Origin of the sequence: Rhabdochromatium marinum (assembly GCF_016583795.1) — a bacterium.
GTDB classification, from domain to species: domain Bacteria; phylum Pseudomonadota; class Gammaproteobacteria; order Chromatiales; family Chromatiaceae; genus Rhabdochromatium; species Rhabdochromatium marinum.
Genome location: NZ_NRRS01000024.1, coordinates 1 through 51424, shown reverse-complemented (window position 1 = coordinate 51424; position 51424 = coordinate 1). Strand labels below are relative to the sequence as shown.

Sequence of the window (51424 nt, the reverse complement as noted above, 5' to 3'; positions counted from 1 at the left end):
GGTCTTCGCGCACCAGGGCAATGCCTGTGGTTTGGCTCCCGGGGTCGAGCTGAAAACACAGCGGTTGGGTGTCACCGCCGATGCGGTCTTTCAGGCGGATGCTAAAGGGATGCAGCCGCACCACCACGGCCCGCCCGCGTTCCAATAGCAACCGCGCCCGCTTCTCTGAGCAGGGCATCAGGGGTTGTTTTTTCTTATCCAGTACAAAAACGGCCATGGTGTTCTCCGATTATCAGCACCCTTACGGGCCTTGTGACGGTGCCTTGCGGTACGCTCCCCTCGGGAATGTCTACAACCGGCTCCCACCTCGCGGCGGCGATCAAAACCTTCGGCGCTTTGCCTTTCGCCAGCATGATCCTGACCTTTCAGAGCGGCGGACTGAGGAAGCATCCGCCGGTGAGCCTTAACGACCTGTTGTAAACGTAGCGGACTGGATACCGCTTTCCCTGGTCAACCCAGCTTGCCTTCACAAGCTCCGCCCTTTAGGGCGGGGTAGTTGACAACAGAAACTCCGCTTCGAGATCAGCCAGCTCGGCCTCGACACGATTGCGGGGCTGATAAACCGGCAAGCGCTGCGCATACAGCACGCCCAAGGCCAAACCGTCATCGCTTTGAATCAGGCGTGCCGCTTCGCTCGGATCCGCTGGCGCGGGTTCCTCAACCGGATGCACCGCCTGCTTCCAGGCTTTTTGTTCCGGACGGTAGGTTTGACAGGGACTGAGCACCTGTACCATGGAAAAGCCTGGATGCTCAAGTGCCCGTACCAGCAGACGCACCAGTTCATTGGGCGCGCCGGCGAAACCGCGCGCAATGAAGCTGGCACCAGCCGCCAGCGCAATAGCAGCGGGCTGAAAGCGCGGTACGCCGGTGCCGCGCGGGGTGAGCTTGCTGTGCGACCAATCCGGCTCAGTGGTGGGGGAAGCCTGGCCTTTGGTCATGCCATAGACTTCGTTGTCCATCACCACATAGGTCATGTCCATATTGCGCCGACAGGCGTGCAAGAAATGATTGCCGCCAATGGAGAATCCATCGCCATCGCCACCGGCGACCACCAGCGTCAGCTCCGGGCGCGCCGCCTTGAGTCCGGCGGCCAGCGCCAGCGCACGCCCATGCACGCCGTGAAAGCCATAACCATCCAGATAGGCGGCGATGCGCGACGAGCAGCCGATGCCGGAGACGGTGACCACCTCGTCTTTGGGCAACTCCAGGTAAGCAAAGGCTTTGGTCAAGGCGGCCAGCACGCCAAAATGCCCACAGCCCGGACACCAGACCGGCTTGACCTCGGACTTATAGTCCTTGGCTGAATGTGCTGCACTAACACTGGTCATGGGCTGACTCCTGCGTAATGGCGCGGATAATTTCCGCCGGGCGCAAGGGCAGTGGGCCGGGGCGGGCCAAGGCCTTGGTGCCCTCTGGCAGCACGGCCGCCGCGCGCAGGTAGTGGTACAGCTGCCCGTCCTGATTCAGCTCCACCACCCAGACCTGGGTGCCAGCCAGCGCGGCGCGCAGAGCCTGGCTTTGCAGGGGCGCGATCAGGCGTAAGCCGATGACACGCGTAGGGCGCCCCTGGGCCGTCAGGTGTTCGGCAGCTTCCAGCACGGCGCCATGACTGGACCCCCAGGTCAGCAGACACAGCTCGCCGCTGCCGGTGATCTCGGCCCACAGCGGACCGGGGGCGAAACCGGTCAGCTTGTCGCGGCGTTTGGCAAGTTGCGTGGCGTGGTCGTCGGCAAGACTTGACGGGGTGCCGGCCTGGTTATGCTCCAGCCCATCGGCAGTATAGCTGAGTCCCGGCTGTCCCGGCCGGCTCATTGGCGACAGACCCTCGGCCGTGAGCTGATAGCGTTGATACTCCTGACCAGCCTCAGGTGGCGTTGCCAGACGCCGGCCAAGGTTGAACTCTGGCGTGTCGGGCGGATCGATAATGGCGCGCGATTGCCCCAGCAACTGATCCGAAAGCACAATGGCGACGCTTTGCAACTGTTCTGCCAGTTGTGTCGCCCAGTGCAACGTTAACACACAGTCAGCAATATCCAGGGCGGCCAGCACCAAATGCGGGGCATCACCATGCAAACCGTAGAGCGCGATGTTCAGATCCGACTGCTCGGACTTGGTCGGGATGCCGGTACTGGGTCCGCCGCGCATCACATTGACCACCACCACCGGAGTTTCGCTGGCCACCGCCAAACCCAGTCCTTCCATCATCAGGCTCAGCCCGGGTCCGGAGGTCGCCGTCATGGACGGCACGCCACCGAAGGAACTGCCAATGATCATGTTGATCGAGGCCAGCTCATCCTCGGCTTGCAACAGGCTGCCCCCCAGACGCGTGATACGCGGCGCCAGCCACTCAAGAATTTCCGTAGCCGGTGTGATGGGGTAGGCGGCGACAAAGCGCACGCCACCGCGCAGGCCGCCCAGGCCGGCGGCTTCATTACCGCTGATGTTCCAGCGCTGCGGCGGGGCTGCGGCTACTGAAGTGTCTGGGGCGCTCGTGGTGGTCGCCAGCCCGTCGACTTGTGCGCCGGCGGCGGAGGGCGGCTGATAGCCCATGCGGATGCACTCGTGTGCGGCAGCGACGACTTCGGCGCCCTTGCGGCTCAGTGTGGCCGTGGCGGCTTCCAATACCGCTGCCAGTGGCAGCTGCGCCGCAGCGGCGATGGCACCAACCGCCACCATATTGAAGCGCCCGCCCGCGCGGCTGGCGGCCAGCTCGCGTAGCTGAATCCAGTGGATTTGCGGACGATAGGGTTCCAGCTCAGCGGGTGCCTGGCCGGCATCGGGATCGGCCAGAATCAGGGTCGCAGGGGTAAGTGGAATCTCCCCGGCAAAGCGACTGAAGTTGCCCCAGTCCAGCGCGGCCAGGATGCCAAAGCTGTCTCCCATGCAGGTGATCTGCTGGGGCCCGAAGCGTAGCATGGCGGCCGACTCGCCACCGCGAATCTGCGGACCGGCGGAGCGTGTCATGAGTCCATAATGGCCGGCGCGAGCCGCTGCTTCCAGGATCATGGAACCGGCTGTCACTGCGCCACTGCCGCCTGAGCCGGTGATGGCACAGGACATCGACATTGCCTCAGACATCAAGCCCCCCGCCGTCCGGCCAGCAAGGGCTTGAGGCGTTCCAGCATTCCCTGATGCACCCGCAGATTGCCTGCGACCACATTGCCGGTGTCAAAAAAACCATCCCCACCGTCCATATCCGTCACGGTGCCGCCAGCCTCCAGCACCAGGAGCGCACCGGCGGCGAAGTCCCAGGGCGACAGCCCAAACTCCCAGAAACCATCCAAGCGCCCGGCGGCGACATAGGCAAAATCCAGCGCCGCTGATCCGGGGCGGCGCACGCCGGCCGTATCCGGCACCAGCACGCGCAGCGTCTCCAGAAACAGATCCATCTGGCTGTAATCGCGAAACGGAATGCCGGTGCCGAGCAGGGCGCCGCGCAGATCGCGCCGCGAACTAACCCGCAGCCGCTGGTCGTTAAGCAGCGCGCCGCCGCCGCGACTGGCGGTGAAGAGTTCCTCGCGCAGCGGATCATAGACCACGGCTTGTTGCATTAGCCCGCGCTGGCGCAAGCCGATGGAAATGGCAAATTGCGGAAAGCCGTGCAGGTAATTGGTGGTGCCGTCAAGTGGGTCGATAATCCACTCGAACTCATTGCCGGCATGCTGGCCGCTTTCCTCGGCGAGGATGGCGTGATGGGGAAACTTGCCGCGAATCTCCTGGATAATGGCCGCCTCGGCGGCACGATCCACTTCGCTGACAAAGTCGTTGCGATCCTTGGCCGTGACCGTCAACTCGTCGCGACGGTAAAAGGAACGCATGATAATGCGCGCGGCACTGCGGGCGGCGCGAATGGCGATATTGAGCATGGGGTCCATCCGCTCACCATACCCCAAGAAGGCATGGCCTTGCACCTGTAGCATGTGCAGCTACAGCATGCGGCTTGCCGTAAACCCTTTTCATGTCGGCGGGTGACGCGCCGTTCTGGCCAGGGAACTCAGCGTCCACTGTCTTGCGGGTTCGCGCAGCGCAAAGCCAGAAACAAACGCGACAGAGCGATGGGCAGCCCTGGTACGCTCTGTTGTAATTGCGTCGGTTCATTGCTCCAGGTACCGGCTTCCAGGTCGAAGCCGACCAACTCGGCCAGGTTGATGATGTAGTCTTCCAGGTCATTGTTCTTCATATAGCACCTCGTTACTTACTGACGGCTTGTCTGGGCTCCAGAGGCCAATGGGCGCTATTATCCTGAATCTCAGCGGTGCAGGCATTAATATTTGCCGGTCTTGGTCGCTGCGTCGCTTGAGGCACACCTTAGCAAACCTTATGCTATGCGATAACTTCTTAAGCGAGATGAGGGCAGAGAAAAATGAACAAGGCATTTAAAGCATTCGTTTTCGTGTTGACTTTGTTTATTCTGGGGGCTGGTACGGCAACGGCGGAAAACTATATCGGTGATCGGTGCTGGGATCTCGATCTTAGCTTGTTTGGCGGTGTTCAAGGGGAAGCGCGCTTTGCAGTCAGCCGCATCAATAATGGTCGCTTTAGCCTGGTCGGCACTGGAACTCTGGTCAATGGAATGCTTCTTAATAGCGGGCCGGTCAAGGGAGTGGTTGTCTTCCAAGATGGCCAATATGACATGCTGCTCGATTGGGTCGTCACTCTTCCGGGTGAACCTCCCTATGTGTCGCACAATTCGCTGCTTGCCACACTGGATGCAAACGGTGATGCCTTGGTTCATGGCGTCTCCAACGGCAATGGCTCGGTTCTTGGTGGCATGGATGCAGAGGTCTTCACGGGCAATATTTTCTCCAAACCCTGCCCATAATGATTGCAGTACCAGGTTGTCAATTGCGGGCTTGCTCAGCCAAACGAACATTGAGTTTGGCACGTTGTGAGGAATAACCCCTGCATTTATTCAATCCCAAGACCCTCGCCCGCCATCTCGACCTTCAAGCCATTCCGCCCGAGCACCTGGAGATTCTGAGCGCCTGGGCCGGGATGATTCGCGACGGGCGCATTCGCTCGCTAAAGGAAACCGCGCTGCACAGTCAGTTTACCTCCCGCATTGTCGAGGGCGTGCTGGGCTATCGCGGGCCGGCCAGTGGCGCGGCCTACAGCCTGTCGGCTGAGCACAGCATTCTGCACGGGCGCGTCGATCTCGCGCTCGGGCATTTTGGCGGCGAGCGTCCGGAGATTCTCGCCCCGTTCGAGCTGAAAGGCGCCACCACCCGCGATCTCGACGCCATCATGCCAGGGCGGCACAAAAGCCCGGTGCAGCAGGCGTGGGAATATGCCATGCACGCACGCGGTGTGAAATGGGTACTGGTATCTAACATGGTCGAGCTGCGCCTCTATGGCTTTGGCGAGGGCACCGCCGCCTATGAGGTCTTCTGGCTCGAACACCTGACCGAACCCGAGGAATACGCCCGTTTTCGGTTACTGCTCGGCGCCAAGAATCTGCTTGGCGGGCGCACGCTGGCGCTGCTCGCCGCCAGTCGGCAGGAAGATCGCGACATTACCGACAGCCTCTATCAGGACTACAAGACCCTGCGGCTGGAGCTGATCAACGCGGTGCGCGCGGCTGACAGCGGCATTGATGCGCTGGCAGCCATTGCCGTGGCACAAACCATTCTCGACCGGGTGCTGTTCATCGCCTTTGCCGAGGACACCAACCTGTTGCCGCACGACAGCCTCAACAGCGCCTGGAGCCAACGCGATCCCTACAATCCGCGCCCGGTGTGGGAGAACTTCACCGGGCTGTTTCGTGCCATTGACCAGGGCAGCGCGGCGCTGAACATTCCTGCCTACAACGGCGGACTGTTCGCATCTGATCCACGCATCGACGCACTGAGCCTGCCTGATGCGCTGTGCGAGCAATTCAAGCGGCTTGGCGACTACGACTTTGCCTCCGAGGTCTCGGTCACGGTGCTTGGGCATATTTTCGAGCAGTCGATTGCTGATGTGGAACGCCTGCAAGCCCAAGCGCGCGGCGAGGCGCCGGTGCAGTCCGCCCCGGAACCGGCCAAGGCCAGCGGCACCAGTGGTCGGCGCAAGCGCGATGGAGTGGTCTACACGCCCGATCTGATTGCGCGCTTTATCGTTGCCCAGACCCTGGGTGCGCATTTGCTGGAGATCTTTGCCGCCATCGTGCGCGATCATGCCAAAGCCGGGGCCGATCTGTCCGACTACAGCGCCATCCCCTGGCGGCGCAAAACCGCTGAGCGAGAGGCTTGGGAGGCCTACCGCGCGCGCCTGAAAACCCTGCGCATTGTCGATCCGGCCTGTGGTTCGGGCGTGTTCCTGATCATGGCCTTGGAGTTCATGAAAACCGAGCTGCTGCGCGTCAACCGCAAAATTGCCGAGCTGCGCGGTCAAGACGGTTATACCGACGATCTCCTCGATCCGGACAGCGAGATTTTGACCAACAATCTGTTTGGCGTGGATGTGAATAGCGAGAGCATCGAGATTGCCAAGCTCTCCTTGTGGCTCAAGACCGCGCGGCAGGGCAAGCTGCTTGACAGTCTGGATGGCACTCTCCGCGTCGGCGACAGCCTGATTGATGCAGATCGCTGGGCTTACCTGGGGCGGGGTTTCGACTGGGTGGCGGCCTTTCCCCAGGTGATGGTCGAGGGTGGCTTCGACATTGTGCTGGGCAATCCGCCCTATGTGCGCATGGAATTTCTCAAAGTGCTCAAGCCCTATCTGGAACAGCACTATCAGGTGGTCTCCGACCGCGCCGATCTCTACTGCTATTTCTACGAACGCGGGCTGAAATTGCTCAAAGCGGGCGGGCGGCTGGGCTTTATTTCCTCCAACACCTTCTTTAAGACCGGCTCCGGCCAGCCATTGCGTGACTATCTGTTGCGTGAAGCGACCCTTGAGAGCGTGGTCGATTTCGGCGATCTGCAAGTGTTCGCGGGCGTGACCACCTATCCCGCCATTGTGACCATGAAAAAGGGCGCGCCGCCAGCGGATCACGCCCTGCGCTTCTGGAAGCTGGAGGCGCTGCCGGACACCAATTTTCTCGCCACCTGGGAAGCCGCCGCCGGCCCCTATCCACAGGCCGCTCTGGGGTCTGGCTCCTGGGAGCTGGAAAACCCGGCCCTGCGTGCGCTGCGCGAGAAAATCCGCGCCGGGCGCAAGACGCTCAAGGAGGTCTATGGCGCGCCGCTGCGTGGGGTTGTATCCGGGCTGAACAAAGCCTTCGTGATCGACACCCCGACCAAGGAGCGGCTGTGCGCCGAGGATCCGCGTTCGGCGGCGTTGCTAAAGCCTTTTTTGGAAGGCAAGGACTTGAAACGCTGGCGGGCCGAGCCGCGCGGGCTGTGGTTAATCTACATTCCGAAGAATAAAATCAACATCGACGACTATCCCGCCATCCGCGACTGGCTGCTGCTTTTTCGAGAGTCACTGGAAAAGCGCGCCACCAAACAGGCATGGTTTGAGTTGCAGCAGGCGCAGGAAGCCTATGCGCCGCATTTTGCGGCACCAAAGATCAGCTATCCACATTTCAACGCGGAGCGCAATTTTCTGTTTGAACCCTGTGGCGCGTTCTCGAACGACAAATCCTATCTGATTCCCACGGCTGATAAGAGCTTACTGGCACTGCTGAACAGCCGGGTTCTTTGGTTCATTCTATCCTCAATGAGTCCGCCCGTTCGAGGCGGCTACCATGAGCTGCGGGTTTAATATGTCGAAACTTTGCCAATTCCGGCATGGTCAACTGAAATTCGGACTGCGCTGGAACAAGAGAGCAACCGAGCAACCGAATCGGCCGAAAAGCGTGCACGTCTGCAAAACGCCCTCATCCGCCGCATTCCCGACCTCTGCCCACCCAAGCGCGAACCCAAACTGACCACCAAACTTCAGCAATGGTGGACACTGCCCGACTTCGCCGCCTTCCGCGCCGAGGTGAACAAAGCCTTCAAGCAGGACATTCCACTCGCCGAGCGCTGGGATTGGGAAGACTGGATCACCCGCGACCGCCAGGCCATCCAGCGCCTGAGCGCTGACATCGCCGCTGCTGAAGCCCAAATCGACCGCATTATTTATCAGCTGTTTGACCTGAGCGAAGATGAAATCGCCTTATTGGAGGCAGCGATCTGATCCAGCAATATTTATTGCCAATCAACGCAAAGGATATTAATGTTCCTCTTGACAAATAAAACTGTAAGCTTGGATCAATATTCATGAGCGAAATTCATTTTATTGTCGAAGAATCACCAGAAGGGGGTTATGTGGCGCATGCCGTCGATGTCGATATTTTCACAGAAGCGGATGATTTGCCGGCCTTGCGCATGTCGGTTCGGGATGCGGTTTCGTGTCACTTTGAACCAGCGGACAAACCATCCTTAATCCGTTTGCATATCACCAGAGAGGAGGCCATGGCGGCGTGAGGTTGCCGCGCGACCTTTCCGGTCAAGATCTGATCAAGCGCTTGGAACGGCTCGATTACCAGCCAACACGGCAAACAGGTAGTCATGTTCGGTTGACTACGCATCGTGATGGGCAGCACCATGTCACGATCCCCAAACATGACCCTCTGCGCATTGGCACCCTCTCGTCGATTCTCAACTGTGTCGCTGCGCATCACGGTCTATCGCGTACCGAATTGCTTGAACTTCTGGAAGGAAAATGTTTCGGACTCTGATTTAGGGGGTCTTTCACTATGTGTCTTACGTCACCGGCCGCCAGGAATTCTCGTCACGTTCAACCGCCTGTACCGCCCAATGCCGAAAGGCCTCCAGATCGCACTCGCCTTCGCAGCGGCGCCCGGCACCGGCGAGGCGGCGGAAGCGCACCTGCGTCATGGGCGGATCGCCCGTCTCATCCAGACTCAGCACCTGACGCACTTCCCAATCCGATCCGAAGCTGGCATTGCTGTAGGCCTGTCCCACCACAATCGGCGGGGCGGCGCTGCGGGCGTGTTGGGCTTCTTCAGTGGCCAGGGCATAGATGCGCTGAAGATCGGCTTCGGTGACATCAATGAAGGAATCCATGCTGCGCAAGGCAGCAGCCAGATGGCGCGACTCCAGCGGCGCCGGATGGCTGTCGGGATCGGGCGGTGGCGTGCGCCGCGCCCAGCGCGCTGGATAGCGGCGCCACGACCAGGGGGCATTCCACAGCACTGCCAGCACCAGCAGGGTGAGGGCATTGACCAACACCGGCAGCAGCACAAAGCTGAAGCCCAGCGTCGTGACTGATGGCCCGCCGATGACTGCGGTCAGCGCGGTGGCGCCACCTGGCGGGTGCAGGCAGCGCAGCACATGCATGGCGCCAATCGACAGCCCGGCGGCTGCGGCGGCGCTCCACAGATCGGTGCCCAGCCAGCGGGCGCAGGCCACGCCGATCAGTGCCGAGACCAGGTGGCCGCCAATCAGCGGCCAGGGTTGAGACAGCGGCCCGTGCGGCACCGCAAACAGCAGCACCGCCGATGAGCCCATGGAGGCGATCAGCCAGGGCAGCGCCGGGTCGAGCGCCGGGAACAGCCACAGCGCCAGTGCCGCTGTGGCCAGAATCCCCGCCGCCCCGCCCAGGGCTGAGAGCAATTGTTCGCGCAGACTGAGACTGTTCATGAGAGATCGCTGGGCGTTCAGGCCGCCAAAGCCTGTTGCAGGTCGGCGCATGGATCGCCCTGAGTCAGGCGCAGATCATAGGCCGCTTGCAGGCGGGCGAAGACGCCTGGGGTGATAAAGGCCGGCGGCTGCGGGCCGAGGTTGATCCCCTTCACCCCCAAATGCAACAGCGTCAGCAGCACCGCCACGGCTTTTTGCTCGAACCAACTGATCACCAGCGTCAGAGGCAGATCATTGACACTGCACTCCAGCGCCTCGGCCAGCGCCACCGCGACCATGATGGCGCCATAGGCATCGTTGCACTGGCCCATGTCGAGCAGACGCGGCAGGCCGAGATGCTCGCCATAGACATGATCGCGAATGCGGAATTTGCCACAGCCCAGGGTGAGGATAAAGGAATCCTCTGGGGTGGCGGCGGCATAGTTAGTGAAATAGTTGCGTCCCTTCTCGGCGCCATCGCAGCCGCCGATGACGAAGAACTGGCTGATCTTGCCGGCCTTGATGGCGTCCAGAATGGCGCCGGCCTGATCAAGAATCACCTGACGATGGAAACCCACCGGCTGCTCGGCACCCAAGCGCTCCTCACACGGTGGACAGCTGCGCGCGGCGTCGATCACGGCGCTGAAATCGCCATCGGTGATGTGCTGTCCAGCGGGCACCGCCACCGCATTGGTAGTGAACAGACGGTCGCGATAGCTATCGGGCGGAATCAGCACGCAGTTGGTGGTCCCGACGATGGGGCCGGGGAAGGCGGCAAACTCTTTCTTCTGCTCCTGCCAGGCACCGCCATAGTGGCCGGCGAGATTGGGGTGCTCCTGGAAGTTGCTGTACATGTGCGCCGGCATCATCTCACCATGGGTATAGACTTGGATGTCAGTACCGTGCACCTGTTCGAGCAGTTGCCACAGATCGAGCAGATCATGGCCGGTGACCAGAATGCCGGGGCCGGCCTGGGTGCCTTCGCGCAGTGGGGTCGGGCGTGGTGCGCCAAAGGTGGCGACATGGCCTTCATCGAGCAGCTGCATGACGCGCAGATTTTTCTCGCCGCATTCCAGACAGTAGTTGAGCAGGGTGTCTTCGTCGAAGTTGACATTGGTCATGGTGGCGAACAGCGCCTCTTCGATGAAGACCGAGACCGCTTCATCCGACTGGCCCAGGCGCCGGGCGTGATGGGCATAGGCGGCCATGCCCTTGAGCCCATAGATCAGCAGTTCCTGCAGGGACTGGACATCCTCGCTCTTGCCGCAGACGCCGGGGCTGTTGACACAGGCAGATTGACGATGGGTTTGCTCACATTGGTTGCAAAACATGGGACAGACTCCGGTGGTGGGGTGAGGGCCGCAGTCTGCGATACTGGCTTGGCTGTAGCCTTGACTTGAGTCAAGCGGCCCAGGCGACGTCGGCCGTTCCCCACCGCTTGCGGTGTTGAGAAACTCTTGGTTTCATCTGCACATTGTATTTGGAGTACCTGTGATGACGAGCCGTGAAATTTCTCCAACCTGTCGGCTGGCCGCCTTGGGTTTGGCGACCGATGGCATGGTGCGGATGGCCCCGCTACTGGGGTTGCCACAACTCATGGCCCGGGAAGGGCTGAACCTGAACGCGGTTATTCACGCCTGCGGCTGCACTCCGGAGTTGTTCAGCGATCCGGACAACACCATCGCATTCAGCTCCATCGGTCGCTTGCTGGCGCATGTCGCTGCCAATACATCCTGTGCTTATCCGGGGCTTACGCTGTGCCGGGATGCCGGGCTCAATGTTGCCGGCCCCGTTGGTCGTGCCATGCGCCATGCGCCCAGTGTCGAAACGGCCTTGCGAACCCTGATTTTGCACCTGCATCTGCATGACCGGGGCGCCATTCCTTATCTTTGCCAGGACAGTCATCAGGCACTCTTTGGTTACACTTTAGTATGTGCAGATGTTACGGGTACAGAGCATGTCTACGATGGTGCGCTGGCCATCGCCTGGAATATGATCCGTGAGCTTGTCGGCCCGGACTGGCGTGCGAGCGAAGTGCGGTTTTTTCGCGCGCCCCCAGCGGACATCACCCCCTTTCGCGAGCACTTTCGTGCGCCGCTGCGGTTTGCTGAACAGCAGGCGGCAGTGGTTTTTCCGGCTGACGATCTCAAGCGTTTGTGTATCGATGCCGACGAGCACCGATATGCCAAAGCCAAGTCGGATCTCGAGTTCCTCGGCCGCACCGGTGACATCGGTTTCGCCGACGAAGTGCGTCGTGTGCTATTACGCCTATTGGTTTCCGGATTCTACCTTGGCCACAAGGGACCGGATCGGGCGGAAGTCGCTGCGCTGTTCGCTATGCATCCAAGAACGCTCAACCGCCGGCTGCGCGAAGAAAAGGTGACCTTTGCGATGCTTTTTGCCCAAGCACGCTATGATCTGGCGCGGCAGTTGTTACGCGATACGCGGCTGACGGTCAGCGAGATTGCCTACGCGCTTGGCTATGCCGGCAGTGGTCCCTTCTCGCACGCTTTTCGTCAGTGGTCAGGAACACCCCCCGGGAGGTGGCGCGACGCGCAGTCAAGCGCAAGTTGTCGCAAATTATGATGTTCACCCAGGCTTCCATAGGCTACAAAGGGTCGTTTAATCGAGCCTGTCTATGCGTTGGAGAATCCCCATGTTCCCATCCCCCACCCGGGGCCATTTCCCCTTCTTTTTCGTGGCTGCGTGCCTGCTGGTGATGTCTACGGTCGGAGTCGCCACCGGCGGTGACAGCGGCTGGGAATTTCGCCTCACACCCTACCTGTGGCTTCCCGCTCTGGAGGGTAGCTCAGATATCAATCGCTCGGGTCTGCAACTGCCTGATGGCACAACGGTGGGTCCAGTCAGCCTGAACGCATCAACACAGCCAAGTGACTACCTGAGCAATCTCAACATGGCCTTCATGGCGATGGGGGAGGCACGCAAGGGCCGCTGGTCGATCTACACCGATGTGCTTTACACCAGCTTCGGGAACACTGAGACCAAGGTGCGCAATGTGACGGGCCCGGATGGTTTTCATGCTTCTCAGGTTGAGCGCAAGGCGAAGACAGATCTCAGTGCCACTGTCTGGACCTTGGCCGGCGGTTACCAGGTCATTGATCGCAGCAACTTGGCCCTCGATCTGATGGCCGGTGCGCGCTACCTGACGCTGGACAGTGATCTCAAGCTCAAGGTGCAAGGATCCGCCGATCGGTTATCCCGCGAGAACAAGGTGTCACTGGATCAGGATGGCTGGGATGGCATTGTCGGTGTGCGCGGCCAGATGCTGTTTCCCGGTACCCAGTGGTTTGTGCCCTTCTACGCCGACATTGGCACGGGAGATTCCAAATTAACCTGGCAAGCCCTGCTGGGAATCGGCTATCAGCTCGACTGGGGCGATGTGACCCTCGCCTATCGGGCGTTGTCCTACGACTTTGACTCGCATGAGGCTGACATGACGTTGCATGGCCCCGGGCTTGGCGTCAGCTTCAGTTGGTAAATCCCGCTCGCGAACCCGCCAGCGAACCCACCGCAGGAGAATCCCATGACCACTCGAAGAACGGTGCTGATGAGTCTTGCCGCTGCCCCCGTTGCCCTGTCAACGGCAAACCAGGCTGTTGCCAAAGAGGCTGAGGCTCAACCCCAATTTCTGTTTGTTCAAAGTGCGCAACGCATGCGCTACGCCAGGGATCAGCTAACCCTGGTTGACGTTAGCCCGATAACCGTGCTGTTTTCTGATCGGCCAGAGCGGCTTGCCGGTCACATGGCCACAGAGGCGTTCGTTCCTTTTTGGAGCGAAGGTGACAACAGTTTTGAGCAAGATCCGCCCAACGCGGATCTTGCCATTCTTGAGGGCAAGCAGGATGCCAATATCGTCCTGACCTTGCACGAGCCGCGTCTTGAAGGGCCTGATCTGAACTACCGCGTCAAGGTGCTGGAGGGTCAACTGCCGGCAACCGGTGGCGCGGTGTCACTGTTCATCGACATCATCGGGCGGCCACTCACCCCGATTTCCTTCGCTGGCGCAAACCGCCGGATGTGGCGCCGACGCATGCTCTACTAGGCCGTATCCGCTGCCTCCACCCCGCCGGTTTTTGCGTTGATATGGCGGGCTGCCCCCTCGCTTGCCTCTGTCCACTTTCCCTATTCTCTTATATAAGGAGACCCAACCGATGAGCCACTGTTACCGCGCATCCAGCCGCAACGTCCGATCTCAACTTGCCTGGCCTCTAGCCTTAGCTGGCTTGTTACCGCTCCTGGCCGCTTGTGTATCCACCGGTGGAAGCAGCGGGGATAACTCCATTTCCGGTTTCGACCAAATCACCTTGTCGCCAGGCGACTCGGGGAACTGCGAATCCAGTCCTTGTACCGTCTTCCTGCAAATGCCACCGGGAAGCGGCACCTTCGAGGTCACCAGCAACAGCAGTGGCCGCATTGGTGAATATCCGGCCGGTCAAACAGCCAAGCTTGGCAGCTTCTGGAGCAGCCAGGCCTTCACGATTGAAGGCGCGGGTGTACCCAAGGCCTACGCCTACATCCCTAACCAGGAATAACGCCCAAGCCATCAACCGGCGCACCTGCAAGTGCGCCACATCCGTCACCTCACCAAAGAGAGATGTCACCATGTCGATTCGTCACCTATTAACCACAACCGCCCTGACCGCAGCCCTTGGACTTTCCAGCGCCTTGGCTTTAGCGGAGTCCGAGACCGCGCTGGAAGACGCAGCCATCAAAGCCGATGAGGCGGCCGAAGCCGACGCCCTGGCGGCGGAAGTCCTTGACGAGGAAGCCGTCATCGTCGATGAAGTCGAGGAAGCCTTGGAACATGAAGAAGCCAAGGAGCAGGCCAAGCAAGGCGCGCACGACTTCATGGATACGAAGCATTAGGCCGCAGCATCCCGGGTTCGGATGGCCGTCAGCGCTTAGCTCGTCTGTCTTCCGGACCCTTCAAACACACAGAGAGCGAACAATCATGCAACAGAACACCGAGGCGAATTCTCCGCCGCAAAGGGTCCTGCTTAGCGTTGTGCTGGTATTGGTTTCCTTCATGTTTATGGCCTGTGCTCTGGCCGAGGACACTGGAGCTCGAACTCACGCCAAGGGCAACTACGACGCGACAACATCCACCTACACCGTCGCCAAAGGTGATGACCTCGGCGACATTGCCAAACGCTTCGGCCTGTCCGTCGCGACCTTGCAAGACCGCAACCAGCTCGATTCAGACACCATCCAGGTCGGCCAGACGCTGCGGATCGCTACCGGCAGCGCCGAGACCGGCACTGCGGGAACTGGCAACACAGACGCTGGTTCCTCCGAGTATCACATCATCTCAGGCGAGGCCGGCTCACCAGCGGCCAAGGCCAGCATCGCCGGCGACCAGCTGCCGCCACCCCCGGCGCCCTTCCAGGGCGAGATCAAGCACGATGCCTTGAAATCGACACCCTGGTGGTCGCCGACCGTGGTGCCGCCCAAGGATGCGCCGAACATCCTGCTGGTTCTCACCGATGATTCCGGCTTCGCGGTGCCCAGCACCTTCGGCGGTGTCATCCCGACTCCGAGCATGGATCGGATTGCCAACGAGGGCCTGCGCTACAACCGCATGATGTCCACTTCCTTGTGCTCGCCGACCCGTTCCGCGCTCATCACCGGGCGCAATCATCACTCGGTGGGTTTTGGTGTCATCGCCGAGCAGGCCACCGGCTACCCCGGCTACGACAGCGTGATTGGCGTTGATAACGCCACCATTGGCCGCATCCTGCGCGACAATGGCTATGCCACTAGCTGGTTCGGCAAGGACCACAACACGCCCACCTACCAGGCCAGCCAGGCCGGTCCCTTCACCCAATGGCCCACCGGCATGGGCTTCGACTACTTCTATGGCTTCGTCGGTGGTGATGCCAACCAGTGGCAGCCGAACCTGTTCCGCAACACCACCCAGATCTACCCCTGGGTTGGTCACGAAGGCGACCTGAAGATGGATCGCTCCGACCCCAAGGCCGAGATCTGGCCGGTGACGGGCGAGGAGGCGTCCTGGAACCTGATCACTGCCATGGCGGATGACGCCATCGACTGGATGACCCGCATCCACCAGACCAACCCGGATCAGCCGATCTTCATCAAGTACGCTCCGGGCTCCCAGCACGCGCCGCATCATCCAACCAAGGAGTGGGTCGACAAGATTCACGCCATGCACCTGTTCGACGATGGCTACGAGAAGCTGCGCGAGCGTATCTTCGAAAACCAGAAACAGCTTGGTGTGATTCCCGAAGACGAGGAGCTCACGCCCTGGCCAAAGGACATCCTCAAGCCCTGGGATGAGCTGACCGACGAGGAGAAAAAGCTGTTCATCCGTCAGGTCGAGGTGTTCGCCGCCTATGTCGCCTACAACGACCACGAGATCGGCCGCGTGATCCAGGCCTTCGAGGACTTGGGCAAGCTCGATAACACCCTGGTCATCTACATCAACGGCGACAACGGCACCAGTGCCGAGGGCGGTCCGGACGGCACCTTCAGCGAGGTTGCCTTCTTCAACGGCGTGCGCCCGCCGGTGGACGTGCAGATGAAGTACTACGACGCCTGGGGCACCGAGTTTGCCTACAACCACATGTCGGCCGGCTGGTCCTGGGCCTTTGACACACCCTTCGACTGGTTCAAGCAGAACGCTTCGCGGCTCGGCGGTGTGAACCAGACCATGGTTGTTTCCTGGCCCAAAGGAATTAAGGACAAGGGCGCACTGCGCCAGCAGTTCATGCACGTGATCGACGTGGTGCCGACGCTCTTGGAAGTGACCGGCATTCCCGCGCCGGAGGTTGTCGACGGCATCAAGCAAAAGCCCATTGAGGGTACCAGCTTCGCCTACACCTTCGACGCCGAGAACGCCGAGGCCCCATCGCGCCACAAGACCCAGTACTTCGAGATGATGGGGCAATGGGCGCTCTATCACGATGGCTGGTTGCTCAGCACCAAGGTTGACCGCGCGCCCTGGGATGCCTTCGGCCCCGCCAACCCAGATCCGCTCAACAACCAGGTCCTTCAGCTCTACCATCTGAGCGAGAACTTCAACCAGTCCGAAAACATCGCCGACAAGCATCCGGACAAGGTCAAGGAGCTGCGTGAGCTGTTCATCGCCGAAGCCGAGAAGTACCAGGTGTTCCCGCTGGATGCCTCGGTGGCCGCCCGCGTCGCGGCACCGCGCCCGAGTCTGACCGCAGGTCTCACGGAACTGACCTACACCCGGCCGATGACCGGCATTCCGCAGGGCGATGCCCCCTTCCTGCTCAATACCTCCTACACCATCACCGCCGACATCACAGTGCCTGAAGGTGGTGCCGAGGGCATGATTGCTACCTCCGGCGGACGTTTCGCCGGCTGGGGCTTCTACCTGCTCGACGGCAAGCCGGTATTCAACTGGAATCTGCTCAACCTCGAGTGGGTGAAGTGGCAAGGGGCGGAGGCGCTGACTCCTGGCAAACACAGCATTGAGTTTGACTTCGCCTATGACGGCATGGGCCTCGGCACCCTGACGTACAACAGCTTTGATGGCGTCGGCAAAGGTGGCACCGGCACCTTGAAGGTGGATGGCAAGGTGGTTGACACCCAGCGCATGGAGAAAACGCTGCCGATGATCCTGCAATGGGACGAGAGCTTCGATATCGGCTCAGACACCCTCACCGGCATCGACGACAGCGACTATCTGCCACCTTTCCCGCTGACGGCAGAGCTCGACACGTTGACCATCAAAATCAACCGTCCGCAGCTGTCACCGAAGGACATCGCCAAACTGGAAGAGGCCATGAAAAAGGCCGAAATGGGCATTCAATAATGCCTTGGACCCAGGAGGGCGTTTCAGCCCTCCTGACCAAGCGCGAATGGCCAGCGTGCCATTCGCACTCCCTCCAACCCTTTCCGGAATGAGAACAGCCCAATGCTCAGTACAACAATGAAAGCCTCTCTAATTGTCGGGGTCGCCATGATCGCAGGCGGAACCCTGGACACCGCACTTGACACCAACCTGGTCATCTCCTCGGCACAAGCTCGGATTGGCCGGCCGCTCACACCCATCAGTTACGCTGGCGTGGCTCGTCGCACCACCCGCCGTGCCATCTACGCCACCTCGGTCTATGCCGCCACGCTGCCGCGCGGCTGCACCAACGTCGTCATTGGAGGTACCGCCTTGCACCAGTGCGGTGGCACCTACTATCAGGCATCCGGTGGACGCTACGTCGTCGTCCGAGTGGAATAACCGAACGCCTCGCAACCGAATTCAGGAACCACCACCATGCCGATTACATCCATTCTGACCCGCACAGCCACCAAAGTCGGTCGCTCTACACTCACGAGCCTGGTCTTGACCACCGCGCTCGCTGTCGCCACGCCTGCGGCCGTTGCCCAAGAGGATGACGCCAAAGCCATCCTCAAGGCCATGGCCGACTATGTCAGCAGCCAGCAGACCATCGAACTGAGCTTCGATAGCGCAATCGAGATCATCACGCCCGAAATCGAGAAGATCCAATTCGCCAGTTCTGGCACCCTGCTGTTGAGTCGGCCGGACAAACTGAAAGCCAGTCGCACCGGCGGTTATGCCGACGTCGAGCTGGTCTTCGACGGTGAGAGCGTGAGCGTCCTCGGCAAAGGACGCCATCTCTACACCCAGTTTGAGGGGCCGGAGACCGTCGATGCACTGATCGATATCCTGCGCGTCCGCCAGGGACTCGCACTTCCCGGCGCCGATCTGCTCCTGTCGAACGTCTATGAGGCCCTGATCGCCGGCGTGTTGGAGGCTAAGCATATCGGCCGTGGCGTAATCGGCGGCGTGGAATGCGAGCACCTTGCCTTCCGCAACCAGGATACCGACTGGCAACTGTGGGTCGAAGTGGGCGAAAACCCGGTACCGCGCAAGCTGGTCATCACCAGCAAGACCGTCAATAGCGCCCCCCAGTACAGCCTGCAAATCACCGATTGGAAAACCGGGGTCGAGCCGGCGGCTGACGCCTTCGTGTTCACCCCGCAGGAAGGTGCGGAACAGGTTGAGGTCGAAGCATTGGTCGAGCTGGATGAGTTACCGCCAGCAGCAGCGCCTGATACTGATGACCACTAATATTGCTGGAGTTGCTTGAGTCGGTGTGGTTCTCAGGCCACACCATGGGCTGCTCCAGATATGAAAAGCTGCGAGCAGTTCTGCCGCTGCATTGACCCGCATCAGTGTTGTTGGTTGCGCAAGGACATACAGTCACCGGAAGAAGAGGCAATGTCTTTCGAAATTCGGTGACTGAGTTGCGCATTAACACAATAATATGAATCGAATCCCGCAATTTCTCTACGTTATCATCCTGACAGCATTGGTGTTCTTTTTTTCGTTCTCGCCGCTCTTAGCAAGTTCTCCTGCAAATTCAGGCGCTACGCATACCAACACAGCCAGCGCGCAAGAAGAAATCACCATTAAGCTGAAGCTTCTGGAGGATTTTGTTCATAACGTTGATCGCCAAGTGCTGTCTTTGGCAAAAAGCGAGTTCACGACCCAGTATGCTGACAGTCATAGTGAAACGGACCGAGCGCGGCTGATTGAATTTTTTCGCGCTATCACAGCAGCCAATACGGATTACATGCAGGTACGCTTTCTTGATGCGCAAGGGCGCGAACAAGTTCGGATCGACAGGCCCAAGGCGAGCACGGAAGTCCAAGTCGTGCCGCCTGAAGCCTTGCAGGACAAAAGCAGCAAACGCTATTTCCAAGCCGTGAAAGCGCTGCCGGTAGGCACACTCTGGCACTCCAATATTGACTTGAACATGGAACATGGCGCCATTGAAACGCCAATTCGCCCGACGTTTCGTGTTGCAACCCCCGTCATCACCGAACGAGGTTTTCGCGGCGTCATCGTGATCAATCTGATCATGGAGCGATTCCTGAGTTTGCTGACCTATTCAACGGCGTTTGAAGTCTTCATGCTCGATAAAGACGAGGAGTTTCTGGCGCACCAAAATCCTGACTTGGCTTGGAGCCGTTACCTGCCGGAACGCGATGATTTCGCGACCCGAAAACAGAAAAGTCATGATCGAGAGACTGAGGTTCATTCCGCTTCGCTGGCCTCAATTCTCAACAACGACGATCAGGCCAGATTGGTGCTGGTGTCCAAGTTTGCACCGGATGCGGTTGATCAAAAGGAAAACAATCAACAAACGGGTCTCCAACTCACGCCCGAGGAGCGCGCCTGGATTCAGGAACACCCGCAGATCCGCACCCTGGCCTTGACCAATTGGCCACCGTTCGATTACCGGGACGAAAATGGCGAGCATTTGGGCATCTCGGCCGATCTCCTGCAAATGGCCGCCGAACGGGTCGGATTGAAAACGACGCCCGTCTTTGGCGATTGGGATTCACTGCTTAAAAAACTGCTCGCTGGCGAGGTCGATCTCGCACCGGATATCTATTACACCGAGAATCGAGCCGCGCAGCTGGCTTATACGAAACCTTATTTGCCCCTCTATACCGCTGTGTTTGCCGCCGCCCATTCCGGTATCCGCTCGGCGGACGATCTGGCCAATCACCGGGTTGCGGTGGAAAAAAGCTATGCGATCGAAGAGGTGTTGCCAAAGGAGCATGCCGGGGTGCAATTGCATGTTGTAAAGAACACCCTGGAGGCATTATTGGCAGTTTCGACCGGCCAGGCGGATGCCTATGTGGGCACCCAGTTTGTCGCTTCCTATCTGATCGATAAGCATGTGCTGCATGGGATTGAGGTCGTTGGCCTCTACAGCCAAGAGGCGCAAGGTCTGTATATGGCCACGCCACAGGATCGTTCCATCCTGCGCGACATCATGGATAAGGCGCTGGCCTCCATTTCCGACAAGGAACGCCGGGCGGTTGTGCGCCAGTATTTTTCTGCCCCCGCGCTGATCCAGAAAAACATCATTGCGGAACTCAGTGAAGAGGAACGCGCGTGGATTCAATCCCATAAAGTGCGTGTCGGCATTGAAGAGTTAGCGCCTATTGTTTTCTTGCGCAAGGATGGCCGCGCTGGTGGTTTAGCGGGCGGTTTTTTGGAACGGATCACGGAAAAGACCGGCTTGCAATTCGAATTTGTTGGCGGTGTGTGGGATACGCTGTTGCAGGGATTGAAAAATCATGACATCGATCTGCTCCCGGCCACTTATTACACGGAGGAACGTGCCACCTTTGGTCTGTACACCAAGCCCTATTTCAGCATGCGCGAGTTCATTTATGTGCGCCAGGACAGCAAAGTGCGTGACATCGATGATCTGGCCCACGGGCGAATTGCCGTGGTCAAGGGCTATGGCACTATCCCCAAGCTGCGCGCACAGTATCCGCATGCCACCATCATCGAAACGCAAAGTTTGTTGCATTCCATCAATGCCGTACTCAATGGGGAGGCGGATGCCTTGCTCGAAGCCCAGGTCGCTGTCGAGCAAAGCCTGCGTGAGAACGCTTTGGCGGGTCTCAAGGGCATCAGTCAGGACGTGTTTCCAGCCTTTCCGGTGCACTTGTTCTCTCGTCGCGACGAACCCGTGCTGCATACCATTTTGCAGAAAGGATTGGATGCGATCAGCCCCAGCGAGCAACAACAAGAACTCTCCAAATGGATTTCAACCGCCGCCAAGACGGAAGATCCAGGCGCATCCGCTAGCCACCAAGCGCCCGCAGCCCCGCAGATCCTGCTGACCACGGGTGAAGCGATTCTCCTGGGATTGCTGGTGGTGGTCGCTATTGGCGCCATCCTGGTCTTTGCCTGGCTGCTGCGCAGTCAACGTCGGGCGTTTTTACAAAGTTTGCGCGGCAAGAGTGTGTTGTTTCTCGCAATGTCGTTCTTTGTGGTAGGCGGCGCGACCTTGATTGTCTTCAGCGTGATCGGCCATCAAATTGCCATCGAACTTGGAAGACGTCTGGCGGAAAATCATGTGCAATGGCTCAATGAGAAGATGCTCAGCACCGTGTCGCGAGAACTCGCCCTGGCCAAACAAATGGCCAATTCACTGGTGTTGCAGCGTTGGGCCGTCAATGAGGATGATCCGGCACACGCCGCTGCCGCTCGCGTGGAATTACAGCATTTCCACGACAATTTTGCATCGCAGACCTATTTCATCGCCCTCACCGAATCGCGGCATTTCTTTTATGCCGACAAAACGACAACGCAGGTCGAACTCGAGGTAATTGACGCCCTGTCGGAAAGTGATGACGACGATAGCTGGTTTTTCACTACCCTGGCCGACCCCGCCCCCTACAACTGGAATGTTGACCACAACGTCAAGCTTGGGGTGACAAACCTGTGGGTGAACTACAGCATGCGGCAAGGGGATCAAACCTTAGGGGTGGTGGGCACCGGCATTCAGCTGGCCGAATTCATCGACGAGTTCATCAATCGTGGCGGCGAAGAAGTCACCGCGATGATGATCGATGCCGGTGGCGCGATCCAGGCCCATGCCGATCCCGACAAAATCTCCCGCATAGTGCTCAATCAGCCGCTTGCCAAGGATGCCGGAATCTGGGCACTGCTGGCAACAGAGGCCGATCGTCAACAACTGCGCCAGCAGATGACGAAGCTTGCCAAGGCTTCACGGGAAGCGGAAACACGCGAAGCGGCGACCTTCTTAGTTCATTTCGCTCATAGCGGGGAACCTCATTCTCGATCGCGCCGAGCGCGAAGAAACGGCCTGTCCCGCTCTGAACAGGGGGTTACTTTTGGCGGTGGGCGCGAAAAACTGGTGGCCATGACCTATATCGCACCGTTGAAATGGTACTCCGTGGCGATTTTTGATCCACGAATCATTATTGGCGTGCGTGAAAAGTTAACGCTGGCGATGGTCTTCGCCGCTGCGCTACTCATCTCGGCGGTAATTTTTGTCTTTGGGCAAAATATGCTTATTGTGCGACCTTTGCTAGGACTCACCGAAGGAGCGCGGCGCATGGCGCAGGGCGATTATTCTTTTCGGGTTCCTGTAGCGCAGAAAGACGAAATTGGCGATCTCGCGCGCTCATTCAACGACATGGCTGCGACCATTGCCGACTACACGCGTAACCTTGAAGCCAGGGTGGCCGACCGCACCCGGGATCTCCAGGAAAGCCAGGCGCGCATTTATGGCATCATGGAAAACGTCGCCGACGGCATCGTCTCCATCACTCCAGATGGCTGTATCGAATCGGTCAACCTGGAAATTGGATCCATTTTTGGTTACTCGCCGGCGGAACTCCTGGGACGCAATATCAAGATGTTGATGCCGCCAGGGACCGGTGCGCACCATGACGACTATATTTCCCGCTATCTCAATACGAAAACAAAACGCGCCATCGGTCAGGGGCATATCGAGCTGACGGGCCTGCATCGCGACGGCCACGAATTCCCGATGGAGTTATCCCTGGGCGAAGTCAAGATCGGGGATCTGCACCTGTTTGTCGGCGCCATACGCGATATTACCCGGCGCAAAGAGGCGGAAAGCAAAATTGTCGAATCCGAGCAACGGGTGCGCAGTTTGCTCGCATCCGTGGGTGAGGGGGTGTTTGGCGTCAACACTGACGGCAAGATTGTATTTGTCAACCCGCAATGCGCCGCGCACCTTGGCTACACTGAAGCCGAACTGCTCGGCCAATCGGCGCATGCGCTCTTCCACCATTCCCATGCCGACGGCTCCCGTTACCCGAATCAGGGCTGCTGGATGTATAAATCCTGCACCGAAGGTGAGTCCTTTCATGTGGACAACGAGGTGCTGTGGCGTCAGGACGGCAGCCACTTCCCGGTCGAATATCACAGCACCCCGGTGCGTCGGGACGGAACATTAGTGGGCGCCGTGATTTCCTTCAACGACATCTCCGAACGCCTTAAGACCCAGCGGGAACGCGACGACGCCTTGGATCTGATCAACGGCAGCATCAATTACGCGACCCATATCCAACACTCCATTCTGCCGCTGGATGACTGCCTGAGTTCGCTCACCAACGACCATTTCGTCCTCTGGGAGCCGCGCGACCGGGTCGGCGGCGATATGTATTGGTGCAAGCCCTGGGGTATGAGCAAGCTCATTGCCTTGGGAGATTGCACTGGACATGGCGTGCCAGGCGCGTTCATGACCCTGATCGCCAATGGCGCCCTGGAGATGGCTACCCTGGAGACCCGCCCTGGCGATGCGGGCGCCTTGCTGCAACGCACCCACACCCTGATTCAGGACGCCCTGAACCAGGATAGCGACGCAGGCGAGTCGGACGATGGCCTGGAGCTGGGTTTGTGCTATATCCACCCCAAACAGCCCCGGCTGGTTTTTGCCGGTGCACGTTTCTCCCTGTTCCATGTCGATGCCGGTGTGGTCAGCGAAATCAAGGGCGACAAGCGAGGCATCGGCTATCGTGGCTTGCCGCGTCAGGGCCATTTGACCAACCATGACGTGGAGATTTCGGCGGGGCGCGCGTTCTACATGACCAGCGACGGCTTGATTGACCAAATCGGCGGTCCCAAGCGACGCGGCTTTGGCAAACGGCGTTTCATAGCGTTGTTACAAGACATTCAATCGCTGCCAATGGCGGAGCAACAAGAGCGGATTCATGAGGCGCTCACCGTCTATCAAGGCGAGGAAAAGCGTCGTGACGATGTCTCCGTGATTGGCTTTATTGTTGATGGTAAAACAACAATACTCGACAACCCGAGGGGGAAAACGACATGAGTTTAATTGATTGGAATGACGCTCTCAGCGTGGGTGTGGAAGAAATCGACGACGATCACCAGCGTTTGGTGGAGATTGTCAATCAATTGAACGACGCCATCGCCGCCAAACACCAACAAGACGTGATCGAGACAATTTTGCAGGAACTACTCGAATATACCGTCTGGCATTTTCGCCACGAAGAGCGCTTAATGCAGGCCTCTGGTGATCCGTCTTTCATGCAACACAAACAAGCACACGACACTCTTACTGAACAGGTAAAGGCTGCGCAACAACGTTATCTGGATGGCGATGCAACAGTGGCCGACACCATGCTCCCCTTTCTGAAGGACTGGCTCATCAACCACATTCTTGGCACCGACAAAACAACCGGCCAATACCTGGCGAAAAATGCAGAATAGGAGTGCGCTCAATGAGAACAGACAAAATCTACAGCTTAAGTAAAGTGCTCCAGGAGGAAGGCATCTTATTCTGCTATAGCGGCTATATGACAGAAGATGTTCTGCTCAGTATTGGCAAGGCAATCAAGGAAAAATTGATGCTTGAAAATGCCGACAAATCTGTGATTCGCGGGATTTTTTCGATTTTTGTTGAGGAAATGCAAAACGTCATTCGTTACTCCGGCCAGATGGAATCGAAGGTTTCCGCCAACAGCATGCTTGAGCTTCGTTTTGGCATTTTATCCGTCGGCCGTAAGCAGCTCGCCAACGACCAGGAGAGTTTTTTCGTCGCTTGCGGCAATATGGTCAGCCCCACTGATGCGCAACGGCTCAAAACCAACCTCGATCACATCCAGGCGCTAGATGCCCAAGAATTAAAAACGCTCTACAAACAAACGCTCAAAGGGAAAAGCCCGGAGGGCAGCAAGGGGGCGGGGGTCGGCTTCATTGATATCGCACGCAAATCCAAGCGCGGATTTGAATACGATTTCATCGACATCAGCACAGACCGAACCTTTTTCTCCATCACCGCCTATGCTTAATGTCAAGGACAGCAACAATGGATCATGTTCGCATCGAAGCCACCGAACGCACTCCAGAAGTGTATTTTGATTTCAATGGCCATTATTTTTCCTTGCGCGGCGAGGCGTATCCCGAAGATACCAACGCCTTTTTCGGTCCGCTCATGAATCAATTGGAAGACTATTTCCAAACCTTGGATGAGGCCACCATCACCTTTGAATTTGAACTTATTTATTTCAACAGCTCGACGGCCAAGGTACTAATGATGCTGTTTGAATTATTAGACGCCACTGCCGCCCGCAATAACGCCGTGAAGGTGCATTGGATCTATGAAGCGGACGACGACAACATGGAAGTGCTTGGCGAAGAGTATGGCGAGGATTTGGAACACGTCGATTTCAGTCTGGTGCCCAAGGAAGCATAGCGCCTGGCCTGTTGTTGTTCTCCGAACCGAGAAGCCCTGTCATCATGAGCGACTTTTCCGCTTTTAAGAACGAAGAGGAGGCGCTGACTCGCGCCGAGGTTCTGCTTAAGCAACACAACCCTGAATGCGACTTCCGGACCGAGTTTGAGCAGCTCGTTGCGTCCTACAAAAAACTGTTCAAAAGCTCGCGTCGGCTGGTGCGCATGAGTGACCGCAGTGAAGAACGCCTGAAAGAAGCGAATCTTCGCATCCAGAGCCAGCAGGAAGAGCTTACCAAAGCGCATCAACAGTTGGCACTGCATGCCGAGAATCTGGAAGACAAGGTGCGCGAGCGCACCAAGGCGTTGGTCGCCGCCCAGGGCAAGCTGGAGAAGCTTGTCGAGCTAGGCATTGCCCTCTCAGCCGAGCGCAGTCATATCCGTTTTATTGAAATGATGCTGCGTGGTGCCAAGGATCTCGCCTTTGCCGATGGCGGTCTGCTGTTCGTGCTTGACGATGAGGCCGAATTGCGCATCCAACTCATGGGAATCGACTCCATCGATCTGCATGTCGGGGGCATGACCGGCAAAGACATTCCCTTCTACGCACCGATCAAATTGCGTGACGACCAAGCCGGCCGGCCTGACTACTACAATCTCCTCAGTCACACCGCGCTGACCGAGCGCACAGTGAATGTGGCCAATATGGAGCAATCGAAGGATTTCGATTTTTCCTGGCTAACTCAATTGGGCCGGACATTGGAGTTTATTCCTCAGTCGTGCCTGGCGGTGCCCTTGCGACCGCGCAAAGGCGAGGTGATTGGCGTCCTGTTGCTGATTAATGCAAGAAACCGCACCACCGGCCACACCATTCCCTTTTCCGATGAAATCACCGAATTCGTCGAGGCCCTCGCCTCCCAGGCGGCCGTAACGATGGATAACAAGAATTTGCTCAAGGCCCAGGATCGCCTGCTGGATTCCATGATCAAGCTGGTGGCAGGCGCCATTGATGAGAAATCCTCCTACACCGGTGGTCACTGCGAACGGGTGCCGGAGATTAGCGCCGAGCTGGCCCGGGCCGCATGCGAGGCCAATTATGGCGCCTTTGCTGACTTCACCATGACAGACGATGAGTGGCGGGCGTTTCATATCGCCGCCTGGCTCCATGATTGCGGCAAGGTGACCACACCGGAATATGTGGTTGACAAGGCCACTAAACTGGAGACGATTTACAACCGCATCCATGAAATTCGCATGCGCTTTGAAGTCAAGCTGCGTGACTACACCATTGCGTTTCTCGAAGCGCGCTCCCGGCCGGGCGCCGATGAACCAGCACTGCAAGCGGCACTGGAACGCCAGATCGCCCAACTGCACGACGACTTTGCCTTTATTGCCCAGTGCAATGTTGGCAGTGAATGCATGCGACCGGAAGATATTGACCGGCTTAAGACCCTCGCGCAAATCACCTGGATGCGGCATTTTGACGACACTTTGGGCTTATCCCACCAAGAGCAAGCACGGTTTTTGCGCCGTACCAAACCCCAATTGCCAGCAGTGGCGCACTTGCTTGAAGACAAACCTGAGCATGTCGTGCGGCGGCGTCGGCCCGTTCCGGCCGAGAAATATGCTCAGTTCGGGATTCGGATATCGACTCCCAAACACCTCTACAACCATGGCGAAATCTACAATTTGTCCATTGCATGCGGCACCCTAACCGCAGAAGAGCGCTTCAAAATTAAAGAACATGCGATTGTCACCATCATGATGCTGGAGGAGCTGCCCTTTCCCAAGCACATGGCCCGCATTCCCGAGTTCGCGGGCGGTCATCATGAAACCATGATCGGCACCGGCTATCCCAGGAGGCTTAAACAGGAGGATATGTCGCTCCAGGCACGTATTCTCGCCATTGCCGATATCTTCGAGGCCTTAACTGCCGCCGACCGTCCCTACAAGAAAGCGAAAACCCTGAACGAAGCCCTCACAATCATGAGTGTCATGCGCAATGATCAGCAGATCGATCAGGAATTATTCGATCTGTTTCTGAGCAGTGGTGTTTATCGAATCTACGCGGAACGCTATTTGCTTCCATCACAGATCGAAGGGGTCGATATTTCACACTATCTCTCCCAATAACGCTCAACAAGCCGGGCAATGCCAGGTGGTCGAGCTGAATCTGTCGTCAGTTCCCCTTGAAAATGCGGTGGATCGCCTCTATCGACGAGCGCAACACTGAGGCACTGGAGCCGGCTGCTGGTAAGTCGGTGATTCTGTGCGACAATGTGCGATTGTTCAAACATGACCGAGAGGTGAAGCCAACCCATGACAGACGCAACCCAGAAGGAAACCCTGGAATTCCAGGCCGAGGTCAGCCAGGTGCTCGACCTGGTGATCCGTTCGCTCTACTCCAATAAGGAAATTTTCCTGCGTGAGCTGATCTCCAACGCCTCGGATGCAGCGGAGAAGCTGCGCTTTGAATCCCTAACCGATGCCAGCCTGTTTGAGGACGATCCCGAGCTGCGCGTGCGGGTGCTGGTGGATAAGGACGCCGGCACGGTGACGGTGTCGGACAATGGCATTGGTCTGAGCCGCCAGGAAATGATTGAAACCATCGGCAGCATCGCCAGCTCCGGCACCCGGCGCTTTGTCGAGGCGCTGAAAGATCGTCAGGATGGTGATGCCAGCGGCAATAGCGACAGCGCTGCCGATGGTGCCCTGATCGGTCAGTTTGGTGTGGGCTTTTATTCGGCCTTTATTGTGGCAGACAAGGTCACGCTGATCTCGCGACGCGCTGGCCTGGGGGCTGAACATGGCGTGCGCTGGGAATCCGACGGCCACGGCAGCTATACACTGGAGACGATGGAGAAGCCCGGACGCGGCACCGATGTCATCCTGCACCTGAAAGACGACGAGAAGGAATTTCTCGACGACTGGCGCCTGCGCTCCATCATCAGTAAGTTCTCCGATCACATCGCCGTGCCGGTGGAAATGCTCAAGCAGGATTTCCGCAGCGATGAGGAAAAGGCCAAGGACAAGGAGGAAGGCAAGGACGAGGCGCCCGAGTTTGAGCGCGTCAATACCGGCCAAGCACTGTGGATGCGCAACAAGTCGGACATCTCCGATGATGACTACAAGAGCTTCTACAAGCACATTTCCCATGACTTCGAGGACCCGCTAACCTGGGCGCACAACCGCGTCGAGGGCACCAATGAGTACACCACTCTGCTGTTTGTGCCCAAGCGCGCACCCTGGGATCTGTGGGATCGCGATCAGAAGCATGGCGTGAAGCTCTATGTGCGGCGCATCTTCATCATGGACGAGGCCGATAAGCTGTTGCCGCATTATCTGCGCTTTGTCAAAGGCGTGGTGGACTCCAATGATTTGCCGCTCAATGTGTCGCGTGAGATTTTGCAACACAACCGCAAGATCGACACCATTCGCGGCGCCAACGTCAAGCGCGTGCTCGGCCTGCTGGAAACCATGGCCAAGGACGAACCCGAGCAGTATCAGACCTTCTGGAAGGAATTTGGCCGGGTCATCAAGGAAGGCCCGGGCGAGGATTTCGCCAACCGCGAGCGTATCGCCGGCCTGCTGCGCTTCTCCACCACGGTGGGCGAAGGCGACGCTCAGGACACCTCGCTCGATACCTACATCGAGCGCATGAAAGAAGGTCAGGACAAGATCTACTACATCACTGCCGACAGCCCGGCCGCCGCACGCCACAGTCCGCACCTGGAGATGTTCCGCAAGAAGGAAATCGAGGTGCTGCTGCTGTCTGATCGAGTCGATGAGTGGTTGGTCTCGCACCTGAGCGAGTACAAAGGCAAGCATCTGCAATCAGTCACCAAGGGCGAGTTGGATCTGGGTGAAATCGGCGCCAAGGAGGAAAAGGAAAAGACCGAGCAGGCCGCTAAGGAACACGAGGATCTGTTCAAGCGGTTGAAGGATGCACTCAGCGAGCGGGTTGAATCCGTACGCGCCTCCAGCCGCCTGGTTGATTCCCCGGCCTGTATCGTGGTGGGTGAGCATGATATGAGCGCCAATCTGGCGCGCGTGCTGAAATCCGTCGGGCAGGATGCCCCGTCAAGCAAGCCGATTCTGGAGGTCAATCTCGACCATCCACTGGTACGTCGCCTGGAGTCCGAATCCGATCAGACGCGCTTTGCGGATTTAAGCCTGATTCTGCTCGATCAGGCGGAACTGGCCGAAGGCGGTCAGCTGGATGACCCGGCCGCCTTTGTCGGGCGACTGAACAAGCTGATGCTGGGGCTCTTTATGAGCGGAGCCTAAACGCGGCGCTGCCCGCACGAGCCGGGCCGGCAAGCGGGGGCACAGGGCTCGGGCTGGAGTCCCGAGCCTGACACCGCCGTTTGCTCCGCCCGCGCCACTGTGGCAGCCTAGAAATCCCTATTTAACAACTATCACTGAACGAGGGCTCCAAGCATGCGTGTCATTCTCCTTGGCGGACCGGGTGCGGGCAAGGGTACCCAGGCCGGATTTATCACCGCGCATTTCCAGATTCCACAAATCTCCACCGGCGACATGCTGCGCGCCCAGGTTAAATCCGGCAGCGAGCTGGGCAAGGCGGCCAAGGCCATCATGGATGAGGGCGGCCTGGTATCGGATGACATCATCATGGCCATGGTGAAGGAGCGCATCGCTGAAGACGACTGCAAGAACGGCTTTTTGTTCGACGGGTTTCCGCGCACCCTGGCGCAGGCTGATGGGCTGAAGGCGAGTGAAGTCTTTGTCGATGCCGTGGTCGAAATTGCCGTCTCGGATGAAGAGATTATCCGACGCATGTCCGGGCGGCGCGTGCATCTCAGCTCCGGGCGCACCTACCATGTCGTCTTTAATCCACCCAAGGAAGAAGGCAAGGACGATGTCACCGGTGAACCCCTGATTCAGCGCGACGACGATCAGGAAGACACCGTGCGCAAACGTTTAAGCGTGTATCATGAGCAGACCAGTCCGCTGATTGACTACTACTCGACCTGGGCTGAGCAGGGCGGAGAAAACGCCCCGCGCTATTGCAAGGTCGAAGGCATCGGCAGCGTTGATGAGATACGCGAGCGTATCCTGCAAGCCCTGGCTCACTGCAACGGCTAACAGGTGGTGAACACCTAACGCCTGACGTCAGCAAACAGCATCACTCGCCGTTCGAGCGATGCTGGGTCGCCAGAACCACACTGTCGCAATGGCTCTGATCTGTTAAACTGCATGCGATCTTACTTGCACAGTTGATGCTACATTTTGTTTTAGGGAGCTATTGATGGCTGTTATCGAACTGACAACCGAGAATTTTGAATCCACAATACAAGAAAACCCTTTCGTTGTTGTTGATTATTGGGCGCCCTGGTGCGGCCCCTGCCGCTCGTTCGCACCGGTGTATGAAAAAGTCTCCAACGATCACGACAACATTGTTTTTGCCAAGGTCAATACCGAGCAGGAGCAGCAGCTGGCGGCACATTTCCAGATTCGCTCTATCCCGACGCTGATGATTTTCCGCGATCAGGTGATTATTTTCTCGCAGGCCGGCGCCCTGCCGGAAGCGCCGTTCCGCGATCTGTTGTCGCAGGCCGAGGCCTTGGACATGGACAAGGTGCGCGCCGATATGGCCGAGCAACAGGCGGCGGCCAACAACGGCTGAGTCCCAGGTGTCTGCGCGCCTGCCGGGTGCTGCTGTGCTTCCCCTCTCGACATCAACACCCTGGCTGCGCGTTGGCCCCTCAGTCGGCGCCTTGCTGGAACTGCTGGAGGACAACTACCGTCTGCTGCTGTGCCTGGCGCCCGATCTGCGACGTCTGTCAGGTGCCCACCGGGCGCCCGGACAGGGGACCGATCTCCATCTCGATGTCATTGAGCAGACGCCCTACACCACCTTGCTGCGCCTGACGTATCGCTTCCCGTCACTTCAGGGTGGAGCCGGTCAGGCCGACCCCGATGCCCGCCTGCGAGTCTGCCATGATGCCCAACAGGTTGAGGTAATTGCCTTGCGCCAGACGGTGCTGCCGCTGCTGGGGGAGGACCGCCTCGCCACCTTGCGCTCAAAGTGGAACGCCAACTGGTTCCTGGCCAAATGGCTGGCTTACTGCGTGCGCGAAGACTATCGCTTTTTCCCCAACGGTCGCGAGCACCGCCCGGCTCCAGCCACAGATTCCGCTGCTGCCTGATGCCGGCGCGCCTCGATTCGCACCACCGCCCCAAAAAATTTCCTGATGCCCATGCTTGACAATGCGGCCGCTAAAACCAAGCTAAAGACTGGGATATTGACTGCGCCGAATGTGGCGCGCTGTTTTGGGGTACATGCTCATGAGACTTTCCACCAAGGGCCGCTATGCTGTCACCGCGATGCTGGATCTGGCGCTGCAAGCTGGCCAGCGGCCGGTAACGCTGGCCGACATTTCCGCCAATCAGGATATTTCGCTGTCCTACCTGGAGCAGTTGTTCGCCGCCTTGCGCGCCAAACACCTGGTGCGCGGGGTTCGGGGCCCGGGTGGCGGCTACTATCTCGGTAAGGACGCCGGAGACATTTCCATTGCCGATATCATCTGCGCTGTCGATGAATGGGTCGAGTTTACCCGCTGCGGTGGGCGGGAGAATTGTCGCAATGGTCAGAAATGCCTGACGCACAGCCTGTGGGATCAACTCAGTGATGAGATTTTTGGCTTTTTAAGCAACATCTCCCTGCAGGATCTGGTCGAACGCGGCCGTCAGCGCAACGCGCACCTGGCCGCCAAGGCTCCGCTGACGCTGGATCCACTGCACCAGCGTGCCGCCTGATGCCCGAGACTCGGCCCGTGCTGAGGAGTGGGCGATCCTGGCCGGTTGCCATGGTATGGCAGAGGTTTTCGCCGAGAGCGGCGGATGCTATGGTGCGCGACTGAGTCCGATGGAGCTTTTCTTAACCTAGTGAGCCACACATGAGCCATGCGCGCGCCAATCGACTGGTCGATACCCAGGATCTGATCACCATCGGCGACTTCATCCGCTGGGCCAGCAGTCGGTTCCGCGAAGCGGAGCTGCATTTCGGTCATGGTACTGGCAATGCTGTGGATGAAGCCTGCTGGCTGATTGCCGCCGCGCTTCATCTCGATCTGCCGCTAACGCCCGATCTGCACCCCTGCCGTTTGACGCCCAGCGAGCGTGCCGAGGTGATTGTCCTGCTGGAGCGGCGTGTGAACGAGCGCATTCCAGCCGCTTATCTGACCGGGCGCGCCTGGTTTGCCGGGCTGGAGTTTAAGGTGGATGCGTCGGTGATGATCCCGCGCTCGCCCATCGCCGAACTGATCGAAAACCAGTTTGAACCCTGGCTGAATCCGGAACACATCTCCAGTCTGCTGGACCTGTGCGCCGGCAGCGGTTGCATTGGCCTGGCGGCTGCCGTGCATCAGCCGGGGTTGCGGGTCGATCTGGCCGAACGCTCGCCAGCGGCCTTGCGGGTGGCGGCGGATAATCTGCAGCGTCTGGCCGCCGAGGTGGCACTGGAGGATCGGGTGCGCTTGTTTGCCTCGGATCTGTTCGCCGCGCTGGGTGATAGTCGCTACGATCTGATTCTATCCAATCCGCCCTATGTCGGACGCGCCGAACTGGCCGAACTGCCACCCGAATATGCACATGAACCCACGGCGGCCTTTGCCGCCGGAGAGCAGGGGCTGGATCTGGTGTTGCGCATTCTCCACGAGGCCCCCGATCATCTGACCGAACAGGGCGCCCTGATTGTTGAAGTCGGCAACACCGAGTCCGTGCTGCAAGCCTGTCTGCCGCAAGTGCCGTTTCTGTGGCTGGCATTCGAACATGGTGGCACCGGCGTTTTTCTACTCCATCGCGAGCAACTGATCGACTATCATGCAGCTTTCGCGCAGGCCTTGGCGACGCTCTAGCCGGACGTCCTGCCGCAGTCCAGAATTCCAATAGGTACCCAGAACCATGCTTGACCAACCGCAGACCAATCCCCAGGCTCAGATGGCCGATCAGCGCACTGTCTTTGATCTCGACCTGATCAAGCGCTATGACCAAAGCGGTCCGCGCTATACCTCCTACCCAACCGCCGTGGAATTCCATGACGGTTTCAATGAGGCCGCCTACCGCGCCACCTGTGAGCGCAGCAACGCCAGTGGCCATCCGCTGTCGCTGTATTTTCATATTCCCTTCTGCGACACCCTGTGTTTCTACTGCGCCTGCAATAAGGTCGCCACCAAGGATCGCAGCCAGGCCACGCCCTATCTGGGGCGCCTGTACCGCGAGCTGGCCATGCAGAGCGCGCTCTTCGATGATGACCGGGTAGTGGAACAGCTGCACTGGGGAGGTGGCACCCCAACCTTCATCAGCCACCAACAGATGCGCGAGCTGATGGATGAAACCCGCAAGCACTTCCGCCTGCTTGATGATGACAGCGGTGAGTATTCAATCGAGATCGACCCACGCGAAGCCGGCCCCGACACCATCGCGCTGCTGCGCGAGCTGGGCTTCAATCGCATGAGTCTGGGCGTGCAGGACTTCGACGAGCGGGTGCAAAAAGCCGTCAATCGTATCCAGAGCGAGGCCGAGACCATGGCGGTGCTCGAAGCCGCGCGCAAGACCGGCTTTGGCTCCATCAGCATTGATCTGATCTACGGCCTGCCGTTTCAGAATCCCGATGAGTTCGCCAAGACGCTCGATAAGGTCATTGATGCCGCGCCGGAGCGGGTGTCGGTGTTCAACTACGCCCATCTGCCGTCGCGCTTCACGCCGCAGCGGCGCATCAAGGACGAGGATCTGCCCCCGCCGCAGGTCAAGCTCGATATTCTGCAATTGACCATCGAGCGCCTGACCGAGGCCGGCTGGCTCTACATCGGCATGGATCACTTTGCGCGCCCGGATGACGAACTGGCCCTGGCGCAGCGCAATGGCACCCTGTACCGCAACTTCCAGGGCTACTCCACCCACGCCAACTGCGACCTGATCGGCCTGGGCGTGACCTCCATCGGCAAGGTTGCCAATACCTACGGCCAGAACCAGCGCGACATGGAAGCCTACAATGCCGACATCGACGCCGGGCGCCTAGCGGTATTCCGCGGCATTGAGCTTAATCGCGACGATGAACTGCGTCGCGATGTCATCACCCGCCTGATCTGCAACTTCAAGCTCGACTATGCCGAGGTGGAACGCCAGTGGGGCATCAAGTTCACAGACTACTTCGCCACTGGTCTCGGCAAGCTCAAGGACATGGAAGCCGACGGCCTGTTGGAGACTGACACCACCGGCATCCGCGTACTCCCCAAGGGTCGCCTGCTGATCCGCAACATCTGTATGGTGTTCGATGCTTATCTGGAAGCCAAGCAGGGACCGGTTGGTTTTTCGAAAGTGATCTGAACCAAGCGGCGGTGCCCGGCTTTAGAGCAAAAGTTTCAGGCTCCCATAGCCCAACCCCAGCCCGATGCCGGTGGCCATCAGCACGTCGCTTGGATAATGCAAGCCGAGTACCACGCGCGAGGCGGCGATCAGCAACGTCAGTGGTACCAACAACCAGGCCAGATGCGGGTAGTAATACAGGGCGACAGTTGAGAAAGCAACGGCGTGCAGAGTATGCCCGGAGGGGAAGCTGTACCGGTCGAGCGGCGCAATCACGGCGCGAATGCCAATATCGGCATCACAGGGGCGCTTGCGTCGCGTGCCGTGCTTGAGCGATTTGTACAGGGCCAAACCCACGGCATTAGTAGCCAGCATGTGCAAACCGGCCTGAAGTCCGTCGAGGCCGTCAAAGAGAACAAAAAAGGCGATCAGCGCGTACCAGAAAACTCCGTCGCCAAGCCGGCTGACAATGGCGAAACCGCGTTGCATCAGCCAGTACTGGCTGGAGCGGTGGTGCCAAAGCTGGCACCAGTAGGCGTCGTAATCGCTCAGGCGTTGCCAAAAGGTGCGCATTGCTTGTCTCCGCAGTTGTAGTCCGCTGTGCCGTTTCGCTGTATCAGGGTGAGTATGTCCTGCTCCAGATCCTGGATAACATGGTCCCAGCTCATGGCGGTCGCACTGGCGCGGGCGGCCTGTCCCAGCTGGCGCAGATGCAGTGGATTCTGCGCTCCAACCAGGGCGTGGCGGATAAAGGCCTCCGCGTCATTGACCGGCACCACAAGGCCATTGCTTCCTGAGCGAATATGCTGTCTGGCAGCGGCGTAGTCAAACGCCAGCACCGGCAGCCCGCTGGCCATAGCTTCCATGACCACATTGCCAAAGGTTTCGGTCAGGCTTGGGAACAAAAACAAGTCAGCCGAGGCGTACTGGGTGGCCAATGCCAACCCGACCTGAGCACCGGCGAAAATATAATCCGGGTGCTGCCGGGCCAGGCGCTCGCGCTCCGGTCCGTCGCCGACCAGAATAAATTTGCAGTCGCGACCCGTTGCGGCGATGGCTGCATAGGCCGCGAAGGCCAGATCGATATTTTTCTCCGCTGCGAGTCGCCCGACATAGAGCACCGCGAGGCTGTTGTCGTCGCAGCCCCAGGCGCGGCGTTGCTCGCGACAGCGCCGCGCGGGTGAGAATCGCTCGGTGTCCACGCCGCGACTGAAGACGCGCAAATTACGAAAACCTTGCTGTTCAAGCTCCTGTTGCAATGCCCGGGTGGGGACCAGGGTCGCATCGGCGCGATTATGGAAGCGTCGCAGCAAATAAATAATGGGTCGCATCAAAAGTCCCAGTCCATAGTAGCGGCTGTACTGATGGAACTGGGTGTGAAAGCCAGTCAACACCGGGATGCCGAGCTGACGGGCGGTGCGCAGCGCCATATGTCCCAGTGGCCCCTGGGTAGCGATGTAAACTGCCTGCGGGCGCCATGACCTCCAGCGTGCCCGCAAGCGTCCGCCCACCGGCAGGCCAAAGCGTAGGCCACGATAGCCCGGGATGGGCAAGCCCGGCACCCGACACAGCTGCGTGGGTGAATGATTAGCGTTGGATGCAGTCCGGTCGCCCGATTGCCAGGGGCGCACCAGCATCACCTGGTGTCCCAGGCGTTCAAGCCCAGTGACCAGTTGAGCCATGGTGTTAGCCACGCCGTTGATTTCCGGCGGATAGGTTTCAGTCACCACAATCAGACGGCAAGCGCGGGAACTGGTAAGTGTCATGCCTTGCAGCTCCTGGACAAACTCATGGCCAAGTCGCTCGGCGGACGCTCCGGAAGCGGTGGGTTATCGTGGTGCAAGACCGCCAGTATCGCGGTTCGCGCATGATCAGCAAGTGCGCGGCGTGGCTGCCCCCGAGGATCAATCGTTGGCAGAAAGCTGACCTGCACCGCAATCCCGGGATTCTTAAGCACCCGCCACAGATGCCGCACCAGGGTGTCGTCGTTGATAAAGGGGGCAACGGGGTCTGGCTGTATATCGCGACCATAGCGCAATGCGACAGGCTGGAGCTGTGGCGGTTCAGGTTCAGCTGAGGCTGTATCCACCGAATCTTGATCTTGCACCACCGCAAACAGGCGCGGCAGGAAGCGCAATACCTGAGTGCCATCGCTGGTAGTGCCTTCCGCAAAGATGACTAGAGTTGCACCGTTGCGGATGCGCGCGCGCACGGAGGCGATGGCCTCGGCAAAGCGATTGGCGCCACGTTCGATAAACAGGGTGCCGGCCATCGCTGCCATCCCACCGATCATCGGCCAGCGTCGAACCTCGGCCTTGGACAGAAAGCCGATTGGCCCCTGGGCGCCCAACACCGGAATATCAAGCCAGGAGATATGATTGGCAACCAGTAACGCCCGCTCAGCGGCCTGGCCCGAAACCTGGATATCAAGCGCCAAAATGCGACACAAGCGCCCATGCCACCAGCGCACCACCCTGGGGCGCCAGACAGGGGGCCGACCCAGGCGACACCGGGCTGTCACCACTAGGCTGATCAGGGCACCGGTGAGCAGATGTTCAATCACGCGCAAGAGTCTCCAGGGCATAAGCGGTCAGTGTTTCATGTGAGCCTGGCTGGAACGGTGGATAAAGTGACGTGAGTAGCTGGGATTGAGTTCCTGTACGTCGAGCAGCATCAGCACATCCGCGACCTGAAAATCCGGATCCCGGCATGGTTCACCACAGGCCTTGGCACCAAGACGAATATAGGCTTTGAGCAAGGGTGGCAGAGGCGCATCAAGTGTGGAAACGTCGGATCCTGCGACCCGCAGCGGCTGATATGGGGTCACGCGCCGCTGTGGAGGCGTCATGGCCTGGCGGCGCACGCGATTCATAATACCGGCGGCTAGCGCGTCCCCCTCACCGAGAGGGATGCTCGCGCAGCCGAACAGAAAATCAATCTGCTGGCGGTGGATAACATCGGCCACACCAGACCAGAGTACCGCGATGGCTGAGCCTTGGCGATAGTCGCGCGCCACACAGGTGCGCCCAAGCTCCAGGAGGCGCCCATCAAGGCGCAGAATTGGCTCCAGATCGAATTCTCCCGCTGAATAGAAGCGCCCGAGCTGTTGCGCGCCCTGCGGGTCGAGCAAGCGAGTGCAGGCCACCACCTGCCCAGTGCGAACATCGCGCACCAACAGATGCTGGCAATGATGATCGAAGGCGTCATAATCGAGCTGTTCGGCGGCCGTCTTGAGCTGCGCGCCCAATTCCAAGCCAAATACGCGATAACGCAGAGCCAGCGCCTCCAACACAGCGGCGCGGTTTGCAGCGAATTCGACACGCAGACGCTCTGCGCGCGTGTTTGTACAGACAGATGCGGTGGCTTCCATGGCGAGGCTACCCGATATGTAATGGCGCAATGACAGGTGAACCTGGAAGGCTAGCAACTGAGTGTTGCAGAATGATGAGCTTGTCATGACAGGCGCATGACAGCGCCGCCCCTCAGTTCGCACCGTTGCGCAGAGAGAGGATCGGCCAGCCGCGCTCGGCAGCCAAAGCGGCTAAGCGCGGGTCGGGATCAACGGCGACCGGATGCTGGACGGCGCTCAGCAGCGGCACATCGTTGATGGAGTCGCTGTAGAAACAGCTCTCCTCCAGCGTCAATCCCTGGGCGTGCAGCCACTGGTGCAATCGCTCGACCTTGCCATGCTGAAAGGCCGGTATGCCGCTGACGCGCCCGGTATAGCGCCCGTCGATGTATTCGGGATCGGTAGCGATCAGCTGTTTGATGCCAAGGCGCTCGGCAATGGGCGCGGTGACAAAGCGGTTGGTGGCGGTGATAATCAGCAGTTGGTCGCCGGCGCGGCGGTGGCGCTCGATCAGTGCGCGCGCGTCATCAAGAATAATGGGTTCGATTTTCTCGCGCATGAAAGCGTCGCGCCAGGCGTGTAGCTTCTCCAGCGGATGCGCACGCAGGGGTTCGAGCGAAAAGCGTAAAAAAGCGTCGATATCCAGGCAGCCGTTGCGATAATCGGCATAGAACGCGCTATTGCGGCGCTCGTATTCCGCTGCATTGACCACTCCCTGCTCAATGAGATGCTGTCCCCAGAGATAATCTGAATCACCAGCCAGCAGAGTGTTGTCGAGATCGAAAAGCGTCAGACGCACAGGAATGTCCTCATAAAGATCCATTGAAAGTCCGGAGATAACGTCGGGTGAAACCCAGACGAGCCTTGGGCCGCCTTGGGTGCCGATTTGCCGCTGCTGTGCTAAGTATGGAAAAATACTCACAAGACTGAAAGAGGTGGCCTGGCTTGATCGATCACGACGGCTTCAGACCCAATGTTGGCATTATTCTGTGCAATGGCGAGCGCCGCCTGTTCTGGGGGCGCCGGGTTGGACAGAATGCTTGGCAATTTCCCCAGGGCGGCATCCAGGCGGATGAGACCCCACGGGAGGCTATGTTTCGCGAACTGGGCGAAGAAGTCGGCCTGACCCCGCAGCAGGTGACCGTCCTTGGCTGTACGCGCAGCTGGCTGCGCTATCGGCTGCCCAAGCGGTTTATCCGCCGCCATTGTTGCGGCCCGGTCTGCATTGGTCAAAAGCAACTGTGGTTTATGCTACGGGTCGATTGCGGCGAGGATGGATTTTGCCTGGATGCCTCCGCCAAGCCGGAATTCGATGCCTGGCGTTGGGTGCGCTACTGGAGCCCGCTGCGCGAGGTCGTGTACTTCAAACGTCGCGTCTATGAGCAGGCGCTGATCGAACTGCAACCGCTGCTGTACCCGGAGCTGCGCAGTGATCGCCAGTCGCGCTCTGTCAATGGTCTCACCCGCCAACGCCCCTTAACCCCGCGCCCGGCGGCGTCGCCCAACTGGCCCACCCCGACCGCCGATCCCCGGCTCATCAGCACGCACAAGCGCCGTTAGCGCCACCCGAATGCCTTCCGTGCAGCGACGGCCTTCTTGTTGTTGTTCTTTTTCACCTGTCGCGCTCAAGCGCCACCGGAGTTCCAGGCATGCTTGAGTCATTGCGCCGCATTGTGCAGGAAGTCAATCGCGCCTTGTCGCTCGATGACGCGCTGCATATTATCGTCAGCCGCGTCAAGGAAGCCGTTGGCGCCGACGTCTGCTCAGTCTATCTGACCGAACCAGGCAATCGCGAGCACGTCCTGCTGGCCACCGACGGCTTACGCCCGGAAGCGGTGGGACAGGTGCGCATTCCGCTGAATCGCGGCCTGGTGGGCTGGGTGGCAGAAAAAGCCGACCTGGTCAGTCTGAATGACGCCTCTACGCATTCGCGCTATCTGAGTATCACCGAGACCGGCGAGAATCGCTTTCGCGGGTTCCTGGGGGTGCCCATTGTCCAGAACCGCCGCGTGCTGGGTGTGCTGGTGCTGCGCCAGCGCGAAGCGCGGCGCTTTGGCGATGACGAGGTCACCTTTGTAATCACGCTCGCGGCGCAATTGGCCGGCGCCATCGAGCTGGGGCGTATGCATCAACAGGATCTGATGCCCAGCCGGGTGCTGTCTGGCATGGCCGCCTCGCCCGGAATTGGTTTTGGCACCGCTGTAGTGGTTTATCCGCCCGCCACTCTGGAGGCGGTGCCGGACAAAGTCATTGAGGATACCGCCGCCGAGGCGGATACTTTTCGTGCCGCGCTGAAGGATGTCAGCGCCGAGATCGACCGCATCGGTGACCGCTTCAGTCAGGAAGATCGCGCCATCTTCGATGCCTGGCGGATGATGCTGGAAAGCGACTCCCTGGTCGATGGCGCCCTGCAGCGCATCCAGAGCGGCAGCTGGGCGCAGGCGGCCTTGCGCGACACCATTGCCGAGCACACATCGGTGTTCGACCAAATGGAAGATCCCTATCTGCGCGAGCGCGCCTCAGATGTGCGCGACCTGGGGCGCTGGATTCTGACCCGCTTGCAGAATCAGAGTGCGCCAGCGCTGGTCTATCCGCCCAAGACGATTCTCGTTGGCGATGACATCAGTGTGATGCAGTTGAGCGCGGTGCCAACGGATTCCCTGGCCGGTATTGTCAGCAGCGGCGGCTCGGCCTCGTCGCACATTGCGATCCTGGCGCGCGGCATGGGTCTGCCAGCGGCCATGGGGGTGAGCGATCTGCCCGTGAGCCGCATGGATGGCCTGGATACCATTGTCGATGGCTATCGTGGGCGCGCCTATGCCGATCCCGAGCCGAGCATTCGTGCCGAGTACGAACGCCTGGCCTCCGATGAACAGGCTTTTGCCGCTGAGCTCGACGCGCTGCGCGGCCTGTCCTCCGAGACCACCGATGGCTTTTCCTTCCCGCTCTATTTGAATACCGGCCTGGTGTCGGAACAACTCCCGGCTGGGAGCGACGAAGCGGCCGGCGTGGGGCTCTATCGCACCGAACTGCCCTTTCTGGTGCGCGACCGCTTCCCCGGTGAGAGTTCCCAATACAATACGTATCGCCGCATTCTAGAGATTTTTACACCGCGCACGGTTACCATCCGCACGTTGGATATTGGCGGCGACAAGCCGCTGTCATACTTTCCAATCGAAGAACCCAACCCCTTTCTGGGCTGGCGCGGCATTCGTGTCGTTCTGGATAATCCGCAAATTTTCATGACCCAGGTGCGGGCCATGCTGTTGGCCTCGGTCGGGCTGGATAATCTGCAACTGCTGTTGCCGATGATCACCACCATGGATGAAATCGACGAATCGTTGCGCATGATTCGACGTGCCTACAATGAATTGCTCAGCGAGGGTCATGCGGTCAAGATGCCGCCGGTGGGGGTGATGATCGAGGTGCCGGCCGCCGTTTATCAGGCCGAAGCCTTTGCCGGGCGGGTGGATTTTCTGTCGGTGGGCACTAACGACCTGACTCAGTATCTGCTGGCGGTGGATCGCAACAATCCACGGGTGGCGGCACTGTATGATGACCTGCATCCTGCGGTGCTCCGCGCGCTGACCCAAGTTGCTGCCGGCGCTCGCGTGCATGGCAAGGAAGTCAGCGTCTGTGGTGAGCTGGCGGGTGATCCGCTCGGTGCGGTGCTGCTGCTTGGAGCGGGCGTGCATAGTTTGAGTATGAGTGCCGCGAGCCTGCTGCGTGTCAAAGGCGTCATCCGCAGCCTCAGCCGTGGGCGCGCCCGCGAATTGCTCAATGACGCCTTGCGCTGCGATACCGGCGCGGCGGTGCGCAAGCTGCTGATTGCCGCGCTTGATGACATCGGCCTGGGTGGACTGGTCCGCCCCGGACGCTGAGGCCAGCCGCCCAGCATCAGGGATCCACTGGCAGCGGTTGGCACCAAGAGGGAGGCAAAAATAACATTCTTATGAACGACTTTAGTCCAGCCGGGCGTTTTTTGATCCTCGCCGGTGCCTTTGTGGTGCTGGTGGCAGGGTTGCGCGCCGCTTCGCATCTGGTCACGCCCTTTTTGTTATCGATTTTCATTGCTGTGCTGGCGGCGGCACCGTTGCGGTTTTTGCGGGCGCATGGCCTGCCGCGCTGGGCAGCGATGCTGGTGATCGCCGGCCTGTTGTTGGGGGTCGGTTCGATCATGGGCACCTTCTTCAGCGACTCCCTGAACACCTTCAATCAGCGCTTGCCGAGTTATCAGACGCGGCTCATGAATACCGCCCTGGAGCTGCAAGAGTGGGTGGAGACGCACGGTGTTGATTTAGCTGATGATGCCATGAGCACACTGATCGACCCGCCGCGTGTGATGGCGCTGATGCGTGCCCTAGCCACTGGCTTTAGCACTATTCTGGCGAATGCCATGCTGGTGTTGGTGGCAGTTATCTTTGTGCTACTGGAGGCTGACAGTCTGCCCAGCAAACTGCGCCTGGCGCTACGCACGCCGGATCAATCCATCCGCCAGGCACGGGAGGTGATGCAGTCAGTCAACCGCTACATGGCCTTGAAAGCCAGCACCAGCCTGTTAACTGGGGTCTTAGTGTGGATACTGCTGGCAGTGATTGGAGTGGATTTTGCGCTCATGTGGGGCATTATTGCCTTTCTGCTAAATTTCGTTCCCACCATCGGTTCCTTTATCGCCGCTGTGCCGGCCGTGCTGCTGGCGCTGGTCCAGATCGGCGTGGAGGCTGCGCTGATGACTACCATCGGCTTTGTGGTCATTAACATTGGTGTGGGCAACATTCTGGAGCCGCGGATCATGGGACGCGGCATGGGGCTGTCGCCTCTGGTGGTGTTTCTGTCCCTGGTGTTCTGGGGCTATGTTCTGGGGGTTGGCGGTATGTTTCTGTCGGTGCCGCTGACGATGGCGCTGAAGATTGCGCTGGCCACCAACCCGCATACCCGCCCCGTTGCAATTTTGCTCGGTCCCGAGCCTGAACCCCAGGCGGATGCGCTGGAAGCCGACCTGGGGATTCAGCATCCAATCCATCAACCTGAAGGGTAACGACGATGCACGACAAACAGTCGCAAGATGAAACTGGCGTAGTGATGGCCTTTCTCGAACGCTTCGAGAAGTTTCGCCTGCCGCGCACCATGGAACTCAAGGAGCGGGTTGATCAGGGCGAGGTGCTGGAAACCTTCGATATGGATTTCCTTCATCGTGTGTTTGAAGATGCGCAGGAGGTCAAAACCCTGGTGGATGAACGCCCGGATTTGCAGGATCTCTACACCCGTGCCGTCAACCTGTATCATGAGATTACCGAGCGGGCGCTACAAAACGAAGAGCGCGCGCAGGGCAACGCCGCCGGCTAGAAGCCACTGCCGCTAGCCGCTGCTAACCGGCCTTCAGTCGCTGGATGGTCATGGTGGCAAGGTATCGGCGCAGGCGCTGATATCCAGCGAGAAATCCGCACGCAGATGCAGGATGCCACAACCGCTGTGTCCGTCAGCGAACCTCAGTCCCTCAATGGGCGCGGTCTGCCCCTGTTCAAGCAGGGCGCGGATCTGTGACTCGCTGAGGCTGATGCCATACTGCTCGCGCCAGATGACCAGATCGCAGCCTTCGCGGTAGCGGTTGCAGCCGTAGCCACGGCGGCCGCGAATGATCTGGCCCTGCTGACATTTGGGACACTGGGCAAGACCGGCTGACTTGGGGCGCACCACCGGAGTGCTCTGGGATGCCGTTGATGCGGAGACTGTCGGATCAGCGGCGGGATGTGCCGAGTCAGCCGCCTGGCTGGTCTCGAAGTCCAGTGCAACCCGACCGTTTGAATCCAGACGCAGCCGAGCACTGAAGGACTTGCCAGCCTTGGACTGGAAATCATTGATGACGTCTGTGTGTCCGGTGTCGATCAATGCCTTGAGCTCAGCGGCGGTGACAGCGTGCCCGGCAATGCGCTTCCACACCGTAAAGCCGCAGCCTTCCTGGTAGCGACTGCACCCGTGGGCGCGGCTGTTTGCGGTAATCTGACCAGTCTTACAGATGGGGCAAGACCCCAGGGCGTTGGATTGAACCCGGGAGCGGCTTTTGCCCCCGGCCCGCTTCGGGGTGGCCGTGCGTACAGCGGCGATCTGCTCGGCGGTCATGGTGGCGCTGGTGCTGACCTGCGCAATGAGTTCCTCAACGAACACGCGGATGTCTTGATCAAAGGCCTCAGCTTCAGCTTCGCCGCGCTCAATGGCCTTGAGACGCTGCTCCCAGTCGGCGGTCAATTCCGGGCTACGCAGGGTGTCAGCCACCAGACCGCTGAGGATGCGGCCTTTGTCGGTGGCACGCAGCTGCTTGCGCTGACGCTCAATATAACCGGTGCGAATTAGCTTTTCGATGATCTCAGCGCGAGTGGCCGGGGTACCAAGGCCGCTGTCCTTAATGGCGGCGGCCAGAGCTTCGTCCTCAAGCTCGCGCCCGGCGTTTTTCATCGCATTCAACAGGCTGGCATCATCATAGGGCCGTGGCCCCTGGGTTTCCTTTTCGACCACTTCCATGCCAGTGACATGCACCGTCTGGCCCTTTCTGAGTGCGATCAGGGCCGCAGTCGCCGGTGGCTCCTCTTGGGGCTCATTGGCCGCAGCGCGGGGGCTCTTGTATTCGGCGGCTTTCCAGCCGGGGTCGAGCACCCGCACCGCCTGGGCGACGAAGCAGGCGCCACCGATGTCGAGCTTGACCTGAATGTCAAGCAGTCGCTGTTCGGGCAGAAAGACAGATACAAAGCGGGCGCATACCAGATCATACAGCTGGCGCAGTGGCACGGACAGGTGCGCTGGCGCCGATATCTGGGTGGGCAGAATGGCGTGGTGATCGGTTAGGCGGGTTTTGTCAACATAGGCCTTGCTAAGCTGATGACCAGCATTGAGTCGCCCCAGGGCCGTCGCTGCCAGCGGATGACTCAGTGCGTTCAGAATGCCGGGCAGTTGCGGCAGCATGTCCTCACTGATATGGCGACTTTCGGTACGCGGATAACTGATCAGCTTGTGTTGCTCATAGAGCTGCTGGGCCAGCTCCAGCGTCTTGGCCGCCGTGAAGCCGAAATGCCGGTTGGCATCGCGTTGCAGATTAGTCAGATCATAGAGCGGTGGCGGGCGCTGGCGGCGCTCTTTGCGCTTAAGATCCGTCACCAGCCCGGTCTGGTGGGGTGAGAGCTGTTCGTACAGCGCCTCGGCCTCGGCCTTATCGTCGATGCGCGTTTCGCCATCACGGCTCAGACGAGCGTCGAAGCCCTCGCGCAAATGAGCGACCAATTCGTAAAAATAGGCTTTAACAAAGGCCGCAATGGCGGCATCGCGTGCCACGATCATCGCCAGCGTCGGTGTCTGCACCCGCCCGATGGTGCAAAGCACCTGATTGCGCACGGTATAGGCGCGGGTCAGGTTCATGCCAATCAGCCAGTCGGCCTGAGCCCGAGCACGCGCGGCAGCGGCGAGTGGATCAAAGGCCGCGCCGGGCTTCAAGGTTTGGAATCCGGCGCGAATAGCCTCATCGGTGAGGCTCGAAATCCACAGCCGCTCAACCGGTTTGGTGCAGCGGGCGTGCTGATAGATGAGGCGGAAAATCGCCTCGCCTTCGCGCCCGGCATCGGTCGCGCATACCACGCGTTCCGTCTCCGACGCATTCAGCAATGCCTTGACGATCTTAAACTGATCGGCCGTTTTCTTGTCTGTGCGCAAACGCCATCGTGACGGAATCATCGGCAATTGCTGCAACGACCAACGCCCGGCCCAGTCCGGTCCATAGTCATCCGGTTCCGCAAAATGCACCAGATGCCCAAGTGCCCAGGTAATACGATAACCCCGTCCTTCCAGAAAACCCTCGCGGCGGGATGTAGCGCCCAGGACTTTGCCGATGTCGCGCGCCACGCTGGGTTTTTCGGCCAGGATCAGGGTGGTCATCGCATCAGGCTGATACGCCTATTCCGGCTCACGCACACGTAGATAACGTGCGAAACGGGGCAGGCCGGTTGTGGTCTCGCCCTGGTACTGAAACGTGATGGTGCTGCCAATGGGGGGCGGGTTGCGTCGCTCGGCGTCGCTGAAGCCGGTGCCGATGCGGAAGCGTCGCCCCTGGTCGTCCTCGACCAGCAGGGCGCCGAGCAGGCCGGTATATTTACCGCGCCCGGGCTCATGGGCCAGTACCCGCGCTTCGGCATCCTGCACGGATTTGACCTTGAGCAGTTGGGATGAGCGCCCAATGCGATACAGCGCATCTTCATGGTGCAGCATCAGCCCTTCGCCGCCCGCCTGCTCCACGGCATGCAGGCGAGCCATCAACTCGGCCTGGTTGGCGACGCGAAACTGTTCGATCAGCGCAAGGTGCGGAGCTGTTGTGTGGCTGAACAGGCGCTGGAGTTCGTTCAGTCGCTGCGTGAAGGGCGCATCCCGCATCGGCAGATCAAACACCATGAAGCGGACTTCGCGCCAAGCCTCTGCATCCGGCTCTAGGCGGCGGGCTAGGCCGGACATGCGCGCGAAGGTGCCACGTCCGAGCCACAGTTCACCATCGAGCGCGACCTTGGGGAAGCCCGCAGTAAAGCCTTCCGGGGCGCGGATCAGATGACCACCGCGACTGATCAGGCGCGAGCCGTCCCAGCGGGCGCGCACTCCGTCGAGTTTCTCGCTGACCCAATAGTGGGTAATCTCGGTGCCCAGTTCGGCGTCCGGATCCAGCGATTTGGCCAGCATCAGCGCCGGTGGTGCGGGCAGCTGGGCGGCGGTTGTGACAGGAGGAACTGCGGTATGTGAGGCCGGCGGGGCGTCGTCGGCCTGGCACAGGAGCGTTGGGGCGATGAACAGAAACGCTAGCAGGCCAAGGTGGCTGCGCAAGCATCTGAGTCCTGGGCTTGGAAAGGAAGCGGCGAACAACATAGCAGTGAATAGCAGCACAGAAGCGGTTCGGAAAGGCCGCATATTACACGAGATCAAGTGGTTTGCGCTGTATTGGGATGCCGGATTGAGGCCGCATTAAGCATCGACGTCGCCGCACATGGCCGCAGCGCGCACCGCTGACACCTTGGATGGATCATTGCGCAGCAGAATCAGCTGCTTCAGCTAGCTGTTATCGCTCATCGGTGGGATCGATGGAACCGGGCTGGAGTGCCCTTTGAGGGCAGGGCGCCAGGCGCGGCCGAAGCTGCGTCCCGGGCCTGCTGGAACAAAAACCTTAGGCGCGCTGCCTTAGCTTTTGACCCATTTTTCGAAGTTGTCAGTGGTTTTTTCCTCGCCGTCGGCATAGCCGGCGTCGTAGGCTTCAGTGATGCGCTGTTCTTCGCGCTTGGGATTTTGCAGGAAGCCGCATTGCCAACCCTGGATATACTCGTCATCGGTGCCGAGCTGCTCCATCTTGGTGACTGCGTCGTAATAGAACTGGTTCATATCCTCATCTCCAGGACTGCTAGCTTATGGTCTTCGCGTATCGATTTCGATGGGGCATCCTCTGACCAGACGGCGCCTGTGGTGCAGACGCCGCACACCTTGGCGCGCTGGCCGAGGCCAAACACCAGGCGCGGAGGATAGCTGATTAGAATACTGCATTTTTCTAATAGCTGTCACCTTTGCGATTCAGGGTCGCTGTCATCGGATCTTGGCTGGCCAGCCACTGTCTTGTGAAGTCGCTTACGCGCTCCAATTTTGTGCTCTGGCAAGTCATGCTGCACAACCCGCAACCGCCGCGAACCCCCAAACCCGGATCGAGCCTATGCGCCCTGCCTATCTGCTGAAAATCCTTGATCGCGAATACACCAGTACCGCTGCCGGCCACCATACCCCGACCATGCTGTGGGGGCCGCCTGGAGTGGGGAAATCACAAATGGTGGCCCAGGTGGCCGCTCGGCACCAGGCACCGATGATCGATATTCGCCTGTCGCAGATGGAGCCAAGCGATTTACGCGGTATTCCGTTTCGCAACCAAAACAGCGTTGAGTGGGCGGTGCCTGCATTGCTGCCGAGTGTCGAACGCCATGGCCCGGCGGGGATTTTGTTTCTCGATGAGATCACCTCGGCTCCGCCCTCGGTATCAGCCGCCGCCTATCAATTGATTCTCGACCGACGCCTGGGCGAGTATCAGGTGCCAAAGCACTGGGCCATCGTGGCTGCTGGCAATCGCCAGGGCGATCGCGGTGTGACCTATGCCATGCCCGCGCCGCTGGCCAATCGTTTTGCGCATTTTGAGGTCGAGACCCATCTGGATGACTGGGTGACCTGGGCCTACGCGGCTGGCATGGATGAGCGCATTATCGGCTTCGTGCGCTTTCGTCCGGAGCTCTTGTTTGACTTTGATCCGGCGCATCAGCCCATGGCCTTTCCGTCGCCGCGTTCCTGGGAGTTTGCCCATCGCGCGCTGCAAAAATTTCAGCATGACCACGAACTGCTGCAAGGCTGCTTGCAAGCCTGCGTCGGGCCGGCGGCGGGCATTGAGCTGACCGCCTTTATTGACAGTCTGGATCAGATGCCGGATCTCGAGGCCATTGTGCGTGGCGAAGCGGTACCGGTGCCCAGCGCCATTGACCTGCAATATGCCGTAGCCGCCGCCCTGGTGGGGCGCGCAATCCGAGCGCGCGAGCAACCCGGTGGCGGGAGCGAGGCGCTGGGGCATATTCTGACCTATGCTGGACGGTTCGCCTCGCGCGAGATGGGGGTCATGCTAGTGTCCGATCTGCACCGCGCCCTGGGGAATGATCTCTTTGCAGTGCCCGCCTTTGCCGAGTGGGCGCAGGCGGTGGCCGATGTGATGCTGTTTGACTGAGCACGGAGTCAGTAATGTCCGACAGGCATGCCACCCCGGCCGGGTATGATGCGCCGGCCCTGGAGACCAAGCTGGCGGCGGCGCGCACCCGGTTGATTCTGGACAAGCCCTTTTTGGGTTCTCTGGTGCTGCGTCTGCCATTGCGCGCTGCCAAACCCGACTGGTGTCCAACCACGGCCACCGATGCCCGGGCTTTTTACTACAATCCTGAGTACATCGCCGCACTCAGCCTAGCCGAGACGCAATTTATGCTGGCACACGAGGCGCTGCATTGCGCGCTGTCGCACTTCGCGCGGCGCCAGCACCGGGTGCGGCACAGGTGGGATCTGGCCTGCGATTATGCGATCAATCCGCTGCTGATTGATGAGGGGCTGCAACCACCGCCAAATGCACTCTATATGCCGGCTTATTTTGGCCTGACGGCGGAGGAAATTTATCCGCTGATTCAAGATAACGATACCTCCGAGACGCTCGATACCCATGCCTACGATCAGGACAGCGACAGCCAGGCTGGCGGGCGCGGCCAGGGGCTGAACGAGCGCGATCTGAGCGAGCGTCAGCGCTCGCAAGGATCCCAATCTGATCAAACCCCGAGCGGGGCGTCCGGCGCGGGAGAACAGCCTCAGGACGGTGTTGGCGACCAGACCACCCCGGCGGCTGCACCTGCCGAGAACGGCTTCGTTGACACCCCGCCACCGCTGAGCGCGCAGGAACGCGAACAGCTGGCAGTGCAGTGGCCGCAGCGCCTGGCCGGAGCTGCCCAGCAGGCGATTCAGGCCGGCAAACTCAGCGGCGAACTGCGTCGGCTGATCGATCATCTGCTGCAACCCCAGCTGCCCTGGCGCAATTTGCTGGCGCGCTATATGAGCGCTTTGGCACGCGATGATTACAGCTATGCACGTCCGTCGCGCCGCGAAGGCGAGTTTATTCTGCCGCGACTGCGCAGCGAACAGCTGGATCTGGTGGTGGGGCTCGACACCTCGGGCTCAATCCGGGATCAGGAGATGGAGGAATTCATCACTGAGATCGATGCCCTAAAAGGCCAGATTCGCGCCCGTGTGACCCTGCTGCCCTGCGACGCGCAACTCAGTCCCGGCGCGCCCTTCGAGTTTGAGCCTTGGGAGACGTTTTGCCGTCCGGCCATGCTGCCGGGGCAGGGCGGCACCAGCTTTGTACCCGTGTTCGAGTGGCTGTCCAGCCAGGGGCGCCAGCCGGATTTGCTGCTGTACTTCACCGATGCCCAGGGGACTTTCCCGCCGGCAGCTCCGGCATTTCCGGTGCTCTGGCTGGTCAAGGGGCGCGCCCCAGTACCTTGGGGTGAACGCATTCAGCTGAATTGAGCCTGAAAAAAGACCGGCTCTCTAGGATTTTCCGTGGTTTTTTAATTTACCTAAAACAGTAAGTTAAGCTCGAATTTCTGCGTTGCACCCCATAGGTAACGACACCTTATTCTCAGTAAAATAACCCAAGTTGCCACCTTGATAAGCTGGCGTCCATCGGAGTTTGCTAGCGTTGTAAGTACCCCTACTGCACAACGACTGGCGAGGAACCCCGATGGACACAAAGATTATATTCGTATACTGCCTTTGTGACGATCTGTTGAAAGCACTCGGTCATCGTGAAGATCCACAGTGTCAGGTCTCCGATGCGGAAATTCTCACCACCGCGTTGGTCGCCGCCCTTGAGTTTGGCGGATACTTTAAGCGAGCCCATCGGTTTCTGCATGAAACGGGCTATCTCCCACGTCGGCTCAGTGCCAGTCGCTTCGTGCGCCGTCTCCATCGTTGTGAGCCGTTCGTGGGGCCATTGTTTCATGTTTTAGCTAGCTTAGGGCATCAATTAAACACCGAAAATCTCTATATCATCGACAGCTTCCCGCTCCCGGTCTGCGACAACATCCGGATTCGTCGCTGTCGTCGTTATCAAGGCGAAGCGTGGCGCGGCTACCAGGCGAGCAAACGCCGCTATTTCTATGGATTAAAAATCCACCTCCTGGTCACGGTCCAAGGACAACCTGTCGAGTTTTTTCTGACACCCGGCGCTGACAGCGACGCCAAAGCATTGAAACAATATGTCTTCGATCTCCCGGATCAGGCGACCATCACGGGCGATAAAGCTTATAATGACTACGACTATGAAGATCTTCTGGAGGATGCCGGTTTACATCTGCAGCCGCTTCGCAAGAAAAACTCCAAGCGTCCCCACGAACCGCCACTGACGTATTTGATGTCCTCCGCGCGTCATGCCGTGGAAACCACAGGGAGCCTCATCGAACGATTGCTACCCAAACATATCCACAGCGTGACCGCTGCCGGTTTTGAACTCAAGACAGCATTCTTTATCCTGGCCTGTAGCCTCAATTTCCTTTTCTGAATCAGCCAAGGTGGCAACTTGGGTTA

At 59.3% G+C, this 51424-nt stretch carries 49 protein-coding genes and 1 pseudogene; 33 read left to right on the top strand and 17 right to left on the bottom strand.

Translation table 11 applies throughout. The annotated features are described in order from the left end of the window. The 5 genes from CKO36_RS09255 to CKO36_RS09235 all read right to left on the bottom strand — a co-directional run. On the bottom strand, positions 1-217 hold a 217-nt coding region (locus tag CKO36_RS09255; protein WP_200283764.1), incomplete at its 3' end, for an RRXRR domain-containing protein. A 265-nt stretch (positions 218-482) separates the two neighbouring features. Next, positions 483-1328, bottom strand: a complete 846-nt coding sequence (locus tag CKO36_RS09250; RefSeq protein WP_200283762.1) for a thiamine pyrophosphate-dependent enzyme — start codon at positions 1326-1328, stop codon at positions 483-485. After that, entirely contained in the window at positions 1315-3078 is a 1764-nt protein-coding gene (locus CKO36_RS09245; RefSeq protein WP_200283760.1) for a 2-oxoacid:acceptor oxidoreductase subunit alpha, read from the bottom strand. Before CKO36_RS09245 ends, CKO36_RS09250 begins: the two co-directional genes overlap by 14 nt. After that, positions 3078-3875, bottom strand: coding sequence for an inositol monophosphatase family protein (locus CKO36_RS09240; RefSeq protein ID WP_200283772.1), 798 nt, complete (start codon positions 3873-3875; stop codon positions 3078-3080). Before CKO36_RS09240 ends, CKO36_RS09245 begins: the two co-directional genes overlap by 1 nt. Positions 3876-3994: 119 nt before the next feature. Next, complete coding sequence (locus CKO36_RS09235; protein ID WP_200283751.1) at positions 3995-4180, bottom strand: hypothetical protein; 186 nt, start codon at positions 4178-4180, stop codon at positions 3995-3997. Between the two features lie 183 nt (positions 4181-4363). Between CKO36_RS09235 and CKO36_RS09230 the strand changes: the two genes are divergently transcribed. The 5 genes from CKO36_RS09230 (at position 4364) to CKO36_RS09210 (ending at position 8647) form a co-directional block, all read left to right on the top strand. Further along, positions 4364-4822, top strand: a complete 459-nt coding sequence (locus CKO36_RS09230; RefSeq protein WP_200283749.1) for a hypothetical protein — start codon at positions 4364-4366, stop codon at positions 4820-4822. A 173-nt stretch (positions 4823-4995) separates the two neighbouring features. Continuing rightward, the gene (locus CKO36_RS09225; RefSeq protein WP_200283747.1) at positions 4996-7686 is read left to right on the top strand and encodes an Eco57I restriction-modification methylase domain-containing protein; all 2691 of its coding nucleotides are present in this window, start codon (positions 4996-4998) and stop codon (positions 7684-7686) included. A 12-nt stretch (positions 7687-7698) separates the two neighbouring features. Beyond that, complete coding sequence (locus tag CKO36_RS09220) at positions 7699-8103, top strand: hypothetical protein (RefSeq protein WP_200283745.1); 405 nt, start codon at positions 7699-7701, stop codon at positions 8101-8103. An 83-nt stretch (positions 8104-8186) separates the two neighbouring features. Beyond that, on the top strand, positions 8187-8393 hold the full coding sequence (locus tag CKO36_RS09215; RefSeq protein ID WP_200283743.1) for a 2-oxoisovalerate dehydrogenase: 207 nt from the start codon (positions 8187-8189) through the stop codon (positions 8391-8393). Continuing rightward, positions 8390-8647, top strand: coding sequence for a type II toxin-antitoxin system HicA family toxin (locus CKO36_RS09210; RefSeq protein WP_200283741.1), 258 nt, complete (start codon positions 8390-8392; stop codon positions 8645-8647). The genes CKO36_RS09215 and CKO36_RS09210 overlap by 4 nt, the downstream gene beginning before the upstream one ends. 25 nt (positions 8648-8672) lie before the next feature. Here the strand turns inward: CKO36_RS09210 and CKO36_RS09205 are convergent, their stop codons facing one another. After that, the gene (locus CKO36_RS09205; RefSeq protein WP_200283740.1) at positions 8673-9572 is read right to left on the bottom strand and encodes an HPP family protein; all 900 of its coding nucleotides are present in this window, start codon (positions 9570-9572) and stop codon (positions 8673-8675) included. A 17-nt stretch (positions 9573-9589) separates the two neighbouring features. After that, a complete protein-coding gene (gene hcp / locus CKO36_RS09200; protein WP_200283738.1) occupies positions 9590-10882 on the bottom strand; it encodes a hydroxylamine reductase in 1293 nt (430 codons plus the stop codon). Between the two features lie 163 nt (positions 10883-11045). On the opposite strand from hcp, the gene CKO36_RS09195 reads away from it, so the two are divergent. The 9 genes and pseudogenes from CKO36_RS09195 to CKO36_RS20420 all read left to right on the top strand — a co-directional run. After that, a complete protein-coding gene (locus tag CKO36_RS09195; protein WP_200283736.1) occupies positions 11046-12137 on the top strand; it encodes an AraC family transcriptional regulator in 1092 nt (363 codons plus the stop codon). Between the two features lie 70 nt (positions 12138-12207). Beyond that, on the top strand, positions 12208-13050 hold the full coding sequence (locus CKO36_RS09190; protein ID WP_200283734.1) for a porin family protein: 843 nt from the start codon (positions 12208-12210) through the stop codon (positions 13048-13050). Between the two features lie 45 nt (positions 13051-13095). Beyond that, positions 13096-13614 carry a hypothetical protein gene (locus CKO36_RS09185; protein ID WP_200283732.1) on the top strand — a complete coding sequence of 173 codons (519 nt, stop codon included), beginning with the start codon at positions 13096-13098 and terminating at the stop codon, positions 13612-13614. Between the two features lie 262 nt (positions 13615-13876). Then, a complete protein-coding gene (locus tag CKO36_RS09180) occupies positions 13877-14104 on the top strand; it encodes a hypothetical protein (protein ID WP_242469487.1) in 228 nt (75 codons plus the stop codon). Between the two features lie 70 nt (positions 14105-14174). Then, positions 14175-14438 carry a hypothetical protein gene (locus CKO36_RS09175; protein ID WP_200283730.1) on the top strand — a complete coding sequence of 88 codons (264 nt, stop codon included), beginning with the start codon at positions 14175-14177 and terminating at the stop codon, positions 14436-14438. Positions 14439-14523: 85 nt separating this feature from the next. Continuing rightward, positions 14524-17373: a sulfatase-like hydrolase/transferase gene (locus CKO36_RS09170; protein WP_200283728.1), complete on the top strand. Its 2850-nt coding sequence runs from the start codon at positions 14524-14526 to the stop codon at positions 17371-17373. 102 nt (positions 17374-17475) lie between these two features. Then, positions 17476-17793: a hypothetical protein gene (locus CKO36_RS09165; protein WP_200283726.1), complete on the top strand. Its 318-nt coding sequence runs from the start codon at positions 17476-17478 to the stop codon at positions 17791-17793. 36 nt (positions 17794-17829) lie between these two features. Then, positions 17830-18648: a DUF2092 domain-containing protein gene (locus tag CKO36_RS09160; RefSeq protein ID WP_200283724.1), complete on the top strand. Its 819-nt coding sequence runs from the start codon at positions 17830-17832 to the stop codon at positions 18646-18648. A 196-nt stretch (positions 18649-18844) separates the two neighbouring features. Then, positions 18845-19531: pseudogene (locus CKO36_RS20420) on the top strand (cache domain-containing protein); the annotation flags it as partial. On the opposite strand, the gene CKO36_RS19700 reads toward CKO36_RS20420, so the two are convergent. Together CKO36_RS19700 and CKO36_RS19695 are read right to left on the bottom strand one after the other, a co-directional pair. Further along, positions 19472-19621 (bottom strand): hypothetical protein, encoded by a 150-nt coding sequence (locus tag CKO36_RS19700; RefSeq protein ID WP_242469492.1) that lies wholly within the window; start codon positions 19619-19621, stop codon positions 19472-19474. The pseudogene CKO36_RS20420 and the gene CKO36_RS19700 sit on opposite strands and share 60 nt — an antisense overlap. 15 nt (positions 19622-19636) lie before the next feature. Beyond that, positions 19637-19843 carry a hypothetical protein gene (locus tag CKO36_RS19695; protein ID WP_242469491.1) on the bottom strand — a complete coding sequence of 69 codons (207 nt, stop codon included), beginning with the start codon at positions 19841-19843 and terminating at the stop codon, positions 19637-19639. On the opposite strand from CKO36_RS19695, the gene CKO36_RS09155 reads away from it, so the two are divergent. The 12 genes from CKO36_RS09155 (at position 19796) to hemN (ending at position 34929) form a co-directional block, all read left to right on the top strand. Next, positions 19796-24214 carry a PAS domain S-box protein gene (locus tag CKO36_RS09155; protein ID WP_242469489.1) on the top strand — a complete coding sequence of 1473 codons (4419 nt, stop codon included), beginning with the start codon at positions 19796-19798 and terminating at the stop codon, positions 24212-24214. The genes CKO36_RS19695 and CKO36_RS09155 overlap by 48 nt on opposite strands. After that, entirely contained in the window at positions 24211-24615 is a 405-nt protein-coding gene (locus CKO36_RS09150) for a bacteriohemerythrin (RefSeq protein ID WP_200283720.1), read from the top strand. Before CKO36_RS09155 ends, CKO36_RS09150 begins: the two co-directional genes overlap by 4 nt. A gap of 11 nt (positions 24616-24626) precedes the next feature. Further along, complete coding sequence (locus CKO36_RS09145; RefSeq protein ID WP_200283718.1) at positions 24627-25196, top strand: SiaB family protein kinase; 570 nt, start codon at positions 24627-24629, stop codon at positions 25194-25196. A gap of 17 nt (positions 25197-25213) precedes the next feature. Next, complete coding sequence (locus tag CKO36_RS09140; protein WP_200283716.1) at positions 25214-25600, top strand: DUF1987 domain-containing protein; 387 nt, start codon at positions 25214-25216, stop codon at positions 25598-25600. Between the two features lie 44 nt (positions 25601-25644). Continuing rightward, the gene (locus CKO36_RS09135; protein ID WP_200283714.1) at positions 25645-27711 is read left to right on the top strand and encodes an HD domain-containing phosphohydrolase; all 2067 of its coding nucleotides are present in this window, start codon (positions 25645-25647) and stop codon (positions 27709-27711) included. A 186-nt stretch (positions 27712-27897) separates the two neighbouring features. Beyond that, positions 27898-29865, top strand: coding sequence for a molecular chaperone HtpG (htpG, locus tag CKO36_RS09130; protein ID WP_200283707.1), 1968 nt, complete (start codon positions 27898-27900; stop codon positions 29863-29865). Positions 29866-30018: 153 nt separating this feature from the next. Then, positions 30019-30684 carry an adenylate kinase gene (gene adk, locus CKO36_RS09125; RefSeq protein WP_200283705.1) on the top strand — a complete coding sequence of 222 codons (666 nt, stop codon included), beginning with the start codon at positions 30019-30021 and terminating at the stop codon, positions 30682-30684. A 163-nt stretch (positions 30685-30847) separates the two neighbouring features. After that, positions 30848-31225, top strand: coding sequence for a thioredoxin (gene trxA, locus CKO36_RS09120; RefSeq protein WP_200283704.1), 378 nt, complete (start codon positions 30848-30850; stop codon positions 31223-31225). A 7-nt stretch (positions 31226-31232) separates the two neighbouring features. Next, entirely contained in the window at positions 31233-31748 is a 516-nt protein-coding gene (locus tag CKO36_RS09115; RefSeq protein WP_338053446.1) for a DUF1249 domain-containing protein, read from the top strand. 139 nt (positions 31749-31887) lie between these two features. Next, a complete protein-coding gene (locus tag CKO36_RS09110; protein WP_200283703.1) occupies positions 31888-32358 on the top strand; it encodes an Rrf2 family transcriptional regulator in 471 nt (156 codons plus the stop codon). A 140-nt stretch (positions 32359-32498) separates the two neighbouring features. Next, positions 32499-33458 (top strand): 50S ribosomal protein L3 N(5)-glutamine methyltransferase, encoded by a 960-nt coding sequence (prmB, locus tag CKO36_RS09105; RefSeq protein ID WP_200283702.1) that lies wholly within the window; start codon positions 32499-32501, stop codon positions 33456-33458. 46 nt (positions 33459-33504) lie between these two features. After that, positions 33505-34929, top strand: coding sequence for an oxygen-independent coproporphyrinogen III oxidase (gene hemN / locus CKO36_RS09100; protein WP_200283701.1), 1425 nt, complete (start codon positions 33505-33507; stop codon positions 34927-34929). A gap of 21 nt (positions 34930-34950) precedes the next feature. Here the strand turns inward: hemN and CKO36_RS09095 are convergent, their stop codons facing one another. The 5 genes from CKO36_RS09095 to CKO36_RS09075 all read right to left on the bottom strand — a co-directional run bounded on the left by CKO36_RS09095 (position 34951) and on the right by CKO36_RS09075 (position 39056). Next, a complete protein-coding gene (locus tag CKO36_RS09095; RefSeq protein ID WP_200283700.1) occupies positions 34951-35481 on the bottom strand; it encodes a phosphatase PAP2 family protein in 531 nt (176 codons plus the stop codon). Beyond that, positions 35457-36674 (bottom strand): glycosyltransferase family 4 protein, encoded by a 1218-nt coding sequence (locus CKO36_RS09090; protein ID WP_200283699.1) that lies wholly within the window; start codon positions 36672-36674, stop codon positions 35457-35459. The genes CKO36_RS09095 and CKO36_RS09090 overlap by 25 nt, the downstream gene beginning before the upstream one ends. After that, positions 36671-37471, bottom strand: coding sequence for a lysophospholipid acyltransferase family protein (locus CKO36_RS09085; RefSeq protein ID WP_338053445.1), 801 nt, complete (start codon positions 37469-37471; stop codon positions 36671-36673). Before CKO36_RS09085 ends, CKO36_RS09090 begins: the two co-directional genes overlap by 4 nt. Before the next feature lie 27 nt (positions 37472-37498). Further along, the gene (locus CKO36_RS09080; protein ID WP_200283768.1) at positions 37499-38278 is read right to left on the bottom strand and encodes a GNAT family N-acetyltransferase; all 780 of its coding nucleotides are present in this window, start codon (positions 38276-38278) and stop codon (positions 37499-37501) included. Positions 38279-38390: 112 nt separating this feature from the next. After that, positions 38391-39056 (bottom strand): histidinol-phosphatase, encoded by a 666-nt coding sequence (locus CKO36_RS09075; RefSeq protein WP_200283766.1) that lies wholly within the window; start codon positions 39054-39056, stop codon positions 38391-38393. Positions 39057-39202: 146 nt separating this feature from the next. Between CKO36_RS09075 and CKO36_RS09070 the strand changes: the two genes are divergently transcribed. The 4 genes from CKO36_RS09070 (at position 39203) to CKO36_RS09055 (ending at position 43603) form a co-directional block, all read left to right on the top strand. Next, on the top strand, positions 39203-39817 hold the full coding sequence (locus CKO36_RS09070; RefSeq protein WP_200283698.1) for an RNA pyrophosphohydrolase: 615 nt from the start codon (positions 39203-39205) through the stop codon (positions 39815-39817). 89 nt (positions 39818-39906) lie between these two features. After that, the gene (gene ptsP, locus CKO36_RS09065; RefSeq protein ID WP_200283696.1) at positions 39907-42138 is read left to right on the top strand and encodes a phosphoenolpyruvate--protein phosphotransferase; all 2232 of its coding nucleotides are present in this window, start codon (positions 39907-39909) and stop codon (positions 42136-42138) included. A 71-nt stretch (positions 42139-42209) separates the two neighbouring features. Continuing rightward, positions 42210-43295, top strand: coding sequence for an AI-2E family transporter (locus CKO36_RS09060; RefSeq protein WP_200283694.1), 1086 nt, complete (start codon positions 42210-42212; stop codon positions 43293-43295). Positions 43296-43300: 5 nt separating this feature from the next. Next, positions 43301-43603, top strand: a complete 303-nt coding sequence (locus CKO36_RS09055; protein ID WP_200283692.1) for a hypothetical protein — start codon at positions 43301-43303, stop codon at positions 43601-43603. 48 nt (positions 43604-43651) lie between these two features. Here the strand turns inward: CKO36_RS09055 and CKO36_RS09050 are convergent, their stop codons facing one another. The 3 genes from CKO36_RS09050 to CKO36_RS09040 all read right to left on the bottom strand — a co-directional run bounded on the left by CKO36_RS09050 (position 43652) and on the right by CKO36_RS09040 (position 47656). Continuing rightward, positions 43652-46177, bottom strand: a complete 2526-nt coding sequence (locus CKO36_RS09050; protein ID WP_200283690.1) for a type IA DNA topoisomerase — start codon at positions 46175-46177, stop codon at positions 43652-43654. 18 nt (positions 46178-46195) lie between these two features. Then, positions 46196-47107, bottom strand: a complete 912-nt coding sequence (locus CKO36_RS09045; RefSeq protein ID WP_242469486.1) for a DNA ligase — start codon at positions 47105-47107, stop codon at positions 46196-46198. Between the two features lie 351 nt (positions 47108-47458). After that, positions 47459-47656 (bottom strand): Alvin_2107 family globule sulfur oxidation protein, encoded by a 198-nt coding sequence (locus CKO36_RS09040; RefSeq protein ID WP_200283686.1) that lies wholly within the window; start codon positions 47654-47656, stop codon positions 47459-47461. Between the two features lie 322 nt (positions 47657-47978). Here CKO36_RS09040 and CKO36_RS09035 point away from each other — a divergent pair, with 322 nt between their 5' ends. From CKO36_RS09035 to CKO36_RS09025, 3 genes are all read left to right on the top strand, one after another. Beyond that, positions 47979-49025: an AAA family ATPase gene (locus tag CKO36_RS09035; RefSeq protein WP_200283685.1), complete on the top strand. Its 1047-nt coding sequence runs from the start codon at positions 47979-47981 to the stop codon at positions 49023-49025. A gap of 14 nt (positions 49026-49039) precedes the next feature. Continuing rightward, positions 49040-50365 carry a vWA domain-containing protein gene (locus CKO36_RS09030; RefSeq protein ID WP_200283684.1) on the top strand — a complete coding sequence of 442 codons (1326 nt, stop codon included), beginning with the start codon at positions 49040-49042 and terminating at the stop codon, positions 50363-50365. 214 nt (positions 50366-50579) lie between these two features. Then, positions 50580-51398, top strand: a complete 819-nt coding sequence (locus CKO36_RS09025) for an IS982 family transposase (RefSeq protein ID WP_200283683.1) — start codon at positions 50580-50582, stop codon at positions 51396-51398. The last annotated feature ends 26 nt before the right edge of the window (positions 51399-51424 follow it).

Bases quoted from the DNA above. Each gene is read 5' to 3' on its own strand.
- ptsP (WP_200283696.1), top strand. From the start codon at position 39,907: ATGCTTGAGTCATTGCGCCGCATTGTGCAGGAAGTCAATCGCGCCTTG.
- CKO36_RS09050 (WP_200283690.1), bottom strand. From the start codon at position 46,177: ATGACCACCCTGATCCTGGCCGAAAAACCCAGCGTGGCGCGCGACATC.
- CKO36_RS09090 (WP_200283699.1), bottom strand. From the start codon at position 36,674: ATGACACTTACCAGTTCCCGCGCTTGCCGTCTGATTGTGGTGACTGAA.
- CKO36_RS09240 (WP_200283772.1), bottom strand. From the start codon at position 3,875: ATGGACCCCATGCTCAATATCGCCATTCGCGCCGCCCGCAGTGCCGCG.
- CKO36_RS09170 (WP_200283728.1), top strand. From the start codon at position 14,524: ATGCAACAGAACACCGAGGCGAATTCTCCGCCGCAAAGGGTCCTGCTT.
- CKO36_RS19695 (WP_242469491.1), bottom strand. From the start codon at position 19,843: ATGCTCGCCATTTTCGTCCCGGTAATCGAACGGTGGCCAATTGGTCAA.
- CKO36_RS09250 (WP_200283762.1), bottom strand. From the start codon at position 1,328: ATGACCAGTGTTAGTGCAGCACATTCAGCCAAGGACTATAAGTCCGAG.
- trxA (WP_200283704.1), top strand. From the start codon at position 30,848: ATGGCTGTTATCGAACTGACAACCGAGAATTTTGAATCCACAATACAA.
- CKO36_RS09095 (WP_200283700.1), bottom strand. From the start codon at position 35,481: ATGCGCACCTTTTGGCAACGCCTGAGCGATTACGACGCCTACTGGTGC.
- CKO36_RS09055 (WP_200283692.1), top strand. From the start codon at position 43,301: ATGCACGACAAACAGTCGCAAGATGAAACTGGCGTAGTGATGGCCTTT.
- CKO36_RS09060 (WP_200283694.1), top strand. From the start codon at position 42,210: ATGAACGACTTTAGTCCAGCCGGGCGTTTTTTGATCCTCGCCGGTGCC.
- CKO36_RS09145 (WP_200283718.1), top strand. From the start codon at position 24,627: ATGAGAACAGACAAAATCTACAGCTTAAGTAAAGTGCTCCAGGAGGAA.
- CKO36_RS09190 (WP_200283734.1), top strand. From the start codon at position 12,208: ATGTTCCCATCCCCCACCCGGGGCCATTTCCCCTTCTTTTTCGTGGCT.
- CKO36_RS19700 (WP_242469492.1), bottom strand. From the start codon at position 19,621: ATGAACCTCAGTCTCTCGATCATGACTTTTCTGTTTTCGGGTCGCGAA.
- CKO36_RS09150 (WP_200283720.1), top strand. From the start codon at position 24,211: ATGAGTTTAATTGATTGGAATGACGCTCTCAGCGTGGGTGTGGAAGAA.
- CKO36_RS09165 (WP_200283726.1), top strand. From the start codon at position 17,476: ATGCTCAGTACAACAATGAAAGCCTCTCTAATTGTCGGGGTCGCCATG.
- CKO36_RS09235 (WP_200283751.1), bottom strand. From the start codon at position 4,180: ATGAAGAACAATGACCTGGAAGACTACATCATCAACCTGGCCGAGTTG.
- CKO36_RS09140 (WP_200283716.1), top strand. From the start codon at position 25,214: ATGGATCATGTTCGCATCGAAGCCACCGAACGCACTCCAGAAGTGTAT.
- prmB (WP_200283702.1), top strand. From the start codon at position 32,499: ATGAGCCATGCGCGCGCCAATCGACTGGTCGATACCCAGGATCTGATC.
- CKO36_RS09080 (WP_200283768.1), bottom strand. From the start codon at position 38,278: ATGGAAGCCACCGCATCTGTCTGTACAAACACGCGCGCAGAGCGTCTG.
- CKO36_RS09110 (WP_200283703.1), top strand. From the start codon at position 31,888: ATGAGACTTTCCACCAAGGGCCGCTATGCTGTCACCGCGATGCTGGAT.
- CKO36_RS09025 (WP_200283683.1), top strand. From the start codon at position 50,580: ATGGACACAAAGATTATATTCGTATACTGCCTTTGTGACGATCTGTTG.
- CKO36_RS09195 (WP_200283736.1), top strand. From the start codon at position 11,046: ATGACGAGCCGTGAAATTTCTCCAACCTGTCGGCTGGCCGCCTTGGGT.
- CKO36_RS09160 (WP_200283724.1), top strand. From the start codon at position 17,830: ATGCCGATTACATCCATTCTGACCCGCACAGCCACCAAAGTCGGTCGC.
- htpG (WP_200283707.1), top strand. From the start codon at position 27,898: ATGACAGACGCAACCCAGAAGGAAACCCTGGAATTCCAGGCCGAGGTC.
- CKO36_RS09225 (WP_200283747.1), top strand. From the start codon at position 4,996: ATGATTCGCGACGGGCGCATTCGCTCGCTAAAGGAAACCGCGCTGCAC.
- CKO36_RS09205 (WP_200283740.1), bottom strand. From the start codon at position 9,572: ATGAACAGTCTCAGTCTGCGCGAACAATTGCTCTCAGCCCTGGGCGGG.
- CKO36_RS09035 (WP_200283685.1), top strand. From the start codon at position 47,979: ATGCGCCCTGCCTATCTGCTGAAAATCCTTGATCGCGAATACACCAGT.
- hemN (WP_200283701.1), top strand. From the start codon at position 33,505: ATGCTTGACCAACCGCAGACCAATCCCCAGGCTCAGATGGCCGATCAG.
- CKO36_RS09030 (WP_200283684.1), top strand. From the start codon at position 49,040: ATGTCCGACAGGCATGCCACCCCGGCCGGGTATGATGCGCCGGCCCTG.
- hcp (WP_200283738.1), bottom strand. From the start codon at position 10,882: ATGTTTTGCAACCAATGTGAGCAAACCCATCGTCAATCTGCCTGTGTC.
- CKO36_RS09215 (WP_200283743.1), top strand. From the start codon at position 8,187: ATGAGCGAAATTCATTTTATTGTCGAAGAATCACCAGAAGGGGGTTAT.
- CKO36_RS09040 (WP_200283686.1), bottom strand. From the start codon at position 47,656: ATGAACCAGTTCTATTACGACGCAGTCACCAAGATGGAGCAGCTCGGC.
- CKO36_RS09245 (WP_200283760.1), bottom strand. From the start codon at position 3,078: ATGTCTGAGGCAATGTCGATGTCCTGTGCCATCACCGGCTCAGGCGGC.
- CKO36_RS09230 (WP_200283749.1), top strand. From the start codon at position 4,364: ATGAACAAGGCATTTAAAGCATTCGTTTTCGTGTTGACTTTGTTTATT.
- adk (WP_200283705.1), top strand. From the start codon at position 30,019: ATGCGTGTCATTCTCCTTGGCGGACCGGGTGCGGGCAAGGGTACCCAG.
- CKO36_RS09185 (WP_200283732.1), top strand. From the start codon at position 13,096: ATGACCACTCGAAGAACGGTGCTGATGAGTCTTGCCGCTGCCCCCGTT.
- CKO36_RS09135 (WP_200283714.1), top strand. From the start codon at position 25,645: ATGAGCGACTTTTCCGCTTTTAAGAACGAAGAGGAGGCGCTGACTCGC.
- CKO36_RS09175 (WP_200283730.1), top strand. From the start codon at position 14,175: ATGTCGATTCGTCACCTATTAACCACAACCGCCCTGACCGCAGCCCTT.